The sequence below is a fragment of the Pseudoalteromonas sp. 2CM32C genome (assembly GCF_023161925.1).
Classification (GTDB): domain Bacteria; phylum Pseudomonadota; class Gammaproteobacteria; order Enterobacterales; family Alteromonadaceae; genus Pseudoalteromonas; species Pseudoalteromonas marina.
The window spans coordinates 1-57,671 of sequence record NZ_JALNTI010000004.1 but is presented as its reverse complement, the minus strand read 5'-3'; the positions used below and the strand labels follow the sequence as shown (position 1 = coordinate 57,671).

General features: G+C 39.1%; 49 protein-coding genes and 1 pseudogene. 36 read left to right on the top strand and 14 right to left on the bottom strand.

Annotation, left to right across the window (positions count from 1 at the left end; genetic code table 11):
• Positions 1 to 156 precede the first annotated feature (156 nt).
• The 3 genes from edd to gap are packed head-to-tail and all read left to right on the top strand — an operon-like array spanning position 157 to position 3,675.
• Positions 157 to 2,007, top strand: coding sequence for a phosphogluconate dehydratase (gene edd / locus MTF67_RS09595; protein ID WP_039036878.1), 1,851 nt, complete (start codon positions 157 to 159; stop codon positions 2,005 to 2,007).
• A 33-nt stretch (positions 2,008 to 2,040) separates the two neighbouring features.
• Positions 2,041 to 2,661, top strand: a complete 621-nt coding sequence (gene eda, locus MTF67_RS09590; protein WP_008131571.1) for a bifunctional 4-hydroxy-2-oxoglutarate aldolase/2-dehydro-3-deoxy-phosphogluconate aldolase — start codon at positions 2,041 to 2,043, stop codon at positions 2,659 to 2,661.
• A 9-nt stretch (positions 2,662 to 2,670) separates the two neighbouring features.
• A complete protein-coding gene (gene gap, locus MTF67_RS09585; protein WP_039036880.1) occupies positions 2,671 to 3,675 on the top strand; it encodes a type I glyceraldehyde-3-phosphate dehydrogenase in 1,005 nt (334 codons plus the stop codon).
• A 66-nt stretch (positions 3,676 to 3,741) separates the two neighbouring features.
• On the opposite strand, the gene MTF67_RS09580 is transcribed toward gap, so the two are convergent.
• From MTF67_RS09580 to MTF67_RS09565, 4 genes are all read right to left on the bottom strand, one after another.
• Complete coding sequence (locus MTF67_RS09580) at positions 3,742 to 5,037, bottom strand: leucine-rich repeat-containing protein kinase family protein (RefSeq protein WP_248519388.1); 1,296 nt, start codon at positions 5,035 to 5,037, stop codon at positions 3,742 to 3,744.
• Positions 5,038 to 5,106: 69 nt separating this feature from the next.
• On the bottom strand, positions 5,107 to 5,820 hold the full coding sequence (locus MTF67_RS09575) for a YebC/PmpR family DNA-binding transcriptional regulator (RefSeq protein ID WP_203987004.1): 714 nt from the start codon (positions 5,818 to 5,820) through the stop codon (positions 5,107 to 5,109).
• Positions 5,821 to 6,023: 203 nt separating this feature from the next.
• Positions 6,024 to 8,102 carry a M13 family metallopeptidase gene (locus tag MTF67_RS09570; protein ID WP_248519387.1) on the bottom strand — a complete coding sequence of 693 codons (2,079 nt, stop codon included), beginning with the start codon at positions 8,100 to 8,102 and terminating at the stop codon, positions 6,024 to 6,026.
• A gap of 170 nt (positions 8,103 to 8,272) precedes the next feature.
• Entirely contained in the window at positions 8,273 to 10,051 is a 1,779-nt protein-coding gene (locus tag MTF67_RS09565) for an ABC transporter ATP-binding protein/permease (RefSeq protein ID WP_248519386.1), read from the bottom strand.
• 94 nt (positions 10,052 to 10,145) lie between these two features.
• On the opposite strand from MTF67_RS09565, the gene MTF67_RS09560 reads away from it, so the two are divergent.
• From MTF67_RS09560 to MTF67_RS09540, 5 genes are all read left to right on the top strand, one after another.
• Positions 10,146 to 10,607, top strand: a complete 462-nt coding sequence (locus MTF67_RS09560) for a hypothetical protein (protein WP_248519385.1) — start codon at positions 10,146 to 10,148, stop codon at positions 10,605 to 10,607.
• A 111-nt stretch (positions 10,608 to 10,718) separates the two neighbouring features.
• Positions 10,719 to 12,557, top strand: a complete 1,839-nt coding sequence (gene secD, locus MTF67_RS09555; protein WP_248519384.1) for a protein translocase subunit SecD — start codon at positions 10,719 to 10,721, stop codon at positions 12,555 to 12,557.
• Complete coding sequence (secF, locus tag MTF67_RS09550) at positions 12,550 to 13,482, top strand: protein translocase subunit SecF (protein WP_248519383.1); 933 nt, start codon at positions 12,550 to 12,552, stop codon at positions 13,480 to 13,482. Before secD ends, secF begins: the two co-directional genes overlap by 8 nt.
• Positions 13,483 to 13,599: 117 nt before the next feature.
• On the top strand, positions 13,600 to 14,076 hold the full coding sequence (locus MTF67_RS09545; protein ID WP_248519382.1) for a GreA/GreB family elongation factor: 477 nt from the start codon (positions 13,600 to 13,602) through the stop codon (positions 14,074 to 14,076).
• Positions 14,077 to 14,336: 260 nt separating this feature from the next.
• Complete coding sequence (locus MTF67_RS09540) at positions 14,337 to 15,155, top strand: DUF2971 domain-containing protein (RefSeq protein WP_248519381.1); 819 nt, start codon at positions 14,337 to 14,339, stop codon at positions 15,153 to 15,155.
• Between the two features lie 150 nt (positions 15,156 to 15,305).
• Here the strand turns inward: MTF67_RS09540 and MTF67_RS09535 are convergent, their stop codons facing one another.
• The gene (locus MTF67_RS09535) at positions 15,306 to 15,644 is read right to left on the bottom strand and encodes a zinc ribbon domain-containing protein YjdM (protein ID WP_248519380.1); all 339 of its coding nucleotides are present in this window, start codon (positions 15,642 to 15,644) and stop codon (positions 15,306 to 15,308) included.
• A gap of 317 nt (positions 15,645 to 15,961) precedes the next feature.
• Between MTF67_RS09535 and MTF67_RS09530 the strand changes: the two genes are divergently transcribed.
• The 4 genes from MTF67_RS09530 to MTF67_RS09515 all read left to right on the top strand — a co-directional run bounded on the left by MTF67_RS09530 (position 15,962) and on the right by MTF67_RS09515 (position 20,216).
• A complete protein-coding gene (locus MTF67_RS09530; RefSeq protein WP_248519379.1) occupies positions 15,962 to 17,356 on the top strand; it encodes a RimK family protein in 1,395 nt (464 codons plus the stop codon).
• 3 nt (positions 17,357 to 17,359) lie between these two features.
• Positions 17,360 to 18,469 carry a GNAT family N-acetyltransferase/peptidase C39 family protein gene (locus tag MTF67_RS09525; protein ID WP_248519378.1) on the top strand — a complete coding sequence of 370 codons (1,110 nt, stop codon included), beginning with the start codon at positions 17,360 to 17,362 and terminating at the stop codon, positions 18,467 to 18,469.
• Positions 18,470 to 18,486: 17 nt separating this feature from the next.
• Complete coding sequence (locus MTF67_RS09520; RefSeq protein ID WP_248519377.1) at positions 18,487 to 18,999, top strand: MgtC/SapB family protein; 513 nt, start codon at positions 18,487 to 18,489, stop codon at positions 18,997 to 18,999.
• 188 nt (positions 19,000 to 19,187) lie between these two features.
• Positions 19,188 to 20,216, top strand: a complete 1,029-nt coding sequence (locus tag MTF67_RS09515; protein WP_248519376.1) for a GGDEF domain-containing protein — start codon at positions 19,188 to 19,190, stop codon at positions 20,214 to 20,216.
• A gap of 13 nt (positions 20,217 to 20,229) precedes the next feature.
• Here the strand turns inward: MTF67_RS09515 and MTF67_RS09510 are convergent, their stop codons facing one another.
• Positions 20,230 to 21,240, bottom strand: coding sequence for a helix-turn-helix domain-containing protein (locus MTF67_RS09510; protein WP_248519375.1), 1,011 nt, complete (start codon positions 21,238 to 21,240; stop codon positions 20,230 to 20,232).
• Positions 21,241 to 21,364: 124 nt separating this feature from the next.
• On the opposite strand from MTF67_RS09510, the gene MTF67_RS09505 reads away from it, so the two are divergent.
• Positions 21,365 to 23,272 carry a beta-ketoacyl synthase gene (locus MTF67_RS09505; protein WP_248519374.1) on the top strand — a complete coding sequence of 636 codons (1,908 nt, stop codon included), beginning with the start codon at positions 21,365 to 21,367 and terminating at the stop codon, positions 23,270 to 23,272.
• Between the two features lie 155 nt (positions 23,273 to 23,427).
• Entirely contained in the window at positions 23,428 to 24,450 is a 1,023-nt protein-coding gene (locus tag MTF67_RS09500) for an energy transducer TonB (RefSeq protein ID WP_248519373.1), read from the top strand.
• 65 nt (positions 24,451 to 24,515) lie between these two features.
• On the opposite strand, the gene MTF67_RS09495 is transcribed toward MTF67_RS09500, so the two are convergent.
• Positions 24,516 to 24,932: an MgtC/SapB family protein gene (locus MTF67_RS09495; protein WP_006794759.1), complete on the bottom strand. Its 417-nt coding sequence runs from the start codon at positions 24,930 to 24,932 to the stop codon at positions 24,516 to 24,518.
• Positions 24,933 to 25,176: 244 nt separating this feature from the next.
• Here MTF67_RS09495 and MTF67_RS09490 point away from each other — a divergent pair, with 244 nt between their 5' ends.
• Positions 25,177 to 25,554: a hypothetical protein gene (locus tag MTF67_RS09490; RefSeq protein WP_248519372.1), complete on the top strand. Its 378-nt coding sequence runs from the start codon at positions 25,177 to 25,179 to the stop codon at positions 25,552 to 25,554.
• Here MTF67_RS09490 and fghA read toward each other — a convergent pair.
• Positions 25,508 to 26,350 (bottom strand): S-formylglutathione hydrolase, encoded by an 843-nt coding sequence (gene fghA / locus MTF67_RS09485; RefSeq protein WP_248519371.1) that lies wholly within the window; start codon positions 26,348 to 26,350, stop codon positions 25,508 to 25,510. The genes MTF67_RS09490 and fghA overlap by 47 nt on opposite strands.
• Positions 26,351 to 26,418: 68 nt before the next feature.
• On the bottom strand, positions 26,419 to 27,540 hold the full coding sequence (locus MTF67_RS09480) for an S-(hydroxymethyl)glutathione dehydrogenase/class III alcohol dehydrogenase (RefSeq protein WP_006794756.1): 1,122 nt from the start codon (positions 27,538 to 27,540) through the stop codon (positions 26,419 to 26,421).
• 131 nt (positions 27,541 to 27,671) lie between these two features.
• On the opposite strand from MTF67_RS09480, the gene MTF67_RS09475 reads away from it, so the two are divergent.
• From MTF67_RS09475 to MTF67_RS09450, 6 genes and pseudogenes are all read left to right on the top strand, one after another.
• Positions 27,672 to 28,544 (top strand): LysR family transcriptional regulator, encoded by an 873-nt coding sequence (locus MTF67_RS09475; protein WP_248519370.1) that lies wholly within the window; start codon positions 27,672 to 27,674, stop codon positions 28,542 to 28,544.
• Positions 28,545 to 28,681: 137 nt separating this feature from the next.
• Positions 28,682 to 29,899, top strand: coding sequence for a lipoprotein-releasing ABC transporter permease subunit (locus MTF67_RS09470; protein WP_248519369.1), 1,218 nt, complete (start codon positions 28,682 to 28,684; stop codon positions 29,897 to 29,899).
• Positions 29,892 to 30,590: a lipoprotein-releasing ABC transporter ATP-binding protein LolD gene (gene lolD, locus MTF67_RS09465; protein ID WP_248519368.1), complete on the top strand. Its 699-nt coding sequence runs from the start codon at positions 29,892 to 29,894 to the stop codon at positions 30,588 to 30,590. The genes MTF67_RS09470 and lolD overlap by 8 nt, the downstream gene beginning before the upstream one ends.
• Positions 30,580 to 31,824, top strand: coding sequence for a lipoprotein-releasing ABC transporter permease subunit (locus MTF67_RS09460; RefSeq protein WP_010557436.1), 1,245 nt, complete (start codon positions 30,580 to 30,582; stop codon positions 31,822 to 31,824). The genes lolD and MTF67_RS09460 overlap by 11 nt, the downstream gene beginning before the upstream one ends.
• 106 nt (positions 31,825 to 31,930) lie before the next feature.
• Positions 31,931 to 32,391: pseudogene (locus MTF67_RS09455) on the top strand (DUF1456 family protein).
• A 227-nt stretch (positions 32,392 to 32,618) separates the two neighbouring features.
• Entirely contained in the window at positions 32,619 to 33,701 is a 1,083-nt protein-coding gene (locus tag MTF67_RS09450; protein ID WP_248519367.1) for a GGDEF domain-containing protein, read from the top strand.
• A 44-nt stretch (positions 33,702 to 33,745) separates the two neighbouring features.
• Here the strand turns inward: MTF67_RS09450 and MTF67_RS09445 are convergent, their stop codons facing one another.
• Positions 33,746 to 35,479: an AMP-binding protein gene (locus tag MTF67_RS09445; protein ID WP_248519366.1), complete on the bottom strand. Its 1,734-nt coding sequence runs from the start codon at positions 35,477 to 35,479 to the stop codon at positions 33,746 to 33,748.
• Positions 35,480 to 35,663: 184 nt separating this feature from the next.
• Positions 35,664 to 36,110: a DUF3010 family protein gene (locus MTF67_RS09440; protein ID WP_006794749.1), complete on the bottom strand. Its 447-nt coding sequence runs from the start codon at positions 36,108 to 36,110 to the stop codon at positions 35,664 to 35,666.
• A 357-nt stretch (positions 36,111 to 36,467) separates the two neighbouring features.
• Here MTF67_RS09440 and thrS point away from each other — a divergent pair, with 357 nt between their 5' ends.
• The 10 genes from thrS to MTF67_RS09390 all read left to right on the top strand — a co-directional run bounded on the left by thrS (position 36,468) and on the right by MTF67_RS09390 (position 46,929).
• On the top strand, positions 36,468 to 38,378 hold the full coding sequence (thrS, locus tag MTF67_RS09435; RefSeq protein WP_248519365.1) for a threonine--tRNA ligase: 1,911 nt from the start codon (positions 36,468 to 36,470) through the stop codon (positions 38,376 to 38,378).
• A gap of 59 nt (positions 38,379 to 38,437) precedes the next feature.
• Positions 38,438 to 38,998, top strand: a complete 561-nt coding sequence (infC, locus tag MTF67_RS09430; RefSeq protein ID WP_006794470.1) for a translation initiation factor IF-3 — start codon at positions 38,438 to 38,440, stop codon at positions 38,996 to 38,998.
• A gap of 212 nt (positions 38,999 to 39,210) precedes the next feature.
• Positions 39,211 to 39,411: a 50S ribosomal protein L35 gene (gene rpmI, locus MTF67_RS09425; protein ID WP_002960713.1), complete on the top strand. Its 201-nt coding sequence runs from the start codon at positions 39,211 to 39,213 to the stop codon at positions 39,409 to 39,411.
• Positions 39,412 to 39,426: 15 nt separating this feature from the next.
• On the top strand, positions 39,427 to 39,786 hold the full coding sequence (gene rplT, locus MTF67_RS09420; protein WP_002960711.1) for a 50S ribosomal protein L20: 360 nt from the start codon (positions 39,427 to 39,429) through the stop codon (positions 39,784 to 39,786).
• A 298-nt stretch (positions 39,787 to 40,084) separates the two neighbouring features.
• Positions 40,085 to 41,902: a M14 family metallopeptidase gene (locus MTF67_RS09415; protein ID WP_248519364.1), complete on the top strand. Its 1,818-nt coding sequence runs from the start codon at positions 40,085 to 40,087 to the stop codon at positions 41,900 to 41,902.
• 2 nt (positions 41,903 to 41,904) lie between these two features.
• Positions 41,905 to 42,546: an MBL fold metallo-hydrolase gene (locus MTF67_RS09410; protein WP_039036905.1), complete on the top strand. Its 642-nt coding sequence runs from the start codon at positions 41,905 to 41,907 to the stop codon at positions 42,544 to 42,546.
• A 115-nt stretch (positions 42,547 to 42,661) separates the two neighbouring features.
• On the top strand, positions 42,662 to 43,120 hold the full coding sequence (locus MTF67_RS09405; protein ID WP_002960703.1) for an Lrp/AsnC family transcriptional regulator: 459 nt from the start codon (positions 42,662 to 42,664) through the stop codon (positions 43,118 to 43,120).
• A gap of 113 nt (positions 43,121 to 43,233) precedes the next feature.
• Positions 43,234 to 44,790 (top strand): SulP family inorganic anion transporter, encoded by a 1,557-nt coding sequence (locus MTF67_RS09400; RefSeq protein WP_248519363.1) that lies wholly within the window; start codon positions 43,234 to 43,236, stop codon positions 44,788 to 44,790.
• Between the two features lie 244 nt (positions 44,791 to 45,034).
• Positions 45,035 to 46,108: a histidine kinase gene (locus MTF67_RS09395; RefSeq protein ID WP_006794466.1), complete on the top strand. Its 1,074-nt coding sequence runs from the start codon at positions 45,035 to 45,037 to the stop codon at positions 46,106 to 46,108.
• Positions 46,105 to 46,929, top strand: a complete 825-nt coding sequence (locus tag MTF67_RS09390) for a LytTR family DNA-binding domain-containing protein (protein WP_006794465.1) — start codon at positions 46,105 to 46,107, stop codon at positions 46,927 to 46,929. The genes MTF67_RS09395 and MTF67_RS09390 overlap by 4 nt, the downstream gene beginning before the upstream one ends.
• 57 nt (positions 46,930 to 46,986) lie before the next feature.
• Here the strand turns inward: MTF67_RS09390 and pyk are convergent, their stop codons facing one another.
• Positions 46,987 to 48,423 carry a pyruvate kinase gene (gene pyk, locus MTF67_RS09385; protein ID WP_039036906.1) on the bottom strand — a complete coding sequence of 479 codons (1,437 nt, stop codon included), beginning with the start codon at positions 48,421 to 48,423 and terminating at the stop codon, positions 46,987 to 46,989.
• A 378-nt stretch (positions 48,424 to 48,801) separates the two neighbouring features.
• On the opposite strand from pyk, the gene gndA reads away from it, so the two are divergent.
• Positions 48,802 to 50,175 carry an NADP-dependent phosphogluconate dehydrogenase gene (gene gndA / locus MTF67_RS09380; RefSeq protein WP_248519362.1) on the top strand — a complete coding sequence of 458 codons (1,374 nt, stop codon included), beginning with the start codon at positions 48,802 to 48,804 and terminating at the stop codon, positions 50,173 to 50,175.
• 65 nt (positions 50,176 to 50,240) lie between these two features.
• On the opposite strand, the gene ansA is transcribed toward gndA, so the two are convergent.
• On the bottom strand, positions 50,241 to 51,251 hold the full coding sequence (ansA, locus tag MTF67_RS09375) for an asparaginase (RefSeq protein WP_248519361.1): 1,011 nt from the start codon (positions 51,249 to 51,251) through the stop codon (positions 50,241 to 50,243).
• 81 nt (positions 51,252 to 51,332) lie between these two features.
• The gene (gene sppA / locus MTF67_RS09370) at positions 51,333 to 53,198 is read right to left on the bottom strand and encodes a signal peptide peptidase SppA (protein WP_248519360.1); all 1,866 of its coding nucleotides are present in this window, start codon (positions 53,196 to 53,198) and stop codon (positions 51,333 to 51,335) included.
• A gap of 288 nt (positions 53,199 to 53,486) precedes the next feature.
• Here sppA and MTF67_RS09365 point away from each other — a divergent pair, with 288 nt between their 5' ends.
• The 4 genes from MTF67_RS09365 (at position 53,487) to MTF67_RS09350 (ending at position 57,471) form a co-directional block, all read left to right on the top strand.
• On the top strand, positions 53,487 to 55,448 hold the full coding sequence (locus MTF67_RS09365) for an NADPH-dependent 2,4-dienoyl-CoA reductase (RefSeq protein ID WP_248519359.1): 1,962 nt from the start codon (positions 53,487 to 53,489) through the stop codon (positions 55,446 to 55,448).
• An 89-nt stretch (positions 55,449 to 55,537) separates the two neighbouring features.
• Positions 55,538 to 56,221: a DoxX family protein gene (locus MTF67_RS09360; RefSeq protein WP_248519358.1), complete on the top strand. Its 684-nt coding sequence runs from the start codon at positions 55,538 to 55,540 to the stop codon at positions 56,219 to 56,221.
• 117 nt (positions 56,222 to 56,338) lie between these two features.
• Complete coding sequence (locus MTF67_RS09355; RefSeq protein WP_248519357.1) at positions 56,339 to 56,887, top strand: NAD(P)H nitroreductase; 549 nt, start codon at positions 56,339 to 56,341, stop codon at positions 56,885 to 56,887.
• Between the two features lie 206 nt (positions 56,888 to 57,093).
• Positions 57,094 to 57,471 carry a hypothetical protein gene (locus MTF67_RS09350; protein ID WP_006794457.1) on the top strand — a complete coding sequence of 126 codons (378 nt, stop codon included), beginning with the start codon at positions 57,094 to 57,096 and terminating at the stop codon, positions 57,469 to 57,471.
• The last annotated feature ends 200 nt before the right edge of the window (positions 57,472 to 57,671 follow it).

Here is a 57,671-nt window from a genome sequence, read left to right as displayed (position 1 = left end):
GTTAATACAGTGACACCGGTGTCAGGTTTGTTGTGAGAGGCTCCCTGATATCGTACCTTTGAACGGGTCAATCAAAGATGCTCAGTACAGTTATTTACGTGGAGTCTGTAATTGCTACTGAGCCTTTATCCTCTAACTAATAGAGATGAGTTAATTATGTTACATCCTCGAATTCAAGAAGTTACCCAACGCGTTATTGAACGCAGTAAACAAACCCGTCAAGATTATTTAGATCGTATTTCGCATGCAAAAAAACAAACAAGAGTTCGTGCGGGATTAGGCTGTGGCAACATTGCTCATGTAATGGCAGCTTGTAGCAGCGACGATAAAGCGCGCTTAAAAGCAGATGAAGTGCCAAACTTAGCTATTATCAATTCATACAACGACATGCTATCTGCGCATGTACCTTACAAAGATTACCCAGACGTAATCAAAAGCATTGCAACTAAGTTTGACGCAACCGCTCAGGTAGCGGGTGGCGTTCCTGCAATGTGTGATGGTGTTACGCAAGGGCGTGACGGCATGGAATTATCGCTTTTTTCTCGTGATGTGATTGCAATGTCTACCGCTGTTTCACTATCACATGATGTGTTTGATGGCGTTTTTTGTTTAGGCGTATGTGACAAAATTGTCCCAGGTTTATTAATTGGCGCATTATCATTTGGCCATTTACCTGTGTTCTTTTTACCTGCGGGTCCAATGCAGTCGGGTATCCCAAATAAAGAAAAAGCACGTATTCGCCAAAAGTTTGCACAAGGCCTAGTTAGCCGCGAAGATTTATTAGAAGCTGAAAGTGCATCTTACCACAGCGCGGGTACTTGTACGTTTTACGGTACTGCAAACTCTAACCAAATGTTAATGGAAATAATGGGCTTACACCTTCCTGGTAGCTCGTTTATTAACCCGTATACAGAGCTTCGTGATGGATTAACGGGTAATGCTGTAGAAACCATGCTTAAGCAGCTTACAGATGATAAAGAAAGCCCATGTTTAGCAGAGGTAATTAGCGAAAAAACCATTATTAATGGTTTAGTAGGCTTGTTATCTACAGGTGGCTCTACTAACCATGCCATTCATATCGTAGCAATTGCAAAGGCTGCTGGTATCCAAGTTACGTGGAAAGACATGTCTGATTTGTCAGAAGTTGTTCCACTTCTTACCCGTATTTACCCTAACGGCTCTGCGGATGTAAATCATTTTCAAGCAGCCGGCGGCATGGGCTTCTTAATGCGCGAACTAGCAAGCGCAGGCTACTTACATACAGACGTTAAGACAATGCTTGGCGATGGTCTTGCGCCATATATGACAGAGCCGCGTTTAGATAAAGACGAAAGCCTGATCATGAGCGATTCAAATGGTCCAAGCAAAGTGAAATGGGTTGATTGTCCTGCTAATTCACTTGATGAAGAAGTGCTTCGTCCTGTAAGTAATCCATTTAGCAAACAAGGTGGCTTACAACTACTTACTGGTAACTTAGGTAAAGCGGTTATTAAAGTGTCTGCTGTAGCTGAGGAGCATCAAGTCGTTACTGCACCTGCTAAAGTTTTCAACTCGCAAGGAGCATTACAAGACGCGTATACCCGCGGCGAGTTAAATCAAGACTTTATAGCTGTGCTTAAAGAGCAGGGCCCTAAAGCGAAAGGTATGCCAGAGCTTCATAAATTAACGCCAGTAATGGCAACCCTTCAAGACCAAGGTTTTAAAGTTGCTATTGTAACTGACGGTCGTATGTCGGGTGCATCAGGTAAAGTACCAGCTGCAATTCACCTAGCACCAGAAGCCGTTGAAGGTGGCATAATTGCAAAAATTCAAGAAGGCGACTTAGTTACTTTAGATGCCCCTAACGGAATTTTAAAAGTACATGTTAGCGACGACGAGCTTGCAAAACGTGAGCTTGAAATTAGCCAGCCAAGCTTAACATTTGGTACGGGACGTGAGTTATTTACTGGATTTAGAAATATCGTAAGCAGTGCCGATTTAGGCGCGAGTGCTTTTGGACTTGAATAATAATTAGCCGTACTGGGTAATGAGGAACAAGTAATGAGTATTGAAAAAATCTTAGCATCGGCACCCGTTGTGCCAGTGGTTGTAATCGAAAAATTAGAAGATGCTGCACCACTTGCTAGAGCGTTATACAACGGTGGCTTAAAAGCACTTGAAATTACACTGCGTACGCCAATTGCAGCAGAAGCTGTAAAGTTGATGAAAGCTGAAGTGCCAGAAGCTTTTGTTGGTACGGGAACTGTAGTTGATAAAGCAAGCTTTGAAGCATCAGTGGCTGCAGGTGCAGATTTCATGGTTAGCCCAGGTGTGAGTACTGAGTTATTAGCACTTGCAAAAGAGTCAGACATTCCATTTTTACCTGGTGCTGCAACTGCGAGCGAAGTAATGCAGTTAGCAAGCCATGGTTTTAAGTATTTAAAATTCTTCCCTGCTGAAGCTGCAGGCGGAACGGCAATGCTTAAGTCTATAGGCGGACCATTACCACATATTACTTTTTGCCCAACAGGTGGTATTAGCCTAGCAACTGCACCTAACTATTTAGCACTTAACAATGTCATTTGTGTTGGTGGTACATGGATGCTAGACAAACAACTAATTGAAAATAAAGACTGGCAAGCCATTGAAGCGCTTGCTCGCCAAGCAAGTGAACTTAAATAGGAGTCTCAAATGATTAATGTAGCAATTAACGGTTATGGTCGTATCGGTCGCAATGTATTACGTGCGCTTTATGAGTCAGCACAAAACAGTGAAATTAAAATTGTAGCAATTAACGATTTAGCACCGGCTAATGTAAATGCACATTTAACACAGTTTGACTCAGTTCATGGTCAATTTTCTAAAAAAGTAACACTTGCAGATAACACCATGCTGATTGGTGATGACGTAATTACACTTACTCAAGAGCGTGACCCTGCAAACCTACCGTGGAAAGAGCTAAACGTAGATATCGTTTTAGAATGTACGGGCTTTTTCACTAAGCGTGAAGACGCGGCTAAGCACATTACAGCTGGCGCTAAAAAAGTTATTGTATCTGCTCCTGGTAAAGATTTAGATGCAACAGTAGTTCACGGCGTTAACAGCGATGTTATTAATGCTGATAGCAACATTATCTCTAACGCATCTTGTACGACTAACTGTTTAGCACCTATTGCAAAAGCAATTAACGACACAGTAGGTATTGAGCAAGGTAGCATGACTACAATTCATGCTTACACAAACGATCAAAACTTATCTGACGTTTACCACCCAGATCTATACCGTGCGCGTAGTGCAACACAATCTATGATCCCAACTAAAACAGGTGCTGCTGCAGCTGTTGGCTTAGTACTTCCAGAGCTTGCGGGTAAATTAGACGGTATGTCGGTACGTGTACCTACTATTAATGTTTCTTTAGTTGATTTTACGTTTATTACTAAGCGCGAAACAACTGCTGAAGAAATTAACGAAGTAATGAAAGCCGCAGCAACAGGTTCAATGAAAGAAATTTTAGAGTACAACGAGCTTCCGCTTGTTTCTATTGATTTTAATCACAACCCTGCGTCATCAATTTTTGATGCAACGCAAACTAAAGCTGATGGCAAACTAGTTAAAGTAATGGCTTGGTACGATAACGAGTGGGGTTTCTCAAACCGCATGTTAGACCAAGTTAAAGCATTAGGTCAGTACTTATAATTGACCCTGTAAAAGTTTAGCTTTATCCAACCAAGCCTGCATTATGCAGGCTTTTTTTTGCTTAATTTATACCAATTCGTTTAATAAGGTGCTTAATGCTTTAAAGCTAGGGCGCGATGCAATAACGCTGTTGGTAGAACGCGTTGCTATATCGGACATTTTACCAAACAATTCGTCTTGCTTAACTGCTGCGCTAACAGTACTTAGTAAATCCTCTATTAAACAACCAAAAGCGCGGACTTCTATTAATTGTATTTGCTGTTGCTGATATTCGCTAAGCATAGCTAAATTTGTAGCTGCTCCAAAATCGCCAAATAAAACGTCATAGTGTTCATTTATCATGGTGTTATGGGCGTAAATATCGCCGTGGCTTACCTTATTCGTATGAAGGTGAGTAAGCGTATTTGCCATTTGTTTTGCTATTTTATAAACAGCTTCAATAGAGTAGTTGCAACCGTCATTAAACGTATCGCGTGTACATGTTTCTAAACTTGGTGGTAAGCCTAAATTAGTATAATTGGTATCTATTAACTCCATTACTAAGCCAAGTTGTTCACTTTGCTCTATGTAGCTTAATACCTTTATTAAGTTTGCATGATTAGCAGCTTGTAGGCAGCAATTCACCTCATCAAGTGGGTAACCATCGCTGGTGATCGCGCCTTTAAAAAGTTTCACTGCAACATTATTACGTTCTGCTTTTGCAAGATGAATAACACCCGATGCGCCTTGGCCTATTACTTTTTTAAGCTGAAATTTTTCAAGTGGGGTATTTTTCAACGTACTTTTAGTTAAGCACTGCGCTTTATTAAAGTTGTTACCTGCAAAAGCAAGCCAAGCAAGTTTTGGTAATTCTAGTAGCCAGTCATCGAGTTTTATTAGGTTGTTTGCAGAGAGCCTAACAAGCTCTAAATTAGTACAGTTAGCCATGCTTGCTGGTAAATTTTTCAGGTTATTACCCGCAAGTGCAAGCTTTTTAAGTTGGGTGTAATTACCAAAGTCGTCAGGTAATTCGTGTAAGTTATTATCGGTGAGAATAAGCCACTCAATATTTTTTGGCAGGCTGTTTGGTGCAAACTCCGATATTTGGTTGCCTTTAAACGCAACCATAATTAAAGCAGGGCATTTAGCCAATACTGTGGGTATATGTTTAAATTGATTAAACGACAAAAACACACGCTTAAGGCGATACAAACACGCAAACTCGTCTGGTAAATCACTTAAATTATTATTAGAAAGATCAAGTACTTCAAGTGTATCGGCAAGCTTAAAAATGTCTGTTGGAAACTCAGATAATTGATCAACCAGCTGTAAGTGCTTTGCACCGGCTAACTTACCAGTCTTTAGCTCTGAAAGGGTATTCATTAATTTATAAAGCCCTGTAAATAAAAAAGCCAACATGGCTGCTGGCTTTAATTAACATGTAGATGAGGTTTAGAATTGCGCGTTATGATAAACGTTTTGTACGTCGTCACAATCTTCTAACATAGCTAAAAAGCGCTCCATTACTTCAACATCTTCACCTTCAATTGGCGCTTCTACTTGTGGTACAAACGCAATTAAGTCTTCGTCAAATTCAGAAATGCCCATTTCTTCTAATGCAGTACGTGTGTTGTTGTATTCAGTATGAGGTGCGAATACGGTTACTTTACCGTTATCAACTTCTACATCGGTTACATCAACGTCAGCCATCATAAGCGCTTCAAGAACAGCTTCATCATCGTCGCCATCAAAAACAAAAATAGCTAAGTGATCAAATAAATGTGACACCGAGTTTTGTGCGCCAATTTTAGCATTTGCTTTTGTAAAACAAACGCGTACGTCTGCAAATGTACGTTTGTTGTTATCGGTTAAACAATCAACAATAATCATACAGTTACCAGGGCCGTAACCTTCGTAACGTGTTGCTGCGTAGTCTTCACCGCCGCCGCCTTTTGCTTTTTCAATTGCGCGTTCAATTACGTGTGCTGGTACTTGGTCTTTTTTTGCACGTTCAATTAAACGGCGTAATGATAGATTACCATCTGTATCTACACCGCCATTTTTAGCACAAATATAAATTTCTTTACCGTACTTAGAGTAAACTTTAGTTTTAGCACCCGCAGTTTTAGCCATTGAATCTTTTTTGTTTTGGTAAGCTCTTCCCATCTGCGTTTCGCCTTAATTTTATAAATAACTGAAAAAATAATAGACCGTATTCTAAAGGTAAATGGCATTAAGGGCTAGTACGGAATGGGGAACATTAATAGTTAAAAAGCTAAAATAACCATTTGAATAAAAGAATATGCTTAAAACTAAACAGCCCGCTGTTACGGGCTGTTTAGTATTTGTTTACATACGTATTAGTGTAATTACCAAATACGAACGCGTTCTTCTTCTGGTAAATACAAGGCATCACCAGGTTTTACGTCAAATGCTTTGTACCAAGCATCGTGGTTACGCGGTGCTTGTGCTCTAAAGCGACCCGGTGCATGTGTGCCACCGCGTAGTTGATTTAACATACTTTGCTCAGTACGTTTTTCTTTCCATACTTGTGCCCAAGCTAAAAAGAAACGTTGATCGCCGGTTACACCGTCTATAACAGGCGCCTCTTTACCATTTAGGCTTAGTTTGTATGCGTGGTAAGCCATGGCTAAACCACCCACATCACCAATATTTTCGCCTAGGCTATTACGCCCATTTACAAAGTTACCTTCAATAGGTTCGTATTTACTGTACTGTGCGGCAAGTTGGTCTGCTTTTGCATCAAATGCAGCACGGTCTTCGTCTGTCCACCAGTTACGTTGAATACCGTTAGCATCAGATTTTGAACCCTGATCATCAAATCCATGACCCATTTCGTGGCCAATTACAGCACCAATGCCGCCGTAGTTAACCGCTGGATCGGCATTTGGATCAAAAAACGGAGGTTGCAATATAGCGGCTGGAAACACAATTTCGTTAAACGAGCTATTGTAGTATGCATTTACACGTTGTGGTGTCATGCCCCAACGGTTACGGTCAGTTTTTTGTAGTTCTTTTTCTACGCTTTTAGCGCGGAAAAATTCACGCATGTTTTTAACGTTACCTACTAAATCGTTTTGGCTAATAGTTAAACCATCGTAAGACTGCCATACATCTGGGTAACCAATTTTTGGAACAAATGCTGCTAACTTAGCACGTGCGTTTACCTTAGTTTCAGCGCCCATCCAATCAAGATTATCAATTCGCTCACCTAATGCTGAACGCAGGTTTTCAACCAGTTCAGACATTTGTTGTTTAGATGATTCAGGAAAGTATTGGTCAACGTAAATTTTACCAATAGCAAAGCCTAGCGAGCTTGTGCCCGACATTGTGTTAATTGCACGTTTCCAGCGAGGGCGTGGTTCTTGCTGGCCGTTTAGTTCTTTGCCATAAAATGCAAAACGTGTATTAAAAATATCTTCAGAAAGTAAACCTGCATTACCGCTAATTGCATGGTAGGTTAAGTAGTCTTTCCAAACCGCTAAATCTTCATTATTGATAAGCTCAATCATGGCTTTAACCGGTTCAGGCTGAGATACATTAAGTTGAGGAACTTTGTATCCCGTTTGCTCAAAATATACATCCCAGTTAAAAGCAGGGTATGTAGCTGCTAAATCTTCACGTTTAATTTGATTTAACGAAAGGTCGCGATTACGTCGTTTTTCGCGCGGCCAATGGCCTTGTGCTATTTTAGTTTCAAGCTCTAGTATGGCTTTTGCGCGTTCTGTTGTGTTATCAACATTGGCAAATTTTAGCATGTCGGCAATATGAGCCACGTAAGCTTCACGGGTTTTAACAAAACGCTCAGCATCTTCTAAATAGTAAGAACGGTCTGGTAAACCTAAGCCACCAGCGCCTAACGACATTTCGTATTTATTTGGGTCTAAACGGTTAAACCACATACCACCACCAATAGGAGTACGAAGGCCCGATAACCACGATTGCCCAAATACATAGGCTAAGTCGTCGGTAGATTCCATATTACTAATTTGATTTAACAGCGGTTGAATAGGTTTAACACCAAGTTCATTAAGTGTGTCGGTATCCATGTACGAATTATAAAAATCAGCAACCAATTGCTCTTCAGCGTTTAGTTCTTTACGTGCTGCAATGTCTTCAATAATTTTTTTAACACGGTCTTCACTACGTTCTGCTAAAGCCGAAAACGCACCATAACGCGTTTTGTCTGCTGGCATATTGTAGTTGTCGTACCACGTGCCACTGGCGTACATGAAAAAGTCATCACCAGGTTTAACGGCTTCGTTACGCGCTGATAAATCAACACCAAAGCTACCTAATTCAGCTTTATTGCTAACAACTGTATTTTCTGTGCTTGCAGTTTGAACTTGACTGCTTGTAGTTTGTGGCTCTGAACAGCCTGTTATAAAAGTGGCAGCTAAAGCCGCTGCAATTAAACTCTTTTTCATCGTTTATCCCCCTGGATAATGAATTTGTTAATTTTTGTTATAAAAATATCATTTTGATTGTTATGTATAAAAGACAGGCACACAATTCTTTTGAGGTGAATCACAGCCTGACCCGATAAAACCAATAAACAACGTAAGCAACAAGCTATCAACATAAATTAATAAACAGGTTAATCTTGTTGTTGTAATGCCCACATATGTGCGTATTCACCGCCTAAGGCCAGCAATTCGTTATGTTGCCCTTGTTCGACAATTTGGCCTGACTTAAGCACAATAATAGTGTGGGCATCGGTAATGGTTGATAGCCTATGGGCAATCACAATACTGGAGTGCTCGCTGGCTACTTCATGCATTGCCTTTAATATTGCTTGCTCAGCCTGAGAGTCGAGTGCCGACGTTGCCTCGTCAAATATTAAAATTGGGGATTGTTTTAAAATAGCGCGTGCTATTGCAATACGCTGTTTTTCGCCGCCTGATACTTTTAGACCTCGTTCACCCACTCGCGTTTTATCGCCATCAGCTAACGTATTAATGAAATCTTTTAAATGAGCCATTTCAATGGCTTTATCAATATCACTATCGCTTGCAGAAGGGCGACCATAGGCAATGTTTTCACGAATTGTTGTGTTAAATAAAACGGTATCTTGAGGAACAATAGCAATAGCTTTACGAAGGCTATCAAGCGTGACCGAGTTAATAGCTTGATTATCAATAGTAATGCTGCCCGATGTTACATCATAAAAACGATAGAGCAGGCGCGCTAGTGAACTTTTGCCAGCACCACTTGCGCCCACAATAGCTACCTTGCTACCTGCTTTCACTTTAAAGCTAATGTTATCTAGAATAGGCCGGTTAGCGTTGTAGCTAAAACTCACATTATTAAAGGCAATTTCCCCATTTTTAACATTAAGGGTATTTGCATTTGGAGCATTAGTGACTTGTGGTTTTTTATTGAGTAAGCCCAGCATGTTTTCTAAATCGGTAAGAGCACGGCGGATTTCACGGTAAACAAATCCTAAAAAGTTAAGCGGTAAAAATAATTGGATCATATACGCGTTTATCATTACTAATTCACCAATGCTTAGTGACCCTGTTACTACCTCGCTTGAACCTAACCACATTAACGCAGTGATGGCACTGGCAATAATTAATGCTTGCCCTGAATTAAGCGCAAGCAAAGACATCCTATTTTTTAAACGCGCGGTTTCCCAATTAGCTAAAAATGAATCATATGTTTTGGCTTCAAACTGCTCATTATTAAAATATTTTACAGTTTCATAATTAAGTAAGCTGTCTATTGCGCGTGTGTTACTGAGGTTATCAGCTGCGTTTGATTCACGAATAAAACGATTACGCCACTGTGTCACCGTGACTGTAAAAAATATATATACGCCAACAGCAAGAAGTGTAATTAACGCAAACCAAATAGAAAATAGCGACCCAAAAATAATAGCAACGGTGAGAATTTCAAAAAGGGTAGGCACAATGTTAAACATTAAAAAGCGCATTAAAAAGCTGAGTCCACTGGTACCACGTTCTATGTCACGGCTTATACCACCAGTTTGCCTGTCTAAGTGAAATGCAAGTTCAAGCGAGTGTAAATGCTTAAATACTTTTAGGCCAATATTGCGCATGGCATGTTCGGTTACCCGTGAAAAAACAGCGTCTCTTACTTCACCTAAAAACACACTAGCGAAACGCAAACCGCCGTACATTATTAATAATAGAGCGGGAATGACCAACACTGGGTTTATTGATTTATCAACCGAGTCGATAATTTCTTTTAACGCCCAAGGCATTAAAAGCGTGGCGCCTTTAGCACCAATAAGCGCTAAAAGCGCAATAAATACGCGCCCTTTAAACTGTGTAATGTAAGGCCACAACGTTTTAACGCTTTGTTTTAAATTCATGGCGTCTGCACGTTTTTCAACGTTTTGTCTGGAGCGCATTATTTTTCTCGATTAAATACTTAATTGTTAAGCATTGTATTTTAAATACTTGCCCTAATATACTAGGCATCTCTTATTTTAGTTTGATTTAAGTATGTTTAAATTTCGTGTTTTTATAACTGCTTTTTTGCTACTAGCTGCACTGTTTAGTGTGCAGAGCAATGCTGTGCAGGTAACACAAAATTTAAATCCAGCTGTCAGTTCACACATTTTATTTACAGATGCTATTGATATAACTAAAACAAAGACTACTAAAAAGTTTGCAGACGCACCTGCTCATAAAAAAACACAACGTACCGATTTTGACTCACATCAGCCAAGGCTTACAGCAAGTAATGCGTCACTTTTTTTGCACACAGTTCAAAGTGAGCCCGAATACGATGTTGTTTTTGAGTTTTTTGCGCAGCATCTTGTTAGGCAAATATTTTTACGCCCTCAAGCAGTAAACGTTATTCAGCCTTGGTATACGTTTGTGCACAATAGTAAAAAGTCCCGTTTAAGCGGCTGGAAAGATGCTAATTTACTCTACAAAGCAGTAACTACCTACCACGCTTAATTTTCCTTATTTAATTTTTATTAGGTTTTAACGTTTTTCGTTTAAGCCTTGAGATTAATTGTGCTTTTAAAAAGTACGTTGCCAGTAATTTACTGGCAATAAGGAAAAAACATGTTAAGTGTAAAAAAAGATCAAAAGCCATTTATGGCTAAATTTAAATTAAGCTATGTAGCCATGCTTATTGTGCTGATTTTATTAGCTATTAGCGCATTACCCAACTTATACCCTAATAAATCGTGGTTGCATGTAAGCTACGCGCCACATAGCGAAACTAAAGTCGTGCCAAGCACTCAAGCATTAGTTACTTTTTTAAATAACCAAGGCTTAAAAGTCGAGCAAGGCCTTGATAAGCAATCCACTATAAATATTTTATTAAACGAGCCAACTAAAAGCGCCCAAGCGCAGGCAGCCATAAAGGCGCAGTACCCAAACACGCAAGTTAAAATTGTAGAGCATGCAACAAGCCCACCATGGTTACAAAATTTTAGTTTATCGCCAATAAAATTGGGACTAGATTTAAACGGCGGCGTGCTATTTGTACTCGACGTAGATTTAGATAAAGCAATTGATGAGCAATTAGCCAGTGCTTATCAACAAGCCAAATCAATTATTATTAAGCAAAAAGCGCACGGCCTTAAAGTGCTGCAAACAGGGCACGGCTTTGAAATTAACGCGCTGCCTAATGCGGTGCAAAAACTTAACCCAGTGATAGATGAGCTTCAAAGTCGCTTTGCTAATTTAGCGGTTACAACAACCAATAACGGCAATTTTAAAAACGCCAAATTTAGTTACTCAGAGCAAGGGCGCAGCAACTTTAATAAAGAAGTAATGAGCCAAACACTTACTACGCTTCGCTCGCGCATTGAAGAATTAGGTATTACCGAGGCTGTAACACAGCGGCAAGGCACACAGCGTATACGCATAGAGCTGCCTGGCGTGCAAGACCCAACAGAGGCAAAGCGCATTATAGGCGCGACTGCTTCACTTGGGTTTTATCAGTTAAAAGAAATTGGTGGGCAAACATTTAATATGCAATCGGGTGGCACCATAAACCTTGATCCTGTGCCTATTTTTACCGGTGAGCATATTAATAACGCCAATATAGGGCGCGATGATTGGGGTAAGCCACTTGTGCAACTTAGCCTAGATGGGCAAGGCGGCGATGCCATGTCGGCTTTTTCAAAAGCTAATATTGGTAAGCCTATGGCCACGGTTTACTCTGAGTACTCTCAAAACGCAAGCGGTGAAACCGTTAAAAAAAGTGAAGTTATAAACGTGGCTAATATTGCGCAGCATTTAAGTTCACGTTTTAGCATTACCAATATGAAAAGCCAACAAGCAGCGGCCGATTTAGCCCTGTTATTACGAGCAGGTTCGCTGACTGCGCCGGTAACTATAGTGCACGAGCAAACAATAGGGCCAAGCCTAGGTCAAGAAAATATAACTAACGGCTTGGCCGCATTGATACTGGGCATGGGTATTACACTTGCCTTTATGGCAATGTGGTATCGCCGCTTAGGGCTTATTGCAAATGTAGCGTTGTTATTAAATTTAACGTCGCTTGTAGGGCTAATGTCTTTATTACCAGGGGTTGTGTTAACACTTCCGGGCATTTCCGGGCTGGTTCTTACCATTGGTATGGCGGTAGATACCAACGTTATTATATTTGAGCGAATAAAAGAAGAGCGAAGAAAAGGCCGCTCTGCTTATCAAGCTATTCAAGAAGGTTACAAGCAAGCCGCTAACACCATTTTTGATGCCAATATAACCACCATGATCACCGCGCTTATATTATATGGAATAGGTTACGGCCCGGTTAAAGGCTTTGCCATAACATTGGCACTTGGCTTAATAACCTCGGTATTTACTGGCGTGTACGTATCAAAAGTACTAAGCCAAACGGTATATTTAAAAATGGCTAAAAAAGCAGGAGTAAATGCACATGCTTAACACTTTTTTAAAGGGCGAGGCGGGCACTCGTCTTCGTTTTTATGGCATGCTTTTGAGCGCCATACTTGTACTGCTATCGGTATTTACGCTTAGTCAAAAAGGGCTTAATTTTGGACTCGACTTTACCGGTGGTTACCTAACAGAATTTACCACCAGCCAAGGTGTTGAACTAAAAGAGCTTCAATCATTTATTACTAAAAATCACAATGGCGAGTTTGAACTAACCGCACAAGGTAATAATCACTTTCAGCTACGCGAAGCGCCTAGCGATTCAACAGCAAATAGTAATGATTGGCAATCTGCCATTACTCAAAACGCTGATATAAACGCTGAGGTTTTATCATCAGCGTATATTGGCTCACAAGTAGGTGATGAACTGTTTGAACAAGGTTGTTTAGCACTATTTTCAGCTATGGTTGCAGTAATGCTTTATTTAGCGGTGCGGTTTGAATGGCGTTTAGCCGTAGGCTCAGTGGTTGCGCTAGTGCATGATTTACTACTCGTACTGGGGCTATTTTCGCTATTAAGTATTGAGTTTAATTTAACCGTACTTGCCAGTTTGCTGGCCATTATAGGTTATTCACTTAACGACTCTATAATAGTAGGCGATAGAGTACGCGAGCTTTTACGTGTTAAATCTAATAATGCGCTTAGCCCGGCAAGTATTATTAACAACGCCATAAAAAGTACCTTAACACGTACGCTTATTACATCGGGCACCACGCTTGCTACAGTTGCAAGTGTTTGGCTCCTCGCGGGCGCGCCATTACAAGGCTTTGCCATCGCGCTATTTACCGGCATTGTAGTAGGTACGTTCTCATCTATTTGTATTGCCGCCACGTTACCCGAACTATTAGGGTTAAGTGCTAAAAATTACGAAGAAAAACAAGATGCAGAAACGCAAGCGTTGCTCGATATGCCCTAGCAATAAATGCTTTTAAAATCAGCATTAAAATACAGGCGCTTAAAATAATGGTTTTAAGTGCCTTATAACGGTAAAATTAACCACATAGTTTACAGCATTGGTTTTTAGCGCTCCCTCATGAACAAAGCCCACGTAATTGAACACCTTAAATTTGCACTCGAAGCACAATTAAACAGTGCAAAACAAGCAGCAAAAGCCGCGCACGACGCCGCCACTCACGAAGAAAGCGTTGCAGAAACGCAGTACGATACCCTAGGACTCGAGGCCGCTTATTTAGCACAAGGCCAAGCCGAGCGTGTAAACGATTGCTACAAAAGCATTAAACAATTTGAAGCCATTTTTAAAGAGTCCACTCACAAAAAAGTGATTATAAGTTCACTCGTTTGCTTAGAATATGAAAGCGCCTTACAAAAATGGTTTTATTTAGGCCCAGCCGCAGGCGGGTTAACGGTTGAAGTAAAAGGGCAAACTATTCAAGTTATTACACCCGAAGCCCCACTGGGTAAACAGCTTTTAGGCAAACAACTTGATGATGAAGTAAGTTTAACTATTGTAGGCAAAAACCATGAATATGAGGTGGTAGAGATTTTATAAAGCATTAGTTTTATATATAGGTTGGAGAAGCGAAGTGCCATCCGACAAAGGTAATTTTGTCTCATAACATTATTAAAAGTCGTTTTGGTTTAAAACAGCAAGGCCCATTTAATTACATGGGTAACCATATGTTTACAATGAAGTTATTTATTGTGATTATTAAACTACTTAATATTACGCTTTAGGTAATAGCTACCATAGTTGTGTTCAAGCTGTTATGTATATTAGCAATATTTGCCACAATTAATTTGGAGATATTTTTGTCTTTATTTAAATTCAGAGAAGTGAATACTAATAATCTTTCTGCTTTAGCTAATAATCAGCTCTGGTTCTCAAGCTTAAATGATTTTAATGATCCTTTTGAAGGCGCCCATATTAAAGATCATCATATAAGTGTTGTTGAACTTACAAACTTTGAATGCAAAATCAAAGATAAAGTTGGTGTTGAAGAATATAATAAAATTCTCTCAAAGTTAGAGTTGGTCGATGGGAATTACACTGAAACAGAGCTTTTTCAAAAAATTGCAGAGCATGATTTGGATAAATTTATAAGTATTGTTCATAATTCCAAAGTCATTTGTTTCTCAATGGAAGATGAAACTAAAAATCCTCTGACAAATAACCTAATGTGGTCACATTATGCCAATGGACTTAGAGGGTTCTGTTTAGTTTTTAATGGCGATGAATTATTAAAAGACCTTTATAAGTCAACAAAGGAGTCTATGAGACCTATTGTTGTTGAGTATAAAGATAAACCCAATATACTAAAATTAAATGAGTTTATACATTCCGAAGGTCTTTATAGTAATTCAGATACCAATTTCGTTCAAAAAGTCACAGAAACAATAGCCACTAAATCAACTGATTGGGAATATGAAAAAGAATTTAGAGTCATGTCATTGAACCAAGAATCTTTTCACAATTACTCACCTAGTTCATTAAAAGAAATAGTAATTGGTGACAAAATGCCTGAAGCGGAAAGGAATTTACTTCTAAAAATTGTGTCTGGGCTTTGTAAAAATATATTAATTAAAACGGCTCGCTTGCAAAACAACAGCTATAAAATCGAAATTGTTTAGTATCAAAATATTCATATTCGGGTCGCCGGAGTGCTCTAACCTACAGCCCCCAGATCTCCCAACCTAATTATCAACACGACAAACTACTGCCTTTGTTTATAAATCTATTGTCGGTTGGCATGGCTTGGCCATTTATCCGACGTACTTGTACTAGTTAGCCTTTTTCACAAACTTCGCTGTTACCATCATTTCGCCAATACCATCTACTTTGCAATCTAGCTCGTGATCTTTTTTATCAAGCACACGCCTAACAATCGCTTTGGTGCCAATTTTAATAACTTGTGAGCTGCCTTTAATTTTTAAGTCTTTGGCTACGGTTACTTTATCGCCATCAGAAAGTAAGGTGCCGTTGGCATCTTTAACTGAAATTGCGTCTTCATCGTTTGTACTATTTGGGTTCCATTCATAGGCACATTCAGGGCAAATAAGCAGTTGCTGGTCTTCGTAAACATATTCAGATTGGCACTGTGGGCAGGCAGGGTGTGACATTTATAACGCTCATTTAATATTAATTTTGCGTATTTTAATCTGCATTAATAGGAAAATATAGTTAATCAATATTTTTTATCTTCACGCTAAAAATATCTCGTTTGTGTGGTTTTTAAAAAGGGCATATAAAGCAGATGTCGCTTAAGCAATTTAAGCGCTAACACTTACAGTAGGTATTTGTTAAAGCACCCATCGTATTAAGTGATACGCGCAATGCCCACTTAGTACGCTGGGTGTTTCTATTTAAAGTGCGATAATTTAAAGATCGCACGCATTTATATTTGGCTTACTACCGATTGGTATAACTAGGAAAAGTCGTGTTTAAAACCTTAATAGTGGTTGATAACAATGAGCAAACACTTGCTCAATCTTTCGAAAATGTGATTACGTTTAATAGTTACTTGCGTGATTACCCAAAACATAATGAACCTAAAACCCGCATTATTAATTTATGCGACTCAAGCCAATACTTGAGTAAGGGTTACTATTGCTCATTGCTTGCAGAGGCTCGTAAGCACCAAGTATTACCAAGTGTAAAAACAATAAACGCGCTTCGAGGCGGCCACGCACCTATGTTAAATGTGGCTCAAATTGATGGCGAAATTTACTTTGGTAATGCGCTAAACGAATTACAAAGTAAAGCGGCTAAATCGGTATTTAAACAATACCCAGCGCCTATTTTATTTGTAGATGAGCAAGGTTTGTTACAGCAAGGTTCGCTAAGCTCTTTAAACGAGGAGCAATATAGCAATTTTGTAGCAAAACTAAATACGTTTACCCAAACACAGTGGCGCATTGGAAATGTGCAGCGCCGTTTTAGATGGGATATGGCAATACTGGTTGATCATAACGAAAAAGTACCACCGAGTGATAAAGATGCCATTGCCCGTTTTATAAAAGCAGCTGCTAAACATGGTATTAATGCGCAAGCATTAAGCTTTGATGAAATAGACAATATTGCCCAGTTTGATGCGTTATTTATTCGCCAAACTACAGCAATTGACCACCCAACGTATCGCCTTGCAAGCAAAGCGCAAAGCCTTGGTTTAGTGGTTATTGACGATGCTGAATCTATTTTACGTTGTTGTAATAAAGTGTATTTACACGATGCGTTTAATTATCAAAAAGTGCCGAGCTTAAAAACGGTGGTAGTGGCCGATCAAGCAGCGCAAACGCTTGAGCAGCTAGAAGAGGCGTTTACCTATCCTCTGGTTTTAAAAATGCCTGAAGGGTCGTTTTCAAAAGGGGTGTTTAAAGTTGCAAACCGCAGTGAGCTTGAAACTAAGCTAACCGAGCTGTTTGAATATAGCGCATTGGTACTTGCACAAGAATACATGTACACAGAATACGATTGGCGAGTAGGTGTATTAAATGGCCGCGCTATTTATGCGTGCCGCTACTTAATGGCGCGCAACCATTGGCAAATTTATAATCACGACGCTAAACGGTTTTTCTCGGGTGGCTTTGAAACGCTACCTACCTTTGAGTTACCAAAAGCCGTGTTAGATGCCGCTTTAAAAGCATGTAAAACTGTGGGCAAAGGCTTATATGGCGTAGATGTTAAAGAACATCAAGGCAAAGCATATGTGCTTGAAGTAAATGACAATCCAAGTATTGATCACAAAGTAGAGGACGGATATTTGGGCGACGAGCTATACATGATCATTATGGATGAATTTAAACAACGCCTAGAAGCGCGAGGCCGTGGCTAATAAATGAGCAGCCTTGTTATTCGAAAAGCACTTAGCAGTGATTTAAACGCGCTAATTGATGTTGAAAACGCGTGCTTTAATAACGATAAATTGAGCCCGCGTAGTTTAAAGCGTTGGTTAAGTGCTAAGCACGGTATTTTACTAATTGCAGAAAATGGCGAGCAAGTATGCGGCTATGGGCTTGTGTGGTGCCATAAAGGCACACGTTTGGCGCGTTTATATTCGCTTGCTGTAAAACCCACAATGCAAGGTAAGGGCATTGCAAAAGCACTGCTTACAAGCCTTGAAAAAGAAACGTGTGAGCGCGGGCGACTTTACTTACGATTAGAAGTAGCGGTAAATAACGAAAGTGCGATAGGGCTATACAAAAGCTTGGGTTACAGAGTGTTTGGCCAATATAGCGATTATTATGACGATCACAGTGATGCACTGCGAATGCAAAAAAATATTCGTCAAACGCGTGAACTTAAATTAGCGCGTTTAACGCCGTGGTATCAGCAAACAACAGAGTTTACCTGTGGGCCAGCGGCGTTACTAATGGCAATGGGGGCACTTGAGCCAATAACGGAGCTTAGCCAATCACATGAGCTGGCACTTTGGCGCGAAGGTACCACTATTTTTATGACCTCAGGCCATGGTGGTTGTCATCCGTTTGGTTTAGCGCTGGCGGCTTATAAACGCGGTTTTAAAAGCGAGGTCCTGGTTAATACCACAGAGCCTTTGTTTTTAGATGGCGTACGCAATGAAAACAAAAAAATAGTACTAGCTACTGTTCATCAACAATTTGTAGAAGGTATTGCACAGGCAAATATACAGCTTAGCTATAAAGATGTTGAGCTTGAGCATATTGAACAGTGGTTAAGTCAAGGCTTTAGTGTGCTGTTATTAATTAGCACATACAGTTTTGATGGTAAAAAATCACCTCATTGGGTGTGCGTTACCCACCTTGATGAGCACTGCGTGTATGTTCACGACCCATTTTGTGAGCAAGGAAGCGACAAACAACTCGCAATAGATTGCCAGTACGTGCCTATAGCGCGCAGTGATTTTGGTAAAATGTCAGCATTTGGTGGCCAACGGCTAAGAACCGCAGTGGCCATTGCTAATAATTAATAGGTTTTAAGTAAAGAGTGACTTTTTTAGATTTAATTGATGTAGCCCCTTATTCGTGGGCGGCCATTGGCACCGCCGCTTTTTGCGGTGCCATAATTGGGTTAGAGCGCCAGTTACGCGGTAAACCTGTGGGTATTCGTACCTCAGCTTTAATTACGCTGGGCACGTATTTGTTTTTATCGACCGCGTTTAACTTACAAGGGGATGTAATTGATCATTCTCGCGTAGTGGGGCAAATAATTACAGGCATTGGCTTTTTAGGCGCTGGGGTAATGCTTGCAAAAGATGGCGCCGTGGTAGGGGTTACCTCTGCTGCAACCATTTGGGTGCTTGCCTCAATTGGCGTAATGATAGCCACCGATAATCTAGCTGCTGCTATTAAACTTTCAGTGCTGGTGGTTTGTATTTTATACGGTGTAGATGTACTTGAGGCAAAATTTAAAAGCTTAAGCAAAGGGGTACACACTAAAGTAAAAAATTATCAAAAACGTTACTACCGAAAAGACTTTAACGACATAGAACGCCACTAATTTAGTGGCGTTTTGTTTTATTATGACTTAAATGTACATTGTGTTTTTAGAATTATAACTAGTCTATTATTTAGCGGATAACTTTTCGATTAAAGTCTAATTATATGCGTGCTGTTAATTTACATATATCTAATCTAATATTAATAAATATATTTATGAACAAATAGTTAGTAATTTAAAAGGATTTTATGAACCGTCATTCATTCGATAAAACACAAGAGGTAAGAGCAAAAGTTCTTCAAGGAATGAGTTTAATAATAGCGCTAGTTGCGCTTGTTGTAGCTTATGTAAATATAATTATTTCGAAGGTTTACATATTAGGAGCGATAGAAGTTTTACTCGCTGTGTTTTGTTTTTACACGTATTACAAAACGTGTATATCTGCCTCAAAGGTTTGGCATAGATGGGCGGTAGCCTATGCTTATTTCTTTGTTGTATTTTTAGCTGTTTATATTTTAAAAACAGATGAGGGTATAACGCATTGGATTTGTACATTTCCCATTTTGGCGTATTTGTTATTTGGTAAAAAACACGGGTTTATAAGTAGCTTTTGCTTACTGTTAGCGTCGGTAATTCCTTTATATTCTTTCCTCAGTTTAGGTGGTGCTAATAGTTTGCACTTAATTGTTAACTTAGGCCTTTCGTATATGACTATATGGACCGTTTCGCATATTTATGAAGCGATGAGATATTCTAACCAAGAAACAATTTTAAATTTGGCACTAAGAGATCCATTAACAAAAGCGTTTAATAGACGTGCATTACAAAGCCGCTTTAGTAAACAAACAATTATTGATGAGCCTTTATGCATAGCACTAATTGATATTGATTTTTTTAAAAAGGTGAACGATAAATATGGGCACGACGCAGGTGATGCTGTTTTAACGCAACTAACTGAGTTATTTGTAGAAAAATTTAAAGAAGATAATGCATTTAGAATGGGCGGTGAGGAATTTGTTGTTGTTATAAATGCTGATCAGCAAGCTGCTTATGACTTAGCAAAGTGTTTAATTAAAACGGTTGAAAGTCATCATTTTACTTATGAGAAAAACTGTTTAAAAATTACAATAAGTATTGGTTTGGAGGAACTGGTTACTGATTCGTCTGTTGATTTATCTAAAATACTTAAAGCAGCTGACGGTTATTTATACATAGCAAAAGATAACGGAAGAAATTGTGCTGTTTGTAGTATAAATAATTCAATATTAGGTAATTAAAAAAGCTTATTTGTTAGCCAAATAGCTTTCTTCTTACTACTTTTCTGTACTCGCTTGGCGTTTGGCTTAGCACTTTTTTAAACACGCGAGTTAAGTGGCCTTGATCGTTATAGCCAACCTCAAGTGCCACTTCTTGTATTGTTAAATTAGACGACGCCAATAACTCTTTAGCACTTTCAACCCGTAATTGCTGCCAATATTCTATAGGGCTTTGATTAGTTGCAAGCTTAAAGCGTCGTGTAAAGGTACGGTAGCTCAAACTAAATTGGGCGGCTACTTCTTGTAAGTTTAACTCGCTGGCTAAATTAGTTTTAAGCCAAAACTGAATTTGCGCTATGAGTTCATCTGGGTGGCGGTCAACCGCGCCTTCAAGGTAGCGCTGATCTTCGTAGGGTTTACGTACTTCGTGTGAAAAGTTACGTTCTACGTGCTGCGCAGCGGCTTTGCCGTAGTATTGGCTAATAATATGTACGATCACATCGGCAAGGGCATTTAAGCTTGCTACCGTATACATGCGCTCAGACTGGGTTATAAAAAAGTCGGGCTTTAAGCGCACTAACGGGTAGTCATGGCTAAATTGTTTTGCGTAATGCCAATGAGTTGTTGCAGGGTGCCCATCAAGTAAACCCGCTTCTGCAACTAGGCAATTACCCGTTCCTACACCAATTATATGGCTGCCAGTTTCAAAGCTTTCTTGGAGCCATTCAACCACTTCTTTATTAGTACGTACTACAGGGCGAGGATTTCGCCATATGCCGGGGACTATAATTAAATCGTTATACGGTGCGTTAGCAGTAGTGCAATCCGGGACTATAGCAAGGCCAGTACGGTTTTCTATTGGCTCATTACTTTTAGCAATTAAATTTATACTAAGCGGTCTAAAGTCAGTTTGGTCTAAGTGGCCTTTTGCGTAGGCTTCGCCGGCTCTTAGCATTTCAATAGGCAGTGTTAAACTGGTAATAAGTAAATGCGGATACACTGTGATTGCAATATTTAACGCAGGCTTTACTGATATTTTATGCATATGAATGCTCCGACCAGTACTTTTTGGCCTTTAATGCTGAATATTTGGCTATTAAAGCATAAAGCGGTGTGGTTAATCCAATTAAACTGTTGGCTTCTCCCATAACACGTTTTAAAGGTTAATTATGACAGCATTACCCGTAATTGTAGGCATGGGTGGTATTAACGCCGCAGGCCGTACTTCTTTTCATCAAGGTTACCGCCGTATCGTGTTAGACGCATTAAACGCACAAGATCGTAGTGAAACATTTTTAGGCCTCGCCACATTAATGAACTTAGTATGCGTTGTTGATGGTCAATTACAAGACACAAACGGTAATAATGTTGAGCAAAGCGACATAGAAGCACGCTTTGGTGAGCAAATTATTGCTGGGACACTTATTCGTAAAATTGAAAAAGAGCACTTTGATGCAGATGCCACGCCTTGGCAGCAAAAGATGACCTTAAAGTCCTCTGATGAAAACGCAATTGTATTTGAAACGCGCGCACGCGATTTACCAACCCCAGTGCCTGCCAGTTGGAAAGTACAAGAGCTTGACGGCAAAAAAGTAAAAGTGACTATAGCGGCAGAGCTAGATGTAAAATTAGATTCTACCCGTGATAACCCAATTAAATCGGCGGGGCAGTTTCCTACCGGGTTTGATCCATCAATTATGTATAACAGCCGTTATCAGCCACGCGGTTTGCAAGCCACCATATTTGCTGCAAACGATGCTATTAAATCAACTGGTCTTGACTGGCAACGCATAATGAATAGCGTAGAACCAGATAAAATTGGCACTTATTCAGCCTCGGTTATTGGCCAAATGGACGATAATGGATTGGGTGGTTTAGTTAAAGCCCGTCAGCAGGGCGATCGTGTTAGTACAAAGCAATTAGCACTTGGCCTAAACACGATGTCGACTGATTTTATAAATGCCTACGTTACAGGTAATGTAGGTACTACGTTTTCTACTTCGGGTGCATGTGCCACATTTTTATATAACTTACGCGCTGCAGTAAACGATATTCAAGCAGGGCGCACCCGTGTAGCGGTGGTAGCAAGTGTTGAATGCGCTATTACGCCTGAAGTAGTAGAAGGCTTTGGTAATATGAGCGCCCTTGCTAATGTTGAAGGCTTGCGCCGTTTAGATAATTTAAGCAGTGAACAAGAGCCAAATTATCGTAAAAGCAGCCGCCCATTTGGCGAAAACTGTGGCTTTACATTAGGTGAAGGCGCACAAGTAACTATTTTAATGGATGATGCATTAGCACTAGAGCTTGGTGCAGATATTATGGGCTCAGTGCCTGATGTATTTGTAAATGCCGATGGTATTAAAAAATCAATCACCTCACCGGGTCCGGGTAACTACATTACAATGGCTAAATCTGCGGCATTGGCAACAAGCTTATTAGGTAAAGAGGCGCTTCAAAAGCGCAGCTTTATTTTAGCGCATGGTTCTAGCACGCCGCAAAATAGAGTAACAGAATCTCTTATTTACCATAAAGTGGCACAAACCTTTGCCATTGATAGCTGGAAAGTGACGGCGCCAAAAGCTTATGTAGGGCATACAATTGCCCCCGCCAGTGGCGATCAGCTTGCTATTGCGCTGGGGGTATTTAGCCATAATATTATGCCGGGTATTACTACCATAGATAAAGTGGCCGACGATGTTTATGCAGATCACTTAGATATACGTAACAGCCATTACGACTGTGGCGACATGGACATCGCCTTTATAAACTCAAAAGGTTTTGGCGGTAATAACGCCACAGCTACAGTACTTAGCGCTAAAGTAACACTACAAATGCTTGCTAAGCGCCATGGTGAAAGAGCGATGAGTGATTACGCTTATAAAAATACATCCGTTGTTGCTTTGCAAAATACCTATAAAGCGCAAGCTGACCTTGGTAAGTACGAATTAGTATATCGTTTTGGTGATGGCGCCATTGACGATAACGATATTGTAATTGGCGAAGACGGAATAGAGCTTCCCGGTTTTGATAAAGCAATTTCGTTTAATACAACCAACTCCTATCAAGATATGTTTTAAGCACACATACTTGAAACCCAAGGCGCTTAATAAAGCGCCTTTTTTATGTTTATTAGCCTATAGTTAAATTTTGGTTAGTTATAAATATAAGCTTGCATCTTTTTATAATGTTTGTTTCTATAATAGCTACTTTGCGTTCTAGGATGGATAATCAAATGAAAAAACTCTCTATAGCTCTTTCTATATTACCTGCGTTAACTTGTGTGCCAGTAATGGCAGATTTTGTGCCAGCTGAAGTTGTTAAGGACAACTACAATAAACAAACAAATACATCTTCTCGTGTGTCACGCTTTGAAGGCTTAAATTTAAGTAGTTATGTTGTGAATGAAAGCGGTCAGGTTAGTGATATAGAAATTGTTGCATCTATCGGGCAAGACAAATACAAAAGAGAAGTTGTTGAGTATGTGTCAAAACTAAATTACAAGAGTGCTCAGGTCGATGGTAAAGCTGTGCCTAGTGCCAAGCTTATTACAGTGACTTCTCAAAACCTGCACTTGGGGTACACTAACGACAAAGCAACGCATGGCTTTTTTAATGATTATGAAACGGCAAGTAATTTAATTAATGAAAAAAAATTAGACGAAGCGCAAATTAAAATAATAGAGCTAGAACGCGACCATGCTAAAAATACTGTTGAAATAGTATTACTTTCATGGCTAAAAAGTCAGCATAGCTACTTTACCCAAGATTGGATTGGCTTTGATAAACATATTAATAATGCATTTTTATTTAGAGATAATTTACCAGATCAGATTAAAGTGCGAGTGGTAAAAAATGCTTTGCAATGGTTTATATCTAAACAGGACTACGTGCGCGCTTATGATGCAATTGATGCCCTAGGAAATATTAAAGCCTTTGTTTTTACAGATGAAAACAAGCAGCAGTTGCTAGCTCAAGTTAATGATATTTATAAAAATTCAGGCGATATAAACCAACAAATAGCTATTGAGACAGATCAAGCTGTTATGCCTTTACTGTCTAAAAGTGAGGTTGTGCTTGAGTCAACAATGCCACTTAGCAAGGTTCAACTGCGCTGTGAAAATAAAGTGGTAAATTACAACACAAGCGCTATTGATAAAATTGTCATTTCTAAAGATGATTTACGTTGCGGGTTATTAATTAAAAGTGCGCAAGCACAAACAGTAACGCTAAAACAAAGTGGAAATGCTTTTTTGTAAAGACCAAAAAATATTTTTATTTAAAACCCCATATATAACGATGGGGTTTTTACTTTTAAGCTATATTACTTCAATTTTTTTACATACCTGAGCGTTATAAAGTTAATAATAGCTAGCAAAATGGCTACTTCATATCGGTTATTTGCTACAGCAATACCAATTAATCCCATATTCCATATGCTCGCTGCTGTCGCAGTACCTGATGTTGACTGGTTATTTTTCAAAATTGCGCCACCACCAATAAAACCAATACCTGTTATTATTCCTTGTAACATTTTAGATTGTGCTTCAGATGAGTCTAGTACCGACATGGCTATAAGTGCATACCCACACGATGCAACTGCTACTAACGGAAATGTTCTTAGTCCAGCGCCGTCTTTACTTCGCTCTCTATCGTAGGCCATTGGCAGGGCTAGGGCGTAGGCAATACCTAAATGAATTAAGTTATCTAAGATTTCATTCCACTGTAAATCAAATTCCATTGCGATTCTCTATTAAAAAACTTAACTTACAAAAGCAATTGCCACGCCAAGTATAAAAACATTTAAAATCAATGTATTGTTTTTTATTTTAGGTTGATTTAGAGCATATTTAGTAAAATGTACACATTGGTTTATCACTTTTACTTAATGTGTTTACAGGTGTATTTAAATTGGTTTTACAACTTTTTACAGTCTTAATTTTATAAACGTATAGTATAAATACATGTTTTTAGAGGAGGGGATTATGAAGCTATTACTAACACTATTAATAACTGTGTACTTAAGTGGTTGCACGGTGGCCGGAGTTTTAATAGATGGGCATGCACAAAATAACGAAAAATTAAATCAAAATATGAATAGCAAAGCTCGTTCAGACCCTTACAAAGATCCATTTAAAGCCATTCCAAAAGATAGAGAAGGGTTTTCTTTTACAAAATTAGGTTTAAAAATTGATTCTGCATTAGTCGACTTTGTCAGTGTGGAAAATAAGCAACAACGCCAAGTGTGTAGGAAGGTGAGTAAAAGTTTAAAAGAGTGTGTAGAACTAAATAAGCCAGAACTACACACTAACGAGGCTACGCAGTTAAAAACTGACTATGAAATAATAAGTGTTGGTCAATAAAACTACTTATAAAGAAGTAACTATGATCGTAACCTTCTTGCATTTCAAGCGTTAACGGGTAACTCTTATCGTGAGCGATAGCCACTAGGTTTTGTGGTTTAAGTTGCTCCTCTAAAAAGCCATCGGCATCACCTTGCGATACTAGCATAGGTAGGTAGTCGTCCTGCTTTGCTAGTTTCATAAGCTCGCAGGTATCGTATTGTGCCCAAAGTGATTTATTGTCACCTAAATAACCAGTAAACGCTTTTGTGCCCCATGGGCAATTTATTGGGTTAACGATTGGGCTAAACGCAGATGCGCTTACGTAGGCTTGTGGGTTTTTAAGTGCAACCATTAAAGCACCGTGCCCACCCATAGAATGACCACTAATGGCTTTAGTACTTGTTACCGGAAAATGCTGTTCAATAAGTGCTGGTAGCTCATCAACTACATAGTCGTACATATTAAAATGTGTGTTGAAGGGCGCTTGCGTAGCATTAACATAAAAACCAGCACCTTGAGCGAAGTCATAACTATCTTCATTGGGTACGTTATCGCCACGCGGGCTTGTATCGGGTGCCACTATTGCAATACCCAGCTCGGCTGCTTTTTTAAATGCGCCCGCTTTTTGCATAAAGTTTTCGTCAGTACAGGTTAATCCCGATAGCCAATAAAGCACAGGTACTTTGTTCGTTTCACTTGCACCAGGTGGTAAAAATACCGCAAAACGCATTGTGCAATGGGTACTTGTTGCAGTGTGGGTATATTGTTTGTGCCAACCACCGGCTACTTTTGTACTTGAGATATTCTCTAACATAATAATCCTTAAAAGCCGTAAACGTTCAAGTATTACGGCTTTTTATCAAGTCGTTTACTAAGTGCTTATTAGTAATGAATTACAGTACGAATACTCTTGCCTTCGTGCATTAAATCAAATGCGTCGTTAATTTCTTCAAGGCTCATTGTATGAGTAATAAAGTCGTTTAGTGCAAATTCGCCTGCCATGTAGCGCTCAACTATTTCAGGAAGTTGCGAGCGACCTTTAACGCCACCAAATGCGCTACCACGCCATACACGACCGGTAACAAGCTGGAAAGGACGAGTTGAAATTTCTTGGCCAGCACCGGCTACACCAATAATTACCGATTCCCCCCAGCCTTTATGGCAACACTCAAGGGCAGAGCGCATTACATCAACGTTACCAATACATTCAAATGAGTAGTCAACGCCACCGTCAGTCATTTCAACAATTACTTCTTGAATTGGCTTGTCGAAATCTTTAGGGTTTATTAAATCGGTTGCGCCAAGTTTAGTAGCAAGGTCAAATTTACTGGTGTTAATGTCTACACCAATAATACGACTCGCGCCCGCCATCTTTGCACCAATAATGGCTGATAAACCAATGCCGCCAAGGCCGAATATCGCAACTGTATCGCCTTCTTTTACTTTAGCAGTGTTAGTTACAGCACCCATACCGGTTGTAACACCACACCCTAATAAACAAATTTCTTCTAAAGAGGCTTCTTTGTTTACTTTGGCGAGTGAAATTTCTGGAAGTACTGTGTACTCAGAAAATGTAGACGTACCCATGTAGTGGTAAATTGGTTGGCCGTCTTTAAAAAAGCGTGTTGTGCCGTCTGGCATTAAGCCTTTACCTTGTGTTTCGCGTACGGCTGAACAAAGGTTAGTTTTGCCAGATGTACACATTTTACATTCGCCACATTCAGCGGTATAAAGTGGAATTACATGATCCCCCACTTCAACACTTGTTACACCTTCGCCAACGGCATAAACAACGCCTGCGCCTTCGTGGCCTAAAATAGCTGGGAATATACCTTCTGGATCTTCACCTGATAACGTAAATGCATCGGTATGACAAACACCAGTAGCAGTAATTTTTACCATTACTTCGCCTTTTTTAGGCATCATTACATCAACTTCTTCAACGCTTAAAGGTTGGTTAGGGCCCCAAGCAATCGCCGCTTTTGATTTAATAAAATCAGACATGTGTTTATCCTTAGTAGTGTTATTTAATATCAATTGTAGACCCATTTTGTTTGGGTGATGGGACTATTGTATTTGTTTCTCATATAATGATAATCTCTTATTTATTAAAACACTTTTACAGTATGGTAATAATGGCGCGTTGGGATGGGATTGACGAATTTATAGCTGTCGGTGAGGAAGGAAGCTTTACTGCTGCAGCTAGGATATTGGGCCTTTCGGTTGCGCATATTAGCCGTCATGTAACCGCCCTTGAGCAACGTTTAAATACCCAGCTTTTAACGCGCACCACACGAAAAGTTGTTCTCACTAAAGAAGGTGAGATCTTTTTACATCAAATAAAGCACTTACAGCATGCAATGGACGATGCTACGCAGGGCCTTGCATCACATCAAACAACCCCTAAAGGTAAAATTAAACTAACAGCCCCGGTAATGTTCGGCGAAACCTTTATTATGCCTATTGTGCACAATTTTATGCACGATCACCCCGATGTTGAAGTTATTGCAAACCTAAGTAACGAACAAGAAGATTTACTTGAAGGCGGGTTTGATTTAGCAATAAGGTTAGGCCATTTAAAAGATTCGAGCTTAAAAGCGCGACGGTTAAGTGATCGGCGCTTTATTATGTGTGCATCGCCTGCTTATTTAAGGCGCTTTGGTGAGCCACATACCTTAGGTGAGCTACATAACCACCAGTGTTTAGTAGGGAATAGTAGTTATTGGCGTGTAAACGAAAATGAGCGTGAAAAACACATTAAAATTGCTGGCAGATTACATTGCAACAGTGGTTGGGCACTTGTTGATGGTGCTAAAAAAGGCTTAGGTATTGTGCAACTTCCTGATTACTACATAGATAATGAGCTTAATAGTGGTGAGTTAGTGCCTATTTTAACGTCTTACCAACCCAAGCAAGAAGGTGTGTGGGGGGTTTATCCACCACGTCAGTTTGTAGCTACCAATGTACGTGTATTACTCGACTATTTAGTTGCTGGCCTTAAAGAATAAATTGCTATAAGTGAATTGCTGAAAAATCAGCCAAGTATCAGATTTATAAATTATTTCTTACATTTATGGTCATATTCAATTCATCTTAGTTCGTGCTACTATAGCCCCACACTTTTAGCATAAATGTTTTAAATTATATGTTTCAACCGGTTAGCTTATTTATAGGACTTAGATACAGCCGCTCCTCAAAAGGGAATGCGTTTATATCGTTTATTTCTTTTTTTTCTATTGCCGGCATTGCTATCGGTTTAATGGCTTTATTTACCGTAAGCAGTGTAATGAATGGTTTTGAGCATAGCTTAAAAACTAATATGCTTGGCCTTATTCCGCACATTGAGGTTAAATCTGATCAGCACACCCCAGAGCAAATAACGAGTTTAAAGGCAGATCTCACTAAATCTTCATATGTGAAACATGTTAATTTGTATCGCCAAGGCGAAGCTATTTTGCAAACCAATAAAGATCTTCACGGTGTATTACTGCAAGGTTTATATGACAATAACGGTGCGTTATACAAAGTTACTGAGAAAATAGTACAAGGCAATTGGCAAACAGTACTTAATAATAACTATAACATTGCTATAAGCCGCTATTTGAGTCGGAAGTTAGGTGTTGGTTTAGGTGATAAACTTCGTGTGATCATGCCAAATGCATCTACTTATACTCCTTTGGGGCGTGTGCCTAGCCAGCGTTTATTTAAAGTTGCAGCAATATACGAAACGGGCTCTGAAATAGACATGGCACTCGCTTTTACAAGTGGGCCATCGCTTCAGCGTGTTTTAAAGTTAAATAAAAATGTTGCCCCAAATTTAAGTGTGTCACTTTTTGAACCCTTTGAATTGGACGAATTTACGGACGCAAGCCAACTTATATTAAAAGGTTACAACTATTCAGATTGGCGAAGCAGCCAAGGCACGTTATTTGCCGCAGTAGCAATGGAAAAGCGGATCATGTCCATGTTACTTGCACTTATTGTGCTGGTGGCTGTGTTTAATATTGTATCTGCCTTAACAATGATGGTGAGTGAAAAACAAGGGGAAGTTGCGATACTTCAAACACTTGGGCTTACACCATCGCAGGTGCAAAAAGTATTTATGGTTCAAGGTCTTTACAATGGCGTTATTGGAACATTAATTGGCGCTTTTTTTGGGGTGCTACTGAGTTTATACATAAATGAGCTTCTTGAATTAGTTGGCCTGAGTCTACTTGCTGGCATTGAACTACCTGTGAAATTTGATGTGCTTAGTTTAGTAATAATTGCGTTTGCCAGTATTGCTATGAGCTTTTTAGCTACCTTATATCCTGCGCGCAAAGCCGCAAAAGTAAAACCAGCAGAGGTGTTGCGTTATGAATAATTTAGTAATTAGTTGTGAAAATTTAAGCAAAGTATACCAAGATGGCAACAACCAAGTTGAAGTGCTAAAAGGCGTAGATTTAGCGCTACAGCAAGGTGAAATGCTCGCTATTGTAGGTAGTTCCGGTTCTGGTAAAAGTACGCTTTTGCATATACTCGGAACGCTTGATACTGCCACTGCAGGTATTGCTAAAATTAAAAATCAAGAAGTTGCTAAGTTATCTCGTACTGAACAAGCGGCTTTTAGAAACCAAAATTTAGGTTTTATTTATCAGTTTCACCATTTATTGATGGAGTTTAGTGCTGTAGAAAATGTAGCAATGCCTTTGTTAATAAAAGGCTTAACGGCAAAAGAAGCAAAAGTACAGGCGCTCGACATGCTTGAAAAAGTGGGCCTTGCACATCGAAGTGATCATAAACCTTCTGCTCTATCAGGAGGAGAACGTCAACGTGTTGCTATTGCCCGTGCTTTGGTTACTAAACCTTCGTTGGTTCTTGCTGATGAGCCAACAGGTAATTTAGACAAGCAAAATGCGATTAAAATTTATGATTTAATAAATGAGCTAAACCAGAGTTTAAACACGAGCTTTGTAGTGGTAACTCATGATTTAGAGCTTGCTGATAAGCTAGGTAAAATAGCTTACTTAGATGACGGTAAACTATCGGTAAAAGAGTCACAATATGTTGCTTAGTGCATTTTTAAGTAAACGTTTTAGAGCATACTCAGGTCATAAAGACGAAAAAAACGGGTTTGTTAGTTTTATAGCTAAAGCGTCTACTATAGGTATTTTATTGGGGGTCGCTGTTTTAATTGTTGCCCTTTCAGTAATTAACGGCTTTGAACAACAATTAGTCCATCGTTTACTAAGCGTAGTACCTCAGGTTGAATATGTTGCACCAAGCAGACCTATTGCTAATTGGCAGCTAAAAGTAGCTAACATAGAAAGTCAGCCGCATGTAACGGGAGCTGCCCCATTTATCGCGGTTAATGGTATGGCGCAGTATAAAAGCCAATTAAAAGCGGTCGAAATACGCGGTGTTAGCCCTTCTTATGAGGGCAATGTTTCTGCAGTTAACCAGTTTGGAACAGGTAAATTAGTAAGCCAATTATCCTCTGAAGAGGTTATTTTAGGCCAACAGATAGTAAAGCAACTTGACGCAAAAGTGGGCGACAATATTACTTTGCTAATTCCTCAGGTTGGGCAAGCAGGTGGTCAGTTATTAGCACCTAAACGCGTTACCCTGAGCCTTGCAGGTGTTATTGAAATGGGCGGCCCAATTGATAGTACGGCTGCTTTTATACATTTAAGCAAAGCGCAGCAAACACTTGGCTACGACGAAACCCAAGTTACAGGTTTAAGGTTAAGTGTTGATGATGTGTTTTCAGCGCATCAAATAGCGCTTAATGTAGGGCAAACCATTAGCGATTATGTCTATATTTCTAGTTGGTTTAGAACACAAGGTAGCTTATATCAAGATATACAAATGGTTCGTACCATTGTTTATATTGTTGTGTTTTTAATTATTGCTGTTGCGAGTTTTAATATTGTGTCTTCTCTTGTCATGGAAGTGCGTGAAAAAGAAGGCAATATCGCAATTTTAAAAACAATGGGCGCTAAAGACAGCACTATTTTAGCAACCTTTGTAATGCAGGGATTAACGCAAGCGTTTGTGGGGGTCTTACTTGGCTCGTTCATAGGTGTTGTATTAGCATTAAACATAAGTGAATTATTTGCTTGGCTGAGCCAGCTAATGGGTGCTAATCCGCTTGAAGGGGTTTATTTTATAGAGTTTTTACCTAGTAAGCTTGTGCTCGAAGACATCGGCATTACAGTCATTGCAACATTCGTACTTGCTATTTTTGCGACTATTTATCCCGCATGGCAGGCCACGCGAGTCGATCCGGCAAAGGTGCTGGGTAATTAACCTTACTAAAACAATAGGGGCAGGTTTGTAAAGCTGCTAAACTACGCGCTCATTTAATAGTGGGCGCTATTGCTCAGCTATACAATACCTTACTCAGGAAATTACTTTGACAAATAACGATATTTTACGCCGTCTTCGCTATACCTTTAATTTAACCGATACTGCCGTGGTTGACATTTTTGCTGCGGCAGAGGCTACAGTAACAACAGAGCAAGTCATTGCGTGGTTAACAAAAGAGGGCGAGCAAGAGTTTGTTAAAATTTCAGACACTGAGTTTGCAACCTTTTTGAACGGGTTTATTAATACCAAACGAGGTAAACGCGAGGGTGTACAGCCAATACCAGAGAGTAAGCTCAATAATAATATTATCTTTATGAAGTTCGCATTGCTTTAAACATGAAGGCTGAAGATGTAATAGCCGCGCTTGCATTGGTTGATTTTGATTTAAGCAAACACGAATTAAGTGCGTTTTCTCGTAAAGTAGACAACAAGCATTACCGAGTGTGTAACGATCAAATACTGCGTTTATTCTTAACAGGCGTTCAGCAGCAATACCGCTCTGAGTAATTACTAATAAATATTTTGTCCAAAAACGTTGTAATAACCAACGTTTTTTAGACAGTCATTATAAGTGTTTACTAATATTGTAATTAATCAAACATATCGATAATATTTAAAGGCTAACTTTACTAGACCAATTTAAATGGCTTAAAAAGCAACCATCACATAAATACAAAAATAGCGGCTTTTAAGCACATTATTTCAAGCCAACGAAAGTATAAAAGGAATTTAAAATGCAATTAATACCCGCAACATTTTATTTTCCACCCGACAAAGAAAAAGACTTCCAGCATCAACTTAATAAAAGCACCGTTCACTTTGCTAATATAGCCTTGTATTTAGCTGCTTTATTTTTAACGATTTTGGTTATTCTTTCGTGGTTGAATGATGAACAATCTATATCCTCTGTTATTAATATTCTTAGGCTTTCGATGGTTTGTTTGTCGTTTGTATTGGTTTATGTAAACAATAAATTAAAGGCAAAATACTTACATTATCGTTGCTTTGCTTATGGCATTTTATTTTGTGTTTTATTTGGGTATTTATTTTGGTCCTTTGTCGGATTATATGGTTATTTAAACGAAGGAGGGCCAATGCTTGTAGTGGCTTCCTTTTCTGCAATACCCATGCTTCATTTAGGCCATAAACTTATTTTATGGACAATTACGGGGTTAAGCCTTCTAAGTGTTCATTTGTTTTCATCCACGCCAATAATATGGAGCCTTTACTTTTACATTAGCATTGTGATTGTAATGGCCTGTATTCAATATCAACTGGATATACTTTTACGTAAACAATATGAAGCTGAGCTTGTTGAAACACAAAAAGCAAACATTGATCAGCTAACTGGGTTATATAATAGACACAGTTTTGACTCAGAATGTAAACGCTTAATGAATCAAATAAAGCCATCTCAGTCGCTAGCGCTTGCTATGGTTGATATCGATGACTTTAAAAAATATAACGATAATTACGGGCATTTAGATGGCGATAACATACTCATTAATGTTGCGAGCCGATTAAAAAAACTCCAGGCAGATATCGTTGTTAGATTTGGTGGTGAAGAATTTATCTTAGTTAAAATTTTAGATCAAAATAATTTAGACTGGCTTGATGATTTACCCAATCTTTTTGCTACAAATACGATAAGTCACGAATACTCAACATTTAAACGTGTAACTGTTTCTGCTGGCGTTGTCGTAGCTGATTTTTCCGCCCTTTGTCCAGACATTAAAGCATTGCTATCTGTAGCCGATAAAGCGATGTACAAAGCAAAAAATACAGGTAAAAATAAAGTAATTAAAGATTACATATAAAAATGGCCCAACATTTATATTGTGTCATGCTGGGCAAGTTTATATTATGAAAATAATTTACTTGATAATACTTCTTGCATTTGTTCTCGCATTTTGAACTTTTGTAGTTTGCCTGTCACTGTCATAGGGTAACTTTCTACAAAGCGAATATACCGAGGCATTTTAAAGTAGGCGAGTTTGTCTTGTAAAAATGCACGAATCGCTTGTTCATCGAGTGTTGTATCTTCTTTTGGTTGGATCCACGCACACACTTCTTCACCGTATTTTTCATCGCTGATACCAAATACAGCGGCGTCTTGTATGCCTGGATAGGTATAAAGCACCTCTTCAATTTCTCGAGGGTAAACGTTTTCACCACCACGGATAATCATGTCTTTGATTCGCCCAACAATACTCACAAATCCTTCGCTATCCATAACGCCTAAATCGCCTGAATGAAGCCAGCCGTCACTATCTATTGTGGCTTTTGTTTTTTCTTCGTCATTCCAATAGCAGCGCATTATTCCTACGCCTTTGGAGCATACTTCACCGGGTAAACCTATTTTTTGAATGTTACCCAGTTCATCAATAATTTTAACCTCAGTATGTGCAAGGGCGCGGCCAACGGTTGTTACTTGGCGCTCTATTGATGAATCAGTTTCGGTTATATTATTGATTGGGCTGCATTCAGTTTGCCCATAGGCAATTAAAACCTGATGCATATTCATTTGTGTTTGAACTTTTCGCATGACTTGTTCGGGGCAAGTAGAGCCTGCCATAACACCGGTTCTGAGTGACCTTAAGTCATATTCATTAAAGGTACTGAGCTCAAGTTGACTAATAAACATAGTGGGAACACCGTGCAATGCTGTACAACCTTCTTGTTCAATTACATCAAGCGTTGTTTTGGCGTCAAACGAATCACTCGGATAAATGGCTGCGGCACCTTTTGTAACGCATAAGAGACTACCTAAAACCATACCAAAGCAATGATATAAAGGCACTGGAATACAAAGCTTGTCGTGCTCAGTAAAATGCATAGAATCGCCAACAAAAAGCGCATTATTTAATATGTTTTTGTGAGTGAGTGTAGCGCCTTTTGGATTACCTGTTGTGCCTGAAGTGAATTGTATATTTATATCCTGTTCGGCATTTAAATTTGCAGCAATAGCATTAAGTTCAAGCTCATGAGCTGGCGTTGCCATACGCATAATATCGGAAAACGAAAACATGCCAGCGCTTTTTTCATTACCAATACGAATTACATTCTTAAGATTGGGCAGAGCTTTAGCTGAAAGCTTGCCACTGTCACAATGTTTAAGTTCTGGCGCTAGACTATTTAGCATTTCTATATAGTTGCTGCCTTTAAATTGTGAAGCGGTAATGAGTGTTGAACATTCAACGCTATTTAATGCATATTGAAGCTCATTTGGCCGATAGGCTGGGTTTATGCAAACCATAATGGCACCAATCTTTGCGGTAGCGAATTGAGTTAAGCACCACTGTATATTATTAGGTGACCATATTCCGACCCGATCTCCTGGCTTAACACCGATGGCTAATAGCCCCATTGCGAGTTGATTCACTTCTTTTTGAAATTCTTTGTAGGTTAAACGAATGTTTTGATGATTGACCACTACCGCAAGCGAGTTAGGGTTTTTGTCGACAATGAAGTCGAAGTAAGCACCAATGGTTTTATTGGTTAAAGGTGTATTTTGTGAGCCTTTAAAATAGCTTTTGGACAACGGTAATGAATTTATTACTTCTACTTCTTTAACCGTTTTATGTAGTGTGTGCATGTTTTTCTCCGTGTCGATGTGTGTGTATTACATAAACTAGGAACTAAATAAACACACATTGTCGACAAAAAGAAGGGTGGTTAGACTAATGTATTATAAGTAAAGATATAGCCAGTAAAATAGTAGCAATAAAAACGCGCCATATTGGCGCGTTCATAATTTAAAAAACTTTAAACGTTTTAAATTACATTTCGTCACTACGATACGTTTTTTTCATTATGTATACGTAGGCGTTCACAAATGCATTTTCTTGGTACTTTTTAAGGCCTGTTTCCTCAAATGCTATTGGGATAGGGTTACGCTTAACTTGCTCTTTAATCTCTGTAGTTGAGAATACGCGAACATCAAGGTTTTCAATGAGCTGAATAGCGGTTTCCATTTTAAAACCTTTCGCACTGCCGGCAAATTTACCTTTTGGTTGGCGTTCGCGAATGGCAACAGAGTCAATTTGGTAATCTTGCATTAGCTTTGCAAAATCAAATTGAAATTTGCGCATTATTTCAGTGTCGTTACCATTACCTAAAGTAAAACGTGTTTGACGCACATCGCGAATATCAAAAACGTCGTTATCTTTACTTAAAATACAAAGTAGTACGTCACTACCGGTAATTTCTACACCACATGTTCTCATTGCTGTTCTCTAATAAAACTTAATTATTGCGTATTATACGCAACATCGAATAAATTGCGAGAATAAGCAATAAGGTGAATTCTTACTATGCATTTCTCAAAATTGTCATCGTTTTTATTTATATTTACAAACTTACGCAAAATAACATTGATTACAGCGCCTTTAAACTTGTAATTGTTTCTCGCTCACGCGACAATATATTTTTGTAGTTGAGCAGACTCAGCATCTACATCAGCCTGTTAGGCGAAAAATAGTCAATGCTTATTCGTAAGAGTGTTGTCGAGTCATTCTCATTTAATTTTATTTAAAGTACACGTGATACATTGTAGGTGTCACCACTGTATGTAAGGATTTATAATGCCAGTTATTACCCTTCCTGACGGCAGTCAGCGTAGTTTTGAAAACCCTGTAAGTACCCTTGATGTTGCAAATGATATTGGCCCTGGTCTTGCTAAAGCAACCATCGCCGGTCGTGTTAATGGCGACCGTGTTGACGCGTGTGAGCTAATTAATGATGATGCACGCCTTGAGATCATCACAGCAAAAGATGAAGACGGACTTGAGATTATTCGTCACTCGTGTGCTCACTTAATAGGTCATGCGGTTAAGCAACTTTTCCCCGAAGCAAAAATGGCAATTGGCCCAACTATTGATAACGGCTTTTACTACGATATCGATTTAGATCATTCTTTGTCACAAGATGACTTAGATGCCATTGAAAAGCGTATGTTGCAACTTGCAAAAACAAACTACGACGTAGTGAAAAAAACAGTAAGCTGGCAAGAAGCTCGCGATACGTTTGAAGCGCGTGGCGAAACATACAAAATGGAAATTTTGGACGAAAACATTGCAAAAGATGATCGCCCAGGATTATACCACCACGAAGAATACGTAGACATGTGTCGTGGTCCTCATGTACCTAACATGAAATTCTGCCAAAACTTCAAAATAATGAAAGTAGCAGGTGCGTACTGGCGTGGTGACTCTGAAAACAAAATGCTACAGCGTATTTACGGCACAGCGTGGGGTGATAAAAAGCAACTTAAAGCGTACCTTAAACGCTTAGAAGAAGCTGAAAAGCGTGACCATCGCCGTATTGGTAAGGCTCTAGACCTATGGCACTGGCAAGAAGAAGCGCCAGGTATGGTATTTTGGCATAACGATGGTTGGAGCATTTACCGCGAGCTTGAAGAATTTGTCCGTGAAAAACTGCGTGAGTACAGCTACGAAGAAGTTAAAGGTCCAATGATGATGGACCGATCTTTGTGGGAAAAATCTGGTCACTGGGAAAAATACTCAGACGCCATGTTTACCACAGAGTCTGAAAAACGTGAATACGCTATAAAACCAATGAACTGCCCGGGTCACGTGCAAATTTTTAACCAAGGTTTAAAATCGTACCGTGATTTACCACTGCGTATGGCCGAGTTTGGTTGTTGTCACCGTAACGAACCATCAGGCGCTTTACACGGCTTAATGCGTGTACGTGGCTTTACACAAGATGATGCTCACGTGTTCTGTACAGAAGAGCAAGTAATGGACGAAGTTTCAGCGTGTATTAAGATGGTTTATGATACCTATGAGACATTCGGTTTTGACAAAATTGTAGTTAAGCTTTCTACGCGTCCTGAAAAACGTATTGGTGACGATGAAATTTGGGACAAAGCAGAGGTTGCATTAGCTGATGCACTTAAGGCAAACGACATTGAATTTGATTACCTACCAGGTGAAGGTGCCTTTTACGGACCTAAAATTGAATTTACTTTGTACGATTGTTTAGACAGAGCGTGGCAATGTGGTACAGTGCAACTAGATTTTGCACTTCCGGGTCGTTTAGGCGCTACTTATGTAGCAGAAAACAACGAACGACGCACTCCAGTTATGATACACCGTGCTATTTTAGGCTCAATTGAGCGCTTTATCGGTATTTTAACTGAAGAATACGCTGGTTTATTCCCAACGTGGCTTGCTCCAAAGCAAGTGGTAATTATGAATATTACCGATAAACAAGCAGATTACGTGCACGAAATTGTACAAAAATTAAATAAACTTGGAATTAGAGCCGCTGCTGACTTGAGAAATGAGAAGATTGGCTTTAAAATCCGTGAGCATACATTAAAGCGTATACCTTACTTACTGGTTGTTGGCGACAAAGAAGTTGAACAACAAGAATTAGCGGTTCGTACGCGAACAGGTGAAGACCTGGGTAAATTTAATGTCGATGACTTTGTAGCTAAAATAAGCGAAGAGATTAAAAATCGACAGTAAAAATCGAGCGTGTAGGGCTGTAACTAAAAGTCATCTACACGCTTATATTATTGATATTCTTGGAGGAACGTACCATTAGAGGCGGCAAGAAAGGGCAACAAACAGCTCAAAAAAATCGTATTAACGAAGAAATTACAGCTCAAGAAGTTCGTTTAATCGACATCGACGGCGAACAAGCTGGCATTCAGTCATTAAAAGACGCACAAGCTATGGCTGATGCAGCGGGTGTTGATCTTGTAGAGATTAGCCCAAACGCTGAGCCGCCTGTTTGTAAGGTTATGGACTACGGTAAGTTCATCTTTGAAAAAAGCAAAGAACTGAAAGAGCAGAAGAAGAAGCAAAAGCAAATCCAGATTAAAGAAATCAAATTCCGTCCTGGTACGGATGAAGGTGATTATCAGGTTAAGCTTCGCAACTTACGTAAGTTCTTAGAAGCTGGCGATAAAGCTAAAATTACCATCCGCTTCCGTGGCCGTGAAATGGCTCACCAAGAAATTGGCATCGAACTATTAAACCGCGTTAAAGGCGATTTAGAAGATTTAGCAGTCGTTGAGTCTTTCCCAAATCGCGTTGAAGGCCGTCAAATGGTTATGATGATGGCACCTATTGCTAAAAAGTAATTTTTAAGTAATAATGCGCACCGAATTTAGCTCAGGTCTGCAAGCAATATGCAAATATTCACCTGAGTTAACCGGTTTTAAAGTAAAGTTGCAGCATTTTATGCTGGGCTTTCACCGGAACATGGCAGTAAGTTAGGCCTAAAAGTGGAGCTATAGAAATATACCTCACGCCTGCTTACTAATTTAAAGGCAATACAATTGGAGTTATTGCAATGGCTTATAAGCTAAAAAGTCACAGTGGCGCTGCTAAGCGTTTCAAAAAGACTGCTTCTGGCGGTTTCAAGCGTAAACAAGCGCATCTTCGTCATATTCTGACTAAGAAAACTTCTAAGCGTAAGTTACACCTACGTCCTAAGATGATGGTTCATAAAAATGACCATGGTCTAGTTTCACGTATGTTACCGTTCGCTTAATAGGGGTTTTTAGAAATGGCAAGAGTTAAACGCGGCGTTGTCGCACGTGCACGTCACAAAAAAGTTTTAAAACAAGCAAAAGGTTACTACGGAGCACGTTCACGTGTTTACCGCGTAGCTTTCCAGGCTGTTACTAAAGCGGGTCAATACGCTTACCGTGACCGTCGTGCGAAGAAACGTACTTTCCGTCAATTATGGATTGCACGTATCAATGCTGCTTCACGTCAAAATGGTTTGTCTTACAGCCGTTTTATCAATGGTCTTAAAAAGACTTCTGTAGAAATCGATCGTAAGATCCTTGCAGATATCGCTGTTTACGACCAAGTTGCATTCGCAGCGCTTGTAGAAAAAGCTAAAGAAGGCCTAGCCGCTTAAGCTTTTTTATAAGAACTGAAAAGGAGCCCATTGGCTCCTTTTTTTGTGCCTAAAATTTGCTATGAAAACCCCACCACATAAAAGCTATTCTAAGTTCCCGAGTAAAATAAGCCGTTATTAATTTAAAGACCCAGCTGTATTTAATTGGATGCTAATTGTGCTGAAATACTAATAAAGCACTTTTGATCCATTATTAACTTACCTTAGGCTGTGTTTTTTGTTGAACTACCGCAGTTTTTTCGTAACGATCAGTTAAGTTGTTATAATTTGGCCATTAAAGCGTTTTTTTGAGAATAATATGTTAGCCAGCTTACTCTTTTTATCTGCAAGTATGACTTACGACAGCCATTTACCACCTTTGCTACCTTGGCAAGGACAAAGCTTATCGCTGATACAACAGGCAGGTCCTCTGACAACGGATTTTGAACTTTCAGATGGTTATATATCTCCTGACTACAACAACACAATGGCTTTTGTAGAGCGTTTAGTTGCTGCAAACCCAACTCAATTCAAATCGCAAATAATTGGTTATAGTAATAGTAAGCGCGCTATTAAAATGGTTGTAGCGAGTGAGCAAGGTTTTTTTGATGCAGATCAGCTTGCTAATAGCACCAAGCCTACAGTGCTTGTTCAAGCGGGAATTCATGCTGGCGAGATTGACGGTAAAGACGCCATGTTTATGTTGTTACGCGATATAGCGACAGGCAAACGCAGGGATATTTTAAAGAAAGTAAATATTTTGTTTATCCCAATTTTAAACGTTGACGGACATGAAAGAAGCGGCCACTTCAACCGTATTAATCAACGCGGCCCAAGTAAAATGGGTTTTAGAACTAATGCAAATAATTTAAATTTAAACCGTGACTTTACAAAACTTGATACACCCGAAGTTAAAAGTGTTTTGAAGGTTATTAATGACTATAACCCAAATCTGTATGTTGATGTGCACGTTACTGACGGTGCAGATTATCAATACGATGTCACCTATGGGTATAACCCGGTTTTTGCGAGCGAATCACCTGCTATATCAGCTGCACTAGACCAATACTTCAAACCTGTAATAGATGAAAAGTTAGCATCGCAAGGCCATATACCTGGACCACTTGTATTTGTTATGAACAAGCGAAACTTTAAAGAAGGGCTTGCAGGTTGGGTTGCTACACCACGGTTTTCAAATGGTTGGGGCGACTTAAAGTCTTTACCTACAATTTTAGTCGAAAACCATTCCCTGAAACCCTATAAGCAACGTGTATTAGGAACTTATGTATTTATTGATGGTGCAATTGATGCCTTATCAAATCACAGCCATGAACTAGCTAATGCAGTAAAAAAAGAACAGGCATTTGTGCCAAAAGAGCTTATTGTTCAACGAGGGTATAGTAAAACTCCTGTTGAAATTGAATTCAAAGGTATTCGTTATACCTCAAAAATGAGTACGTTATCAGGTCAAACAGAAGTTCAATATATTGGCGAGAAAGAATCATATACAAACCTCCCTGTATATTGGCAAAAAGACGTACAAAAGCGTGTTGAAGTGCCTAAGGCATTTTTTATACCACCTGTTTACACGGATTTAATTGAGAAGTTATCGCTTCATGGTGTGTCTGTGAACAAATTAGTTGGTGAAAATACACAACCACTAAAACAGGCCAAAATAGATAAGTACTCTTTTGCTAAGTCACCGTTTGAAGGACGATTTAGAGTAACGGCTAGTTTTGATTATAAGCCTGCTATTAATGTAAATTTAGACGGTTGGTTTGAAGTTACAACTCAACAAAAGGCAGGAGAATTAGCTGTCCATTTGCTGCACCCAGAGGCACCGGATTCATTTTTTGCATGGGGTGAGTTTAATACTGTTTTTCAACGAACAGAATACATGGAAAACTACGCGCTAATCCCGTTTGCCCGTCAAATGCTAAAAGATAATCCAAAACTTGCATTAGCATTTGATAAAAAGCTAAAAAATGATAAGTCATTCGCTAATGATGCTAATGCTCGCTTAAACTGGTTGTATGAGCATAGCCCGTTTTATGACCAAGCTTATTTAAAGTATCCAATACTTATGTCGTTTGAAGAAGAAATAGCAATACCAGAACAAAAAGATAAAGAAATATAGCGATGAAAATTATAACAATACCAGTGACACCTTTTGCACAAAATTGCAGAATAATAGCTTGCGAAAGTACTCAAGAAGCAATCGTTGTTGACCCCGGTGGTGACAGCGATAAGATAATAGCTACTTTAACGAGTAATAGTTTAACCTTAAAAGCTGTTTGGTTAACCCATGGGCACTTAGACCATGTTGGTGCAGCTGACGTGCTTCGTAGGCAGTTTGATATTAAAATTATTGGCCCGCACAAGGATGAACGTTTTTGGTTTGATAATTTACCAATGCAAGCTCAAATGTTTGGTTTTCCTCCTATTGATCCTTTTTACCCAGATGAGTGGCTATCGCATGGTGACACTTTGAGCCTAGGTAAATTAAAATTCGATGTAATGCATTGCCCAGGTCATACGCCAGGACATATTGTATTTTATGAACAAGATAATAAATGCGTAATTGTTGGTGACGTTATATTTAAAGGCTCTGTGGGTCGAACCGACTTTCCACAAGGCAATAGTCAACAACTTATAGAATCTATTAAGGCTAATATATTAACCTTGCCGGCGCAGACCGCGATTTTGTCGGGGCATGGCAGTGAAACAACAGTAGAGCATGAAATTAAAACTAACCCTTTTGTGAGTGGGCAGTACGGATAGTGAATTAAAAGTATTAATTATGAGTAATTTATACATAGAAAAACTAAAAATAAGCAGATTGTTTTTAAAAATGGTTGTATAATTTAACCAGTTTATTTGATAAATAAGAAATAAAATGTCTCTAAATCACGTAGATCGCCAAATTTTGGCACTTTTGCAACAAGACGCAAGTCTATCAACTGCTGAAATAGCAGATAAAGTCGGCTTATCTCAATCACCTTGTTGGCGTCGAATTGCTAAACTTGAGCAAGACGGCTATATAAAAAGCAAAGTGGCATTGTTAGATGAAAAGAAACTAGGCTTTGATATGCTGGTATACGCACATGTGCGTTTATCTAACCATGGAAAAAAAAATCTGGCTGAGTTTGAAAAACTAATCATGAGTTATGATGAAGTAACTGAGTGTTATACAATGGCTGGTACCATGGATTTTATGTTACGTATAATCTCGCAAGGTATAGAGGGTTACGAACATTTTGTTAGAGATAACTTATTAAGTTTAGAATATGTACAGGAAGTGCATTCAAACGTAACAATGACATGTGTAAAACGAAGCACTTCTCTTCCTTTGTAAACGAATAACTTTTTAGAGCTATTTAGTTTAAAAGACAATGTAATTGTTAAATGAGCGCTAATTTGCTAGAATTTAGCGCTTTTTTTATACCCAAAACACACCTGAGGATCTCAATGTTTAACTTACTCAGTAGGGCGCCAAGCTCTGCTAAAAACGATATTCTATCTGGTTTAACTGTGGCGTTAGCCTTAGTGCCAGAAGCTGTTGCGTTTGCCTTTGTTGCAAATGTAGAACCTTTAGTTGGTCTATATGCCGCGTTTATCGTAGGTTTAATCACGGCTATATTTGGCGGTCGCCCTGGTATGATTTCAGGTGCTACCGGTGCATTAGCAGTTGTTATGGTAAGTTTAGTACTTGATCATGGTGTTGAGTATCTCTTTGCAACCGTGCTGTTGATGGGTATTTTGCAAATACTCGCGGGAATATTCAAGCTCGGTAAGTTTATTCGTATGGTACCGCATCCTGTAATGCTAGGGTTTGTAAACGGCTTAGCTATTGTTATATTTTTAGCCCAGTTAGGTCAGTTTAAAGTACCAGACGGTATGGGCGGTCAGCAATGGATGACGGGTGAACCATTGTTTATTATGCTAGGGCTGGTTGCGCTAACTATGGGAATTATTCATTTCCTTCCTAAGTTAACAACGGCTATTCCTTCGTCTTTGGTTGCGATTGTAACGGTGACTGGCTTAGTGATTGGTTTAGACCTTGAAGCACACACCGTATTAGATTTTTTAAAAGGGATGACAGGTGACGAAGCGGCAACAATCGCAGGTGGGTTGCCAGAGTTTCATATTCCTATGGTGCCATTTAATTTAGATACGCTGCAAATTATCTTCCCTTATGCACTGATACTTGCTGCTATCGGCCTGATAGAGTCATTATTAACGCTTAGCTTAATTGATGAAATTACTGAAACGCGTGGTCACAGTAACAAAGAGTGTATTGGCCAAGGCGCTGCAAATATAACGTGTGGCTTTTTTGGTGCAATGGGTGGTTGTGCAATGATTGGCCAATCAATGATTAATATTAATTCTGGCGGTCGTTCACGTTTATCAGGTATCAGTGCAGCATTAATGTTGCTCGCATTTATCATTTTTGCCTCAAGTTTAATTGAAATGATCCCACTTGCCGCACTTGTTGGGGTTATGTTTATGGTTGTGCTTGGTACATTTGAATGGGCAAGTTTTAAAATGATGAAGCGCGTTCCATTGTCAGATGCCTTTGTAATCGTGTTGGTTTCAGGTGTAACGGTGATTACCGATTTAGCGATTGCAGTGTGTGTAGGTGTCATCGTGTCTGCACTTGTTTTTGCATGGCAACATGCTAAGCATATTTACACAACTAACTACATTGATGAAGAAGGCTCAAAAATATATGAGTTACATGGGCCATTATTTTTTGGTTCAGTTAAAAACTTTTCTGAATTATTTGATGTTAAAAATGACCCAGAGAACGTTATTGTAGAGTTTAAACATAGCCGTGTATCAGATCACAGTGCAATAGAGGCTATTGACGCATTAGCTGATAAATATACTAAAGCAGGTAAACAGCTTCATTTGCGTCATTTAAGTAAAGACTGTACTCAGTTACTGCACAAAGCGCGTGATTTAGTTGAGGTCAATGTAATAGAAGATCCTACTTATAAAGTTGCGTCAGATAAACTTGCTTAAACAATAATTATCAACGTGTTAATGAAAGCGAAAGGGTAATACCTTTCGCTTTTTTATTGCGCGTAAGTTAAGTTTGCGTTGATTGTATTAAAAACTAAGATAGGCGGTAGTGCTAAACAGCCTCGTAAATCTATATAATAGGTGATGATATGAATTAGTTTATTTATAAAATTAATTAGTTATTAATAAATACAAGCTAAGAATAGATTTTAAAGTAGTTACTATTTTGGAGACAGTGTAAATTTTGAATTGGCAATCTTTAATTGATAACCGTCAGCGCTTTTTTTGGCTTTTGCAGATTGCGGGCTGGATAGGGTATGCGCTTGTCAATTACATTGGTTCTAAAGTATTTGAAATGCGTGATATTTACGTATTCGTTATATTATTAAATGCTTATGCTGGCTGTCTTATGACAGTACCTCTTCGCTATATTTACCGTACAGTTTGGAATGCTTCACCTATAGTGCTGATGTTAGTGGTGTTCGGTGCATCTTATGTAACGGGTACATTATGGGCTGTTGTACAAAAATTTAATCTATGGGAAATATATCGCCATGGTTACAGGCCAGAAGAGTGGTTTTATTACCTGCAACAAGGATTGGATTCTGTTTACATTATTTTGTGTTGGAGTGGTTTGTACTTTGGCGTTAAATATTATCAGCTATTGCAAAGTGAACGTCAAAAAGCATTAAAAGCCACTACAATGGCCCACGAAGCCCAATTAAAAATGCTTAGGTATCAGCTTAACCCGCATTTTTTATTCAATACGCTAAATGCAATTTCAACATTAGTTTTGGTAAAAGAAAATAAAGATGCTAACTTAATGGTCTCTAAATTGAGTGACTTTTTAAGATACACATTAAATACCGATCCCATAAAAAAAGTACCACTTGAGCAAGAGTTACATGCATTAAAGCTATACCTTGATATTGAGAGAGTACGTTTTGATGAACGTTTAAAGGTAAACATAGACGTAAGTGAACAAGCAAAACAAGCGCTTGTGCCTAGTCTTATATTGCAACCTATTATTGAGAACGCAATTAAATATGCGATTGCCCACTTATCTGAAGGTGGTGTAATTGATATCAAAGCCCAAGTGTTTGCTAACGAATTACTCCTAGAAGTGGGAGATAACGGGCCTGGTACAGAATTAGAAAATGGCAAGCTTGTTAACGCACAAGGTGTTGGCATTGCAAATACCAAAGATAGATTAAAAACGCTCTACGAAAATAATTATTCGTTTGTATTATCACATAATACGCCAAGTGGATTAAAAGTTAATCTGCGAGTGCCGTTTGAGAAGGCTGTGAAGAAATGATGAAAATCAGAACGCTTATTGTTGATGATGAACCATTAGCGCGCAAAGGTTTAGATGTAAGACTTTCAGAATTTGATGATATTGAAGTTATTAAATTATGCAGTTCAGGTGCAGATGCAATACAGACGTGTAAAAACGAAAAAATAGATTTAGTATTTTTAGATATTCAAATGCCAGGCATGAATGGTTTTGAAGTTGCTCGCGCGTTAAGTGAAAGCACTAAAGTACTACCTGCAATCGTGTTTGTTACCGCATTTGATCAATTTGCAGTAAAAGCATTTGAAATTCATGCATTGGATTACATTTTAAAACCCGTTGATGATAACAGACTAAAACAGGCGGTAGAAAAAGTGCATACCTATTTAAAAACGCAACAAGACAACGCCCATAAGAAAAAACTCGCGAGTTTTGTAGCTGGCATTACCGGAAATAACTGTGAAGAAATTCTCAAAAAGCTGGCAACCGGTGATACTTTAGCTGATAAACGTTACCCAGAGTCGTTGGCAGTAAAAGAGCAGGGCGAAATTATTCGTGTTCCAGCAGCAACAATTCAATGGGTTGATGCAGCAGGTGATTATATGTGTTTACATTGCCAAGATGGACAAACACATATATTACGTAAAACAATGAAAGAACTTGAGCAAGAGCTCGACCCTCATTTATTTGTTAGGGTTCATCGCAGCGCAATTGTAAATACAAAACAAATCAGTAAATTAGTAACACAGGTTAGTGGCGAGTATTTACTTGTTTTAGAAAATGGACAAGAGTTAAAAGTAAGCCGAAGTTACCGAGATAAAGTAAAAGCAGCATTAGCGAGCTAAAATTATAGTTAGAAATAAAAAATGCGAGCTAAGCTCGCATTTTTTTTAAAGCGTTAATTACTCAACAGTAACAATTTTCATTGTATTTGTTGCGCCAACCGTTTCCATTGAATCACCATGCGTTAAAATCACAGTATCACCAGACGCTAATGATCCTTGGGCAACAAGCGTATCTAAAGCTGCTTTAACCATTGCATCTTTTTCTGTTTGTGTTGAATCAAAAAACACAGGGTAAACACCACGATAAAGTGCGGTTTGACCAAGCGTACTAGCATGACGAGATAGTGAGTAGATTGGTAAACCCGAACTAATACGTGACATTAGTTTTGCTGTGCTACCTGATTCAGTAAGCGTTACAATAGCTTTAACAGAGTCTAAATGGTTTGCTGCATACATAGCTGATAAAGCAATTGATTCTGCATTATTAGAAAAACGGCTATCTAAACGGTGCTTAGATACGTGTGTTTCTTTTTGTGACTCAGCACCTAAACAAACTCGCGCCATAGTCGCTACAGTTTCTTCAGGGTAATCACCCGCTGCGGTTTCTGCAGAAAGCATTACAGCGTCGGTACCATCAAGCACTGCGTTTGCAACATCCATTACTTCAGCACGTGTTGGCATTGGGTTATCGATCATCGATTCCATCATTTGCGTTGCTGTAACAACAGTACGGTTCAATGAACGAGCACGACGAATAATAAGCTTTTGCTTGCCCATTAACGCAGCATCGCCAATTTCTACACCTAAGTCACCACGCGCAACCATAACAGCATCTGAAGCAAGTACAATGTCGTCAATCGCTTCTTGCGTTTCTACAGCTTCAGCACGTTCAATTTTTGCAAGAAGTTGCGCTTTAGAGCCAGCTGCTTCAGCTAAAGAACGAACGTAACGCATATCATCACCACTACGTGGGAAAGATACCGCAATATAATCTACATCGATTTCTGCTGCTGTGATTAAATCTTCTTTGTCTTTATCAGTAAACGCAGGGGCAGTTAATCCACCGCCCAAACGGTTAATCCCTTTATTATTTGATAAAACACCTCCCACTGTAACGGTACAGTGAACTAGATGATCAACTACTTTATCAACTGTAAGTTGAATTAAACCATCATTTAAAAGAAGTAAATCGTTAGGAGATACGTCTTGTGGAAGCTCTTTATAATCGATACCTACAGCGCTTACATCGCCTTGCCCTTTTTCCATTTTTGCATCAAGAATAAACTTAGCACCCACTTCTAGGGTTACTTTGCCTTCTTTGAACGTTGATACACGGATTTTAGGACCCTGAAGGTCGGCAAGGATAGCAATATGTTTGTTCAATCGTTTTGCAATATCACGAACTGCTTGTGCACGGTCTTTATGATCTTGAGCCACACCGTGTGAGAAGTTTAAACGTACTACGTTTGCGCCTGCGCGAATAATTTTTTCTAAGTTGTTATCTCTATCGGTAGCGGGCCCAAGGGTAGCGACTATTTTTGTGCGTCTTAGCATCAATTTCTCCTGTGTGCTTGGTGAAAGCAGGTTGACGGTTATTTTGTTTACGATAGATATAGCTTTATAAAGCTATATCTTTAGTTGTAGGCAAAGCTAAAAGAATTGCCACTATTTTATACAAAACTATTGTGTCATCATTATGACACCGGTGTCAAAATGCGTCAATGATCATAATTTTAATTTGCTTTGCTTTTAGTCACCCTTTGCTCGATGATATTTGATATAATTGCGAGGCTTTTATACCTGTAGTGAAATATTACTTTGTATAGGCTCATTGTTAGTATTTTATTACTGTATACGTATAAAGCATGCGGTATTATTGAATGAATACATTGAATTTTCTAACCAAATAGTTGTTACCGAGGAGGACACTAAATGCAAGTTGCATTAGTCGGGTTAGGCGTTATGGGGAAAAATCTTGCCCTAAATTTGATAGATAAGGGGATAACGCTTGTTGCTTATGACAAAAACCCACATGCGGGTGAAGAGTTAATAAGTTGTGCTAAATCTCAAGGCATGGCTGACAAACTTCACATTGTTTCTGATTTAGGAGACATGGTAAGGCGTTTAGAAGCACCTCGTTCTATTTTATTACTTGTTCCTGCGGGTGAGTTAGTAGATACCGTTTGTAATGAACTGGTAAACGCAGGCGTAGAGTGTGATGATATTATAGTTGATTGTGGTAACAGTAATTATAAAGATGGTATTACGCGTAAACTTAAATACCAAAATAAATTTGAGTTTGCCACCATGGGTATTTCAGGTGGTGCAGAAGGTGCCCGCCATGGCCCAGCAATGATGGCAAGTGGGTCAGAAGGTGGCTGGGAACGTATTGAACCATGGTTTGAAAAAGTAGCTGCAAGTTACAATGGTAGCTCTTGTTTTGCACGTGTTGGCCAATCGGCAAGTGGACACTTTGTTAAAATGGTTCACAACGGCATTGAATATGCACTTATGCAACTCATTGCAGAAATGTATCAATTACTACGCTCAGGAACTAACCGTTCTCCAAAAGAAGTAGCTGCAATATTTGATGAGTGGTCACAAGGGCAGTTAAATAGTTACTTACTTTCTATCTCTAGCCACATATTAACCCTTGAAAATGATAAAAATGAGCCACTAGTCGACCTTATTGATAATAAAGTTGGCGCTAAAGGTACAGGTTTGTGGACTGCACAAAACGCGCTAGAGTTAGGAATTGCAGTACCATCACTTGTCGCTGCTGTTCAAGCCAGACACCTAACCAATGCCTGCGATACAACCGCTGCACAAGAAATGACGTACGCTTCAAAATCAACCAATATCGTTGATATTGATCTCGAAGAGCTTAAAGATGCATTTACACTTGCTAGTTTACTTGCGTATCGCCAAGGTTTAGCACTAATTAAAGGCGCATCTCGTACACACCAGTGGAAAGTTGATTTGTCGAAAACATTACAAACTTGGCGTGCAGGTTGTATTATTCGAGCTGACTACCTAGATAGCGTGGCGCAAGGAGTCGAATTTATAGATTCACTCGATAAAGAGGCGAATGCACTACGTAAGATAACAGGACAAGCTGTTATGTCTGGTTTGGCGTTTCCTGTATTAAGCTCTACACAAACTTACTTAGCAACGTTAACAACACCAAGTAATGGGCACCTAGTTCAAGCCCAGCGTGATTATTTTGGTGAGCATGGCATTAAAACCCATAGTGGTGAAACCTGCCATTTGACTGACCTAGTTGAGATTGACGCTAAAGTTCGTTAATTGTTTATTAGACAAAAAGGCACGCTTATAGCGTGCCTTTTTTGATTCTACAGATGCGTAACCCTTTATCTTGTTAATTCACCACGCATATTATCTTGCATTAAGTGGCGAATAGTCTCGATTTCTAGATTCTGGCTGAATAGGCAATGAAGTTTGGTTAGGCAGGCTTCTAAAGTCATATCATACCCACTAATAACGCCAATATTTAATAATGCGTTGCCGGTTGCGTAACCGCCCATATTGACTTGGCCTTTTAGGCATTGTGTTAAATTAACAATAATCATTCCTTTATTACTTGCTTCACTTAAAACAGATAAAAACTTATCGTCTTGAGGTGCATTACCCACGCCAAAGCTTAATAACACTAAAGCCTTAATGTTATCGTTTACAAGGCTCTTCACAACCTCGGTACTTATTCCTGGGTATAAATAAAGTACGCCAATTGGCTGTGGCGTTATTGTGGTTACTTGAAGTTCGTTTTCAACATAAGGACTTAGTTGGCCTTTAATAAGTTGAATATTAATGCCTGATAATGCAAGAGGCTCTAAATTTGGTGAAGCAAAGGCATCAAAACCATCTGCATGTGCTTTAGTAGCTCTATTACCTCTAAATAACTGGTTATTAAAAAACAGACTCACTTCTGCAATTGGGTAATTAGCAGCTAAGTACATCGCATTTAACAAATTAACCTGTCCATCAGATCGTAGTTGAGAAAGTGGAATTTGCGATCCGGTAACAATAACGGGTTTAGTTAAATTATCAAACATGAATGAAAGTGCGGATGCAGTATAGGCCATGGTGTCTGTACCATGGAGTACAACAAAGCCGTCGTATTGCTGATATTTGCTTTTTATATCATCTGCAATAAGCTGCCAGTGCGCAGGGGACATGTCAGATGAATCAATAAGTGGACAGTATTCGTGAATATCAAATAAGGGCATTTCATCACGATTAAATTCGGCATTGTTCATAACCGTTTCGGCTAAGAAACCTTCTGCGGGAATGTAACCCCGACTTGATTTTTTCATTCCTATGGTACCGCCGGTATAAGCGATATAAATGCGTTTACGTTTCATAAAAAAAGCCCAGTAAAAAAACTGGGCTTAGTATAACCTGTCGCTAGTGTAAATAAAGCAACGAGTGTGAATCACGCACCTTTATTGTGCAACTTTACACTCTAAACAACGAGCATACACACCCTGTGGATCGTTATAATCCTTGAGGCTTTCAACTTCACTACTCAGTTGTTGAATGACGCTGTTTAAATTAGCTTGTGTTGCTAAAACAGATGGTGCTTTTGTTTGAAGACCCAACATCGATTTCACTGATGCACTTCCAAAAATGTCTTGTAGCATTTTTTCTTGTGGGCTCAAATCTTGTGTGATTGTTTTAACATCGTAGTTTTCTAACTTAGCAAGGGCGGCTGCAGCATCAATTGCATCTTGCTTATCACCTAGCTTATCAATTAATCCCAGTTCAAGTGCTTGAGAAGCAATCCAAACTCGACCTTGCGCAATTGCATCAACTTCCTCAGGCGTCATGCCTCGAGCCTGAGCTACAACATTCAAAAATCGACCGTAAGCCTCTTCAACACTCATTTGAATAACTTGAGCCATTTTTTCGTTAAGTGGGCGAGTGACAGAAAAACCTGCCATTTCGGTGGTTGCAACACCATCAGAATACACCCCAATTTTTGATAGTGTATTTTCAAATGTCATAAATGTACCAAATACGCCAATCGACCCTGTAATCGTACTTGGTGCAGCCCAAATTTCGTTTGCAGCAGATGCAATCCAGTAACCGCCAGATGCCGCAACAGAACTCATTGATGCGATAACAGGTTTACCGGCTGCTTTTAGAGCTAATACCTCTGCGCGAATAACTTCAGATGCGAACATACTACCGCCACCTGAATCAATACGAAGTACCACTGCTTTTACTTTATCATCAAGTCTTGCTTTACGAAGAAGGGCAGCGGTAGAGTCACCACCAATTTCGCCCGCTCTGCGCTCACCATCTACAATTGTTCCTCTCGCTACAACAACCGCTACTTTCTCAGTAATTGGGTTATCAAAAACGACAGGAGGCTTAACCAGGCTCAGGTATTGACGAAACGATACGTGTTTAAATGTTTTACCATCTTCTTGCGCACCCACTAAATCTATCAATTGTTGGCGTATTTGCTGAGTTGTTTTAAGCGAATCAACCCATTGATTATCGAGTGCATATTTACCAGCATCACCGTTAGCCGCTTGCATTTTTTCTAGGTAAACATCCATAGTTTCATCAAAGTTTGACTCATCGAATGGACGAACAGCAGAAACATCTTGCTTATATTCATTCCAAAGTGCACCTAACCATACACGGTTTGCTTCTTTAGCCGCATCAGACATATCGTTACGGATAAAGGGTTCAACAGCTGATTTAAATGTACCTACTCTAAAAATATGCTGTGTTACTTCTAGCTTTTCTAGTGCGTCTTTAAAATACAGTGGGTACATGCCGTAACCTTCAATAGCAACGCTTCCATACGGATGCATCGCTATTTCGTCAGCATGTGCAGCAATGTAATACTGCGCTTGCGTGTAGTAGTAACCTGTAGCGATTACTTTTTTGCCAGCTTGTTTGAAGCCTTCAATAGCGTTGGTAATTTGTTTAAGTTTATTTAAATGCGCTTTAGGCATTTCTTGTAAATCAAGAAGTAGCACACTAATACGACTATCTTTTGCTGCTTCGTTTATGACTTCAACAACATCATCAAGTAAAATCTCACTTGGTTGGTCGTTACCTGATGTTGCGTCATTTAAAGCCGCCTCAATAGGATCTACATATAACTTTTCTTCAACCAATGGACCATTTAGGTTTAACCTAAGAACAGAGCCTTCCTCTACAATAATTTTATCATCATCGCTTGATATACCTGCAATAAATACAATAACAAGTAGCACAAACAAAAAGTTGATTATTAATCGACGAGAAAAGTTTATTCCAGCCCAAATGCCTTTGAATATTTTTGCTATCAAAATAGCTCCTTAATTTGGTACAGCTAATACATTTGTTTCATCTTATCCTAGAATAAATATAAATTTAACTGCTAAATCGTAACGAAGTGTTTATAAATACGTTCAAGCTACCGAAAACAATGGATTTATTATGCGATACACTCTCGCATTAAATAGTAATTTTGAGATGAGTACGTATTTTAAGCGTGTCTTAAGTATTAATTAAATACATGCAAATATTGCTTATTCGTTATCATTAAAGCAGAATTAGTGAATCTACACAGGTTAGACCAGTTAATGGGGCATGAGATGTTAGAACAACAACTACAATTAAAACACACACAATTACGAAACAGATTAGTTATGGGCTCAATGCATACGGGCCTCGAAGAGGGATGGCATAACAGAAAACGTTTACGTGCATTTTATGAAGCCCGTGCAAAAGGCGGCACAGCCATGCTCATTACCGGTGGCTATAGCCCGAACCTGCGAGGCAAGTTAACGCCAATATCGTCTTCTTTTAACAGTTATTATGATGTTTTGAAGCATCGCGCATACACAGACGCTGTTCATAAACATGGTGGAAAAATTTGTTTGCAGTTACTGCATGCGGGGCGCTATGCTTATCATCCTTTCAATCAGGCACCTAGTGCTATTAAGGCTCCAATTAATCCCTACAAGCCTAAAGAAATGTCACTGAGCTCAATTAAAAAAACGATTAAAGACTTTGCGCACTCTGCTTATATGGCTGAAAAAGCTGGGTATGATGGCGTTGAGGTAATGGGGTCTGAAGGTTATTTGATTAATGAATTCATGGCGCCACACACCAACAAACGCGAAGACGAATTTGGTGGAAGCCTTGAAAACAGAATGCGCCTAGCGCTTGAAATAGTCAAAGCGGTTAGGGCTAAAGTATCTGATAAATTTTTAATTATATTTAGACTGTCAGTTATGGATCTAATCCCTGATGGGTCCACTCCTGATGAAGTGGTTATTCAAGCCACTGAGCTTGAAAAAGCCGGGGTTGACATTTTTAATACGGGTATTGGCTGGCATGAAGCGCGCGTTCCTACGATTGCTAGTATGGTTCCACCAGGAGCCTTTAAAGAAGCGTCTAAGCGCTTAAAAAGTGTTGTTAGCGTTCCAGTCATTGCAGTAAACCGTATTAATACACCTGACATTGCAAATGACATTTTAAATGCAGGTGAAGCCGACCTCATATCAATGGCTAGACCTTTATTAGCTGATCCTGAGTTTTTTAATAAATATCAAAATGATCAAACAAAACAAATTAACATTTGTATTGGCTGTAACCAAGGCTGTTTAGACCATGTATTTAAAAATAAACGTGCAACCTGCTTGGTTAATCCTCAAGCGGCTTTTGAGCTTGATTACCCGCTCGATAAAGCGACAAACTCAAAAAATGTACTTGTTGTGGGCGCTGGCCCTGCTGGCTTATCCGCAAGTTGTTATTTGGCTCAAAAAGGTCATAAGGTCACTTTGATTGACCAAAAAGCGCAAATGGGTGGCCAATTTAATTTAGCCATGCAAATACCTGGCAAAGAAGACTTTAATCATACACTGGCATACTTTATTAATGAGCTAGAACGTTTAGATGTAACGGTTAAACTCGAAACGTCATACAACGAGTCAATGCTGACACAGTACGACGATATTGTATTTGCAACGGGTGTTCGCCCACGTGAGGCGTCAATTAAATGTGGTGATAACAAACGCGTATTTGCATACGATGAAGTAATTCGTGGCGAAGTCGAGTTAGGCAACTCTATTGCTATTTTAGGTGCTGGCGGCATTGGTTTTGATATGGTGGCATTTTTAAGTGAACATAAATCACAAACCATTGATGAGTTTAAAACGCAGTGGGGAATTGAATGTGAACCGAAGCCACACAAAGACGAGCGTCAGTTGTACATGTTAAAAAGAAGCTCTGGCCGATTTGGTAGTGAACTTGGAAAAACAACAGGTTGGATCCATCGTCAAGTAGCTAAGCAGCATGGTGTAAAACAAATTGCAGATTGTCAGTATCAAAGCTTTGATAGCAAGGGTTTAACTATTACAGTTGGTGGTGAAACTCAGGTTTTACCGGTCGACACTGTTATTGCGTGTATTGGTCAAGTTTCAAATGATGAAGTTGTAAAGCCTCATGCTGAAAACGCTAAAGTACACGTTATTGGTGGCGCTAAACTCGCTGCTGCAATTGATGCTAAGCGCGCTATTTTTGAAGCCCTTCAAATAGCGAGAAGTATTTAACCTTTCGACAAGTTGAAATAGTTTGGTAATTCATGCGGTCTTGGTTGTTTATAGTCTATAACTAAATAAACATTAAACACAGGATACGCATGAACACACTGACTCGCTTCTATGTAGCTGCAATAGGTAAACTATCATTTTTAGATGGGTTACCTCCTTTACTTTTTAGATTAATTTTAGCACCTGTGATGATTATCGCGGGTTATAATAAGCTCGCCATCAGCGGCGATGCTACTGGCTTTTTCAATAATTTATTAGCCTCGCCTGATATTGTGCAATGGTTTGGAAATAGTGAATGGGGCTTGGGTTTACCGTTTCCCGACTTACTTGCATTTTTAGCTGGTTGGAGCGAATTTTTGGGAGGTTGGTTTTTATTATTAGGCCTATTGACTCGCCTCGTAAGTATTCCTCTAATGTTTACTATGGTTGTTGCTGCAACATCAGTGCATTGGCACAATGGCTGGTTTGCAATTGCTCCGACTAACCCTGACACGAGTGCAGCTCAGGTACTTGATTGGTTATCTATACCGGGCGCCAAAGAAAGTCTTGAAAACTCCGTTGAAGTACAAGAGCGAATTGGCAAAATACGATCAATAGTCGATGAGCATGGGTTTGTAGATTACCTGTACGAAAAAGGTAAACCTTCAATTTTAAATAATGGGATAGAATTTGCTGCCATTTATTTCGCAATGCTCCTGAGTTTATTTTTCACCGGAGGTGGGCGCTTTGTTAGCGTTGATTATTGGCTCAGAAGAAGTGTCTCTAAAGAGTAAACTTAACGTAAGTTTATATACGCCAGCAAAAATTATTTTTTGCTGGCGTTTTATTTCAATATTTATCAACACAGACTTAAAATGTTACCCTAGCGTTTTAAATATCGAGAAATAATTATGGACGCTATTGAGCTTTTATTAACTCGCCAATCTGACTCAAAACTAACAGAGCCAGGCCCATCAATTGAGCAGCTAAATATTATCAAACAAGCTGCACTTCGTGTCCCCGATCATGGTTGCATAGCGCCATGGCAATTTATTGTTGTTGAAGGGCAAGCGCGTGAAAAGTTAGGTTCGATTTACCACGAGAGTGCAGTGGCAGAGCAACAAGAAGATAAAGTTATAAACCGAGCTAAAGAATTACCGCTTCGTGCTCCAATGATCATCATTGCCATAGCTAAATATCAACAACATCCTAAAGTCCCTCGTATCGAGCAAGTGCAAAGCGCAGGCTGTAGCGTACTTGCAATGCAACAAGCCGCATTTGCACAAGGGTTAGGGGGTGTTTGGCGCACGGGTTATTTTGCACAAAGTAATGCGGTTAAGCTAGCGCTTAATTTAAACGAGTTAGATGAAATTGTGGGGTACTTGTATATAGGTACACCTGCCGTCGATTGTAAAAAGTCACCAAGGCATAAGCCAGAAACTTATTTTACTGATTTATAAATAAGTATGAACTTTTACATACATATAGGGTCACTTATAATTGAGTATAAATTTTAATCACTGATTATTAATGTTAGTGAGAAACTGCAAGAAGGGCATGGATGCTAAATAACTTGATAATTCTTCTGCAGATTGTTTTTTAATCGGTTGTTTTTTGATAATGTATGGAGAGTCTCAAAATAATAACGATAAAGAAGACTTAAATTATGGGAAATTTATTTTTACGTGAAAAAGAAAACTGGCTCGCTTGGTCAATTTGGGGGCTTTTAGGTGCGTTTGTTACGTTATATGTAGCAATGAGTACAAATGCTGCCCCTTTTATTGCCGGTTCAGCCGTCAGTGTATTGGTACTACTTACTTGGTGGATGCAACAATCTAAACGATTTGATTTTGGACGCGCATTTAAAGTGTGTTGTTATGTGCTTATGTTAAGTATTCTGCCTACTTTTATGTTTGTCATTGTGCCAAGTGACGACTTAAACCGTTTTGATTTAATTTTTCAAGGGGTTACTTTTTTCTCATTGAGCTTGTTGGTTTGCTTAGTGTGTTCTTGGATTGCGCGTAGACCTAAACAGTACTACTAGTAACCGCTATTTTTAAAATCTTAAAATGAATAAGTGATAGTTTTTTTACGCTACTAGATTAAATTTTATTTTTTACATTTAAAGCTTTACAAACATCGCGATAACTCATATTATACGCGCCGTACGGAGAGATGGCAGAGTGGTCGAATGCACCGGTCTTGAAAACCGGCATAGGTTTGTAGCCTATCTAGGGTTCAAAT

Coding starts and splice junctions, on each gene's coding strand:
- edd (WP_039036878.1), top strand. CDS start 157: ATGTTACATCCTCGAATTCAAGAAGTTACCCAACGCGTTATTGAACGC.
- eda (WP_008131571.1), top strand. CDS start 2,041: ATGAGTATTGAAAAAATCTTAGCATCGGCACCCGTTGTGCCAGTGGTT.
- gap (WP_039036880.1), top strand. CDS start 2,671: ATGATTAATGTAGCAATTAACGGTTATGGTCGTATCGGTCGCAATGTA.
- MTF67_RS09580 (WP_248519388.1), bottom strand. CDS start 5,037: ATGAATACCCTTTCAGAGCTAAAGACTGGTAAGTTAGCCGGTGCAAAG.
- MTF67_RS09575 (WP_203987004.1), bottom strand. CDS start 5,820: ATGGGAAGAGCTTACCAAAACAAAAAAGATTCAATGGCTAAAACTGCG.
- MTF67_RS09570 (WP_248519387.1), bottom strand. CDS start 8,102: ATGAAAAAGAGTTTAATTGCAGCGGCTTTAGCTGCCACTTTTATAACA.
- MTF67_RS09565 (WP_248519386.1), bottom strand. CDS start 10,051: ATGCGCTCCAGACAAAACGTTGAAAAACGTGCAGACGCCATGAATTTA.
- MTF67_RS09560 (WP_248519385.1), top strand. CDS start 10,146: ATGTTTAAATTTCGTGTTTTTATAACTGCTTTTTTGCTACTAGCTGCA.
- secD (WP_248519384.1), top strand. CDS start 10,719: ATGTTAAGTGTAAAAAAAGATCAAAAGCCATTTATGGCTAAATTTAAA.
- secF (WP_248519383.1), top strand. CDS start 12,550: ATGCTTAACACTTTTTTAAAGGGCGAGGCGGGCACTCGTCTTCGTTTT.
- MTF67_RS09545 (WP_248519382.1), top strand. CDS start 13,600: ATGAACAAAGCCCACGTAATTGAACACCTTAAATTTGCACTCGAAGCA.
- MTF67_RS09535 (WP_248519380.1), bottom strand. CDS start 15,644: ATGTCACACCCTGCCTGCCCACAGTGCCAATCTGAATATGTTTACGAA.
- MTF67_RS09525 (WP_248519378.1), top strand. CDS start 17,360: ATGAGCAGCCTTGTTATTCGAAAAGCACTTAGCAGTGATTTAAACGCG.
- MTF67_RS09515 (WP_248519376.1), top strand. CDS start 19,188: ATGAACCGTCATTCATTCGATAAAACACAAGAGGTAAGAGCAAAAGTT.
- MTF67_RS09510 (WP_248519375.1), bottom strand. CDS start 21,240: ATGCATAAAATATCAGTAAAGCCTGCGTTAAATATTGCAATCACAGTG.
- MTF67_RS09505 (WP_248519374.1), top strand. CDS start 21,365: ATGACAGCATTACCCGTAATTGTAGGCATGGGTGGTATTAACGCCGCA.
- MTF67_RS09500 (WP_248519373.1), top strand. CDS start 23,428: ATGAAAAAACTCTCTATAGCTCTTTCTATATTACCTGCGTTAACTTGT.
- MTF67_RS09495 (WP_006794759.1), bottom strand. CDS start 24,932: ATGGAATTTGATTTACAGTGGAATGAAATCTTAGATAACTTAATTCAT.
- MTF67_RS09490 (WP_248519372.1), top strand. CDS start 25,177: ATGAAGCTATTACTAACACTATTAATAACTGTGTACTTAAGTGGTTGC.
- fghA (WP_248519371.1), bottom strand. CDS start 26,350: ATGTTAGAGAATATCTCAAGTACAAAAGTAGCCGGTGGTTGGCACAAA.
- MTF67_RS09480 (WP_006794756.1), bottom strand. CDS start 27,540: ATGTCTGATTTTATTAAATCAAAAGCGGCGATTGCTTGGGGCCCTAAC.
- MTF67_RS09475 (WP_248519370.1), top strand. CDS start 27,672: ATGGCGCGTTGGGATGGGATTGACGAATTTATAGCTGTCGGTGAGGAA.
- MTF67_RS09470 (WP_248519369.1), top strand. CDS start 28,682: ATGTTTCAACCGGTTAGCTTATTTATAGGACTTAGATACAGCCGCTCC.
- lolD (WP_248519368.1), top strand. CDS start 29,892: ATGAATAATTTAGTAATTAGTTGTGAAAATTTAAGCAAAGTATACCAA.
- MTF67_RS09460 (WP_010557436.1), top strand. CDS start 30,580: ATGTTGCTTAGTGCATTTTTAAGTAAACGTTTTAGAGCATACTCAGGT.
- MTF67_RS09450 (WP_248519367.1), top strand. CDS start 32,619: ATGCAATTAATACCCGCAACATTTTATTTTCCACCCGACAAAGAAAAA.
- MTF67_RS09445 (WP_248519366.1), bottom strand. CDS start 35,479: ATGCACACACTACATAAAACGGTTAAAGAAGTAGAAGTAATAAATTCA.
- MTF67_RS09440 (WP_006794749.1), bottom strand. CDS start 36,110: ATGAGAACATGTGGTGTAGAAATTACCGGTAGTGACGTACTACTTTGT.
- thrS (WP_248519365.1), top strand. CDS start 36,468: ATGCCAGTTATTACCCTTCCTGACGGCAGTCAGCGTAGTTTTGAAAAC.
- rpmI (WP_002960713.1), top strand. CDS start 39,211: ATGGCTTATAAGCTAAAAAGTCACAGTGGCGCTGCTAAGCGTTTCAAA.
- rplT (WP_002960711.1), top strand. CDS start 39,427: ATGGCAAGAGTTAAACGCGGCGTTGTCGCACGTGCACGTCACAAAAAA.
- MTF67_RS09415 (WP_248519364.1), top strand. CDS start 40,085: ATGTTAGCCAGCTTACTCTTTTTATCTGCAAGTATGACTTACGACAGC.
- MTF67_RS09410 (WP_039036905.1), top strand. CDS start 41,905: ATGAAAATTATAACAATACCAGTGACACCTTTTGCACAAAATTGCAGA.
- MTF67_RS09405 (WP_002960703.1), top strand. CDS start 42,662: ATGTCTCTAAATCACGTAGATCGCCAAATTTTGGCACTTTTGCAACAA.
- MTF67_RS09400 (WP_248519363.1), top strand. CDS start 43,234: ATGTTTAACTTACTCAGTAGGGCGCCAAGCTCTGCTAAAAACGATATT.
- MTF67_RS09390 (WP_006794465.1), top strand. CDS start 46,105: ATGATGAAAATCAGAACGCTTATTGTTGATGATGAACCATTAGCGCGC.
- pyk (WP_039036906.1), bottom strand. CDS start 48,423: ATGCTAAGACGCACAAAAATAGTCGCTACCCTTGGGCCCGCTACCGAT.
- gndA (WP_248519362.1), top strand. CDS start 48,802: ATGCAAGTTGCATTAGTCGGGTTAGGCGTTATGGGGAAAAATCTTGCC.
- ansA (WP_248519361.1), bottom strand. CDS start 51,251: ATGAAACGTAAACGCATTTATATCGCTTATACCGGCGGTACCATAGGA.
- MTF67_RS09365 (WP_248519359.1), top strand. CDS start 53,487: ATGTTAGAACAACAACTACAATTAAAACACACACAATTACGAAACAGA.
- MTF67_RS09360 (WP_248519358.1), top strand. CDS start 55,538: ATGAACACACTGACTCGCTTCTATGTAGCTGCAATAGGTAAACTATCA.
- MTF67_RS09355 (WP_248519357.1), top strand. CDS start 56,339: ATGGACGCTATTGAGCTTTTATTAACTCGCCAATCTGACTCAAAACTA.
- MTF67_RS09350 (WP_006794457.1), top strand. CDS start 57,094: ATGGGAAATTTATTTTTACGTGAAAAAGAAAACTGGCTCGCTTGGTCA.